At 63.8% G+C, this 48,353-nt stretch carries 43 protein-coding genes, 2 tRNA genes and 1 pseudogene; 31 read left to right on the top strand and 15 right to left on the bottom strand.

The window, feature by feature from the left end:
* The 3 genes from VIF40_RS21410 to VIF40_RS03485 all read left to right on the top strand — a co-directional run.
* A partial coding sequence (locus tag VIF40_RS21410; protein WP_414684749.1) for a F0F1 ATP synthase subunit gamma occupies nt 1-102 on the top strand: 102 nt, incomplete at its 5' end.
* Nucleotides 103-174: 72 nt separating this feature from the next.
* Nucleotides 175-1,722 carry a F0F1 ATP synthase subunit beta gene (gene atpD / locus VIF40_RS03480; RefSeq protein WP_331936131.1) on the top strand — a complete coding sequence of 516 codons (1,548 nt, stop codon included), beginning with the start codon at nt 175-177 and terminating at the stop codon, nt 1,720-1,722.
* A 122-nt stretch (nt 1,723-1,844) separates the two neighbouring features.
* Nucleotides 1,845-2,243: a F0F1 ATP synthase subunit epsilon gene (locus VIF40_RS03485; RefSeq protein WP_331936132.1), complete on the top strand. Its 399-nt coding sequence runs from the start codon at nt 1,845-1,847 to the stop codon at nt 2,241-2,243.
* Nucleotides 2,244-2,410: 167 nt separating this feature from the next.
* Here the strand turns inward: VIF40_RS03485 and VIF40_RS03490 are convergent, their stop codons facing one another.
* Entirely contained in the window at nt 2,411-3,124 is a 714-nt protein-coding gene (locus tag VIF40_RS03490) for a hypothetical protein (RefSeq protein WP_331936133.1), read from the bottom strand.
* Between the two features lie 59 nt (nt 3,125-3,183).
* Nucleotides 3,184-4,017 (bottom strand): hypothetical protein, encoded by an 834-nt coding sequence (locus tag VIF40_RS03495; RefSeq protein WP_331936134.1) that lies wholly within the window; start codon nt 4,015-4,017, stop codon nt 3,184-3,186.
* Nucleotides 4,018-4,379: 362 nt separating this feature from the next.
* Here VIF40_RS03495 and VIF40_RS03500 point away from each other — a divergent pair, with 362 nt between their 5' ends.
* The 8 genes from VIF40_RS03500 (at nt 4,380) to VIF40_RS03535 (ending at nt 11,363) form a co-directional block, all read left to right on the top strand.
* Nucleotides 4,380-4,697, top strand: a complete 318-nt coding sequence (locus VIF40_RS03500; RefSeq protein WP_331936135.1) for a 2Fe-2S iron-sulfur cluster-binding protein — start codon at nt 4,380-4,382, stop codon at nt 4,695-4,697.
* Nucleotides 4,694-5,032, top strand: a complete 339-nt coding sequence (locus tag VIF40_RS03505) for a DUF2849 domain-containing protein (RefSeq protein WP_331936136.1) — start codon at nt 4,694-4,696, stop codon at nt 5,030-5,032. Before VIF40_RS03500 ends, VIF40_RS03505 begins: the two co-directional genes overlap by 4 nt.
* A complete protein-coding gene (locus tag VIF40_RS03510) occupies nt 5,029-6,753 on the top strand; it encodes a nitrite/sulfite reductase (protein ID WP_331936137.1) in 1,725 nt (574 codons plus the stop codon). Before VIF40_RS03505 ends, VIF40_RS03510 begins: the two co-directional genes overlap by 4 nt.
* Nucleotides 6,737-7,237, top strand: a complete 501-nt coding sequence (locus VIF40_RS03515) for a DUF934 domain-containing protein (protein ID WP_331936138.1) — start codon at nt 6,737-6,739, stop codon at nt 7,235-7,237. The genes VIF40_RS03510 and VIF40_RS03515 overlap by 17 nt, the downstream gene beginning before the upstream one ends.
* A complete protein-coding gene (locus VIF40_RS03520) occupies nt 7,234-7,983 on the top strand; it encodes a phosphoadenylyl-sulfate reductase (RefSeq protein WP_331936139.1) in 750 nt (249 codons plus the stop codon). The genes VIF40_RS03515 and VIF40_RS03520 overlap by 4 nt, the downstream gene beginning before the upstream one ends.
* A complete protein-coding gene (cysD, locus tag VIF40_RS03525; RefSeq protein WP_331936140.1) occupies nt 7,980-8,897 on the top strand; it encodes a sulfate adenylyltransferase subunit CysD in 918 nt (305 codons plus the stop codon). Before VIF40_RS03520 ends, cysD begins: the two co-directional genes overlap by 4 nt.
* Nucleotides 8,897-10,522 (top strand): sulfate adenylyltransferase subunit CysN, encoded by a 1,626-nt coding sequence (gene cysN / locus VIF40_RS03530; protein ID WP_331936170.1) that lies wholly within the window; start codon nt 8,897-8,899, stop codon nt 10,520-10,522. The genes cysD and cysN overlap by 1 nt, the downstream gene beginning before the upstream one ends.
* Nucleotides 10,523-10,835: 313 nt before the next feature.
* Entirely contained in the window at nt 10,836-11,363 is a 528-nt protein-coding gene (locus tag VIF40_RS03535; protein WP_331936141.1) for a hypothetical protein, read from the top strand.
* Between the two features lie 115 nt (nt 11,364-11,478).
* On the opposite strand, the gene polA is transcribed toward VIF40_RS03535, so the two are convergent.
* The 3 genes from polA to VIF40_RS03550 all read right to left on the bottom strand — a co-directional run bounded on the left by polA (nt 11,479) and on the right by VIF40_RS03550 (nt 15,833).
* Complete coding sequence (gene polA, locus VIF40_RS03540) at nt 11,479-14,466, bottom strand: DNA polymerase I (RefSeq protein ID WP_331936142.1); 2,988 nt, start codon at nt 14,464-14,466, stop codon at nt 11,479-11,481.
* Between the two features lie 322 nt (nt 14,467-14,788).
* On the bottom strand, nt 14,789-14,956 hold the full coding sequence (locus VIF40_RS03545) for a hypothetical protein (protein ID WP_331936143.1): 168 nt from the start codon (nt 14,954-14,956) through the stop codon (nt 14,789-14,791).
* Between the two features lie 193 nt (nt 14,957-15,149).
* Nucleotides 15,150-15,833 (bottom strand): S24 family peptidase, encoded by a 684-nt coding sequence (locus VIF40_RS03550; protein WP_331936144.1) that lies wholly within the window; start codon nt 15,831-15,833, stop codon nt 15,150-15,152.
* Nucleotides 15,834-15,992: 159 nt separating this feature from the next.
* Between VIF40_RS03550 and VIF40_RS03555 the strand changes: the two genes are divergently transcribed.
* Nucleotides 15,993-16,442, top strand: coding sequence for a hypothetical protein (locus VIF40_RS03555; protein ID WP_331936145.1), 450 nt, complete (start codon nt 15,993-15,995; stop codon nt 16,440-16,442).
* 38 nt (nt 16,443-16,480) lie between these two features.
* Here the strand turns inward: VIF40_RS03555 and VIF40_RS03560 are convergent, their stop codons facing one another.
* From VIF40_RS03560 to VIF40_RS03570, 3 genes are all read right to left on the bottom strand, one after another.
* Nucleotides 16,481-19,195, bottom strand: coding sequence for a valine--tRNA ligase (locus tag VIF40_RS03560; protein WP_331936171.1), 2,715 nt, complete (start codon nt 19,193-19,195; stop codon nt 16,481-16,483).
* Nucleotides 19,196-19,342: 147 nt separating this feature from the next.
* Complete coding sequence (gene eno / locus VIF40_RS03565; protein WP_331936146.1) at nt 19,343-20,626, bottom strand: phosphopyruvate hydratase; 1,284 nt, start codon at nt 20,624-20,626, stop codon at nt 19,343-19,345.
* A gap of 152 nt (nt 20,627-20,778) precedes the next feature.
* The gene (locus tag VIF40_RS03570) at nt 20,779-21,585 is read right to left on the bottom strand and encodes a creatininase family protein (protein ID WP_331936147.1); all 807 of its coding nucleotides are present in this window, start codon (nt 21,583-21,585) and stop codon (nt 20,779-20,781) included.
* 244 nt (nt 21,586-21,829) lie between these two features.
* On the opposite strand from VIF40_RS03570, the gene VIF40_RS03575 reads away from it, so the two are divergent.
* From VIF40_RS03575 to VIF40_RS03585, 3 genes are read left to right on the top strand one after another with little or no spacing between them, the layout of a single operon-like run.
* Complete coding sequence (locus tag VIF40_RS03575) at nt 21,830-22,849, top strand: ABC transporter substrate-binding protein (RefSeq protein ID WP_331936148.1); 1,020 nt, start codon at nt 21,830-21,832, stop codon at nt 22,847-22,849.
* 17 nt (nt 22,850-22,866) lie between these two features.
* A complete protein-coding gene (locus VIF40_RS03580) occupies nt 22,867-23,658 on the top strand; it encodes an ABC transporter ATP-binding protein (protein ID WP_331936149.1) in 792 nt (263 codons plus the stop codon).
* Nucleotides 23,655-24,458 (top strand): ABC transporter permease, encoded by an 804-nt coding sequence (locus VIF40_RS03585; protein WP_331936150.1) that lies wholly within the window; start codon nt 23,655-23,657, stop codon nt 24,456-24,458. Before VIF40_RS03580 ends, VIF40_RS03585 begins: the two co-directional genes overlap by 4 nt.
* Nucleotides 24,459-24,566: 108 nt before the next feature.
* On the opposite strand, the gene VIF40_RS03590 is transcribed toward VIF40_RS03585, so the two are convergent.
* Complete coding sequence (locus tag VIF40_RS03590) at nt 24,567-24,791, bottom strand: hypothetical protein (protein WP_331936151.1); 225 nt, start codon at nt 24,789-24,791, stop codon at nt 24,567-24,569.
* 24 nt (nt 24,792-24,815) lie between these two features.
* Nucleotides 24,816-26,153, bottom strand: a complete 1,338-nt coding sequence (locus VIF40_RS03595; protein WP_331936152.1) for a L,D-transpeptidase family protein — start codon at nt 26,151-26,153, stop codon at nt 24,816-24,818.
* Between the two features lie 306 nt (nt 26,154-26,459).
* Here VIF40_RS03595 and ychF point away from each other — a divergent pair, with 306 nt between their 5' ends.
* The 5 genes and pseudogenes from ychF to VIF40_RS03620 all read left to right on the top strand — a co-directional run bounded on the left by ychF (nt 26,460) and on the right by VIF40_RS03620 (nt 29,646).
* Nucleotides 26,460-27,557 (top strand): redox-regulated ATPase YchF, encoded by a 1,098-nt coding sequence (gene ychF / locus VIF40_RS03600; RefSeq protein WP_331936153.1) that lies wholly within the window; start codon nt 26,460-26,462, stop codon nt 27,555-27,557.
* 210 nt (nt 27,558-27,767) lie between these two features.
* Nucleotides 27,768-28,094 (top strand): nucleotidyltransferase domain-containing protein, encoded by a 327-nt coding sequence (locus VIF40_RS03605; protein WP_331936154.1) that lies wholly within the window; start codon nt 27,768-27,770, stop codon nt 28,092-28,094.
* Nucleotides 28,091-28,483 carry a HEPN domain-containing protein gene (locus tag VIF40_RS03610; RefSeq protein WP_331936155.1) on the top strand — a complete coding sequence of 131 codons (393 nt, stop codon included), beginning with the start codon at nt 28,091-28,093 and terminating at the stop codon, nt 28,481-28,483. The genes VIF40_RS03605 and VIF40_RS03610 overlap by 4 nt, the downstream gene beginning before the upstream one ends.
* 53 nt (nt 28,484-28,536) lie before the next feature.
* Nucleotides 28,537-28,710 (top strand): annotated as a pseudogene (locus VIF40_RS03615) (DUF933 domain-containing protein); the annotation flags it as partial.
* 78 nt (nt 28,711-28,788) lie between these two features.
* On the top strand, nt 28,789-29,646 hold the full coding sequence (locus tag VIF40_RS03620) for a HEAT repeat domain-containing protein (protein WP_331936156.1): 858 nt from the start codon (nt 28,789-28,791) through the stop codon (nt 29,644-29,646).
* A 76-nt stretch (nt 29,647-29,722) separates the two neighbouring features.
* On the opposite strand, the gene VIF40_RS03625 is transcribed toward VIF40_RS03620, so the two are convergent.
* Nucleotides 29,723-30,181: a YaiI/YqxD family protein gene (locus tag VIF40_RS03625; protein WP_331936157.1), complete on the bottom strand. Its 459-nt coding sequence runs from the start codon at nt 30,179-30,181 to the stop codon at nt 29,723-29,725.
* A 292-nt stretch (nt 30,182-30,473) separates the two neighbouring features.
* On the opposite strand from VIF40_RS03625, the gene VIF40_RS03630 reads away from it, so the two are divergent.
* Nucleotides 30,474-30,860 carry an SPW repeat domain-containing protein gene (locus tag VIF40_RS03630; protein ID WP_331936158.1) on the top strand — a complete coding sequence of 129 codons (387 nt, stop codon included), beginning with the start codon at nt 30,474-30,476 and terminating at the stop codon, nt 30,858-30,860.
* Nucleotides 30,861-30,863: 3 nt separating this feature from the next.
* Here VIF40_RS03630 and VIF40_RS03635 read toward each other — a convergent pair whose 3' ends face one another.
* Entirely contained in the window at nt 30,864-31,250 is a 387-nt protein-coding gene (locus tag VIF40_RS03635) for a hypothetical protein (protein WP_414684748.1), read from the bottom strand.
* A 96-nt stretch (nt 31,251-31,346) separates the two neighbouring features.
* Here VIF40_RS03635 and VIF40_RS03640 point away from each other — a divergent pair, with 96 nt between their 5' ends.
* The 4 genes from VIF40_RS03640 (at nt 31,347) to VIF40_RS03655 (ending at nt 34,091) form a co-directional block, all read left to right on the top strand.
* On the top strand, nt 31,347-32,039 hold the full coding sequence (locus tag VIF40_RS03640; RefSeq protein ID WP_331936159.1) for an HAD-IA family hydrolase: 693 nt from the start codon (nt 31,347-31,349) through the stop codon (nt 32,037-32,039).
* A gap of 49 nt (nt 32,040-32,088) precedes the next feature.
* Nucleotides 32,089-32,163: transfer RNA gene (locus VIF40_RS03645), tRNA-Val, on the top strand.
* Nucleotides 32,164-32,276: 113 nt separating this feature from the next.
* A tRNA-Thr gene (locus tag VIF40_RS03650) sits at nt 32,277-32,351 on the top strand.
* 78 nt (nt 32,352-32,429) lie between these two features.
* On the top strand, nt 32,430-34,091 hold the full coding sequence (locus VIF40_RS03655; protein WP_331936160.1) for a DUF6538 domain-containing protein: 1,662 nt from the start codon (nt 32,430-32,432) through the stop codon (nt 34,089-34,091).
* Between the two features lie 68 nt (nt 34,092-34,159).
* On the opposite strand, the gene VIF40_RS03660 is transcribed toward VIF40_RS03655, so the two are convergent.
* The 3 genes from VIF40_RS03660 to VIF40_RS03670 all read right to left on the bottom strand — a co-directional run bounded on the left by VIF40_RS03660 (nt 34,160) and on the right by VIF40_RS03670 (nt 39,068).
* Nucleotides 34,160-36,862, bottom strand: coding sequence for a hypothetical protein (locus VIF40_RS03660; RefSeq protein WP_331936161.1), 2,703 nt, complete (start codon nt 36,860-36,862; stop codon nt 34,160-34,162).
* A complete protein-coding gene (locus VIF40_RS03665; RefSeq protein ID WP_331936162.1) occupies nt 36,852-38,180 on the bottom strand; it encodes a hypothetical protein in 1,329 nt (442 codons plus the stop codon). Before VIF40_RS03665 ends, VIF40_RS03660 begins: the two co-directional genes overlap by 11 nt.
* 129 nt (nt 38,181-38,309) lie before the next feature.
* Nucleotides 38,310-39,068 carry a hypothetical protein gene (locus VIF40_RS03670; RefSeq protein WP_331936163.1) on the bottom strand — a complete coding sequence of 253 codons (759 nt, stop codon included), beginning with the start codon at nt 39,066-39,068 and terminating at the stop codon, nt 38,310-38,312.
* A 567-nt stretch (nt 39,069-39,635) separates the two neighbouring features.
* Here VIF40_RS03670 and VIF40_RS03675 point away from each other — a divergent pair.
* The 6 genes from VIF40_RS03675 to VIF40_RS03700 all read left to right on the top strand — a co-directional run bounded on the left by VIF40_RS03675 (nt 39,636) and on the right by VIF40_RS03700 (nt 47,752).
* The gene (locus VIF40_RS03675; RefSeq protein ID WP_331936164.1) at nt 39,636-39,968 is read left to right on the top strand and encodes a DUF6634 family protein; all 333 of its coding nucleotides are present in this window, start codon (nt 39,636-39,638) and stop codon (nt 39,966-39,968) included.
* Nucleotides 39,965-41,968 carry an AAA family ATPase gene (locus VIF40_RS03680; protein WP_331936165.1) on the top strand — a complete coding sequence of 668 codons (2,004 nt, stop codon included), beginning with the start codon at nt 39,965-39,967 and terminating at the stop codon, nt 41,966-41,968. The genes VIF40_RS03675 and VIF40_RS03680 overlap by 4 nt, the downstream gene beginning before the upstream one ends.
* The gene (locus VIF40_RS03685; protein ID WP_331936166.1) at nt 41,965-42,198 is read left to right on the top strand and encodes a hypothetical protein; all 234 of its coding nucleotides are present in this window, start codon (nt 41,965-41,967) and stop codon (nt 42,196-42,198) included. The genes VIF40_RS03680 and VIF40_RS03685 overlap by 4 nt, the downstream gene beginning before the upstream one ends.
* A 205-nt stretch (nt 42,199-42,403) precedes the next feature.
* The gene (locus tag VIF40_RS03690; protein ID WP_331936167.1) at nt 42,404-42,748 is read left to right on the top strand and encodes a helix-turn-helix domain-containing protein; all 345 of its coding nucleotides are present in this window, start codon (nt 42,404-42,406) and stop codon (nt 42,746-42,748) included.
* A gap of 1 nt (nt 42,749) precedes the next feature.
* A complete protein-coding gene (locus tag VIF40_RS03695) occupies nt 42,750-43,892 on the top strand; it encodes a tyrosine-type recombinase/integrase (protein WP_331936168.1) in 1,143 nt (380 codons plus the stop codon).
* Nucleotides 43,893-45,256: 1,364 nt separating this feature from the next.
* Nucleotides 45,257-47,752 (top strand): hypothetical protein, encoded by a 2,496-nt coding sequence (locus VIF40_RS03700; protein ID WP_331936169.1) that lies wholly within the window; start codon nt 45,257-45,259, stop codon nt 47,750-47,752.
* Nucleotides 47,753-48,353 lie beyond the last annotated feature (601 nt).

Genomic DNA, 48,353 nt, shown 5'->3' on the forward strand with positions numbered 1-48,353 from the left:
ACGCTGATCGAGCAGTACACCTTGCAGATGAACCGCGCCCGTCAGGCGGAGATCACGCAGGAGATCATGGAGGTTGTGGCCGGGGCGGAGGGTCTCGGCTAGGGTGACTGTGAAGCTGCGCCGCCCTCCTCACACCACACCAACTTTGAAAAGCAATAGGAGAACCAGATAACCATGGACGCCAGCATCGTCACCGAGCCGACGACCAGCACGGCCGACTCGGCGGAAACAGCCGTGCGCAACGTGGGACGCATCGAGGAGATCCAGGGCGTCGTGCTCGACGTCGTGTTTCCCGGCAAGCTTCCCGAGATCAACCACGCCATCACGATCGCGCGCCCCAAGGCCGCTGCCGCCGAGGTGGGATTGGATCCCGCCCACCCCAGCACCGAGTCCGGCGGCGACGTGCTCGTGTGCGAGGTGCAGCAGCATCTCGGTGACGACCGCGTGCGGGCGGTCGCGATGGATACCACTGACGGCCTGGCGCGCGGCGCCGAGGTGATCGACACTGGCGCCCCGATCGCGGTGCCTGTCGGCGAGGCGACGCTCGGGCGTATCTTCAACCTGCTCGGAGAACCGATCGACATGGGCGAGCAGCTGCCCGCCGACGTCGAGCGCCGCTCGATCCACCAGCCGGCCCCGCGCGCGGAGGACCTGACCCCGACCGCGGAGATGTTCGAGACCGGCATCAAGGTCATCGACTTGCTCGCCCCGTACGCCAAGGGCGGCAAGGTCGGCCTGTTCGGCGGCGCGGGCGTCGGCAAGACCGTCATCATCATGGAGCTCATCAACAATATCGCCAAGGCGCATGGCGGCTATTCCGTCTTCGCCGGCGTCGGCGAGCGCACGCGCGAGGGCAATGACCTCTATCACGAGATGATCGAGGGCGGCGTCAACAGGAAGCCCGAGAACGGCTCCGCCGCCGGCTCCAAGGCCGCGCTGGTCTATGGCCAGATGAACGAGCCCCCGGGAGCCCGCGCCCGCGTCGCTCTCACCGGCCTCACCGTCGCCGAGGACTTCCGCGACAAGGGCCAGGACGTGCTGTTCTTCGTCGACAACATCTTCCGCTTCACCCAGGCGGGCTCGGAAGTGTCGGCTCTGCTCGGCCGCATTCCTTCGGCGGTGGGCTATCAGCCGACGCTCGCCACCGACATGGGCGCGCTGCAGGAGCGCATCACGACGACGACCAAGGGATCGATCACCTCGGTGCAGGCGATTTACGTGCCGGCCGACGATCTGACCGACCCGGCGCCGGCCGCCTCCTTCGCCCATCTCGACGCGACGACCGTGCTCAACCGCGCCATCGCGGAGAAGGGCATTTACCCGGCCGTCGATCCGCTCGACTCCACCTCCCGCATGCTCTCCGCCGCCATCGTCGGCGAGGAGCATTACGACGTCGCTCGTAAGGTGCAGTCGACGCTGCAGCGCTACAAGTCGCTGCAGGACATTATCGCCATTCTCGGCATGGACGAGCTCTCGGAAGAGGATAAGCTGACCGTGGCGCGCGCCCGCAAGATCGAGCGCTTCCTGTCGCAGCCCTTCCACGTCGCCGAGGCGTTCACCGGCGCGCCGGGCAAGCTCGTCGCGCTCGCCGATACGATCAAGGGCTTCAAGGGCTTGGTCGAGGGCCAATACGACCACCTCCCGGAGGCCGCCTTCTACATGGTCGGCACGATCGAGGAAGCGGTCGAGAAGGCCGCCAAGCTCGCCAAGGAAGCGGCTTGATCCTCTCAATCGCCGAGCGGACATGCGACGCATGTCCGCTCGGAGCCTTTATTTCAGCGGGATGATCGTCGGAAAGCCGTATCCCGCCTTTCCGACCTCCTGCTCGAACGACGGAGCCCTTCATGGCCACGTTCCACTTCGAACTCGTTTCTCCCGAGAAGCTCTTGTTCTCCGGTGAGGTGGACGCCGTCGTCGCGCCCGGCGCCGAAGGCCTGTTCACGGTCCTCGAGAACCATGCGCCGGTGATGACGGTGCTGAAGCCCGGCGTCGTCGAGATCGACGAGGCCGGCAATAAGGCCAAGCTCTTCGTGCGCGGCGGCTTCGCCGACGTCGGCGTCGACGGTTTCACCATTCTGGCCGAATACGCCATTCCGGTCGCCGAGCTCGACGCCGCCAAGATCGACGCCGACATCAAGGATGCGAGCGAGGATGTCGCCGACGCCAAGAGCGACGAGGCGCGTCGCCTCGCGGCCGAAAAGCTCGGCCAGCTCCAGGAGCTGAAGGCGGCCCTCGGCCTCTGAGTCTCCCGGCGTCGGGACGATAGTCTCCCGGCGTCGCCTTCCGTAAGCCGATGTAGCGAGCCTGAAGGCTCGCGGTCCAGCAAGCGCCTTGGACCGCGAGCCTTCAGGCTCGCTTTCTTTTTTGCGAGCGACGCGCGGCTCGTCGCGACGGCGGGCTCCGATTTCCGCTATTTCAGGAACTTCGCGCCGTCGAGCTCCTGTCGCAGCTCGAAGCTGCGAAATTGCGTGAAGATCGGCGCGATCCACGCCTTTAGCGCCGCGCGGATGACGATGGACATTTCCGGCGGCGGCGACACCAGCAGACGGCTCAGCGACAGATCGGGCTCATCCAGCGCTTTCGCGACGGCGCCGTCCAGCGGACCGACGACGAATTTGCGCGTCGACGGATAATGGGCGAGCGTCTCATGCGCATAGGCGCCGAGCGGCGCGGCGCCCTCGTTCTGCACCACGACCATGGAGACGTCACGCCAGGCGGCCGAAAGCGATTGCGCGCTGGCGAGGGAGGAGTCGGTCGGGTCGACGTGGAACAGGAGGATCGGCTCGACGCCGCGCAAATGCGCCTCCTCGACGAAGCCGATCTCCTTTACCGTCCTGAAGAAACGGTCGTAGGCCCGCTGCCAGACATCGACGATCTTGGGGACCCCGTCGTCGACCAGCAGCCGGTCGAACAAAGAGATCTGGCCCCGAATGTCGGCGGTGTCGATGACGCGCGTGCGATCCGGAAACCATTCGTGATAGCGCGGAGCGTGGGGATCGGTGTCGAAGCCTTCGACCTCGGTGAGACGCGAGAGATAGAAGTCCGTCAGCAGCCGCGCGGTCGTCGAAACGCCCGAACGCGGATGCGGGGAACAGGCGACGAACACCAAAGTGCGTCGACTCATCTCTCACTCTCTCGGCGCCGCCCGAGGCTCTCGATTTTACCGCTCACCCGCGTCTGGCGCTATGCGCCCTCCCTGCCGGCGATCCGATCCAGCAGATGGATGCGATCGAATTCGTCGGCGATCCTGTTCTGCCAGGTGCGGACATAGCCGCGAAGGACGAAGGAATGGTCCGCAGGCTCGCCCTCCGCCGTCCGATTGGCGACGAAGGTCGAAAAAGGCGCGCCGGCGATCTCCACTTGTTCATAGGACAATTCATTGAGCTTGGGGATGGTGATCTCGCCCGCGGTCTCCACTTTCTCGAAATATTTGCGGTGCGTCACCGGGTCCCATTCGAAAAACGTGGTGTCGTTGACATGGTTCTTCACGAGGAAATAGTCCGCGTCCTCGACATAGGGCGCGACTTCTGCGATCTCGTCGAGCGAGGCGATGGACGATCCGAGCACATGGAACAGAATGAAGCCGACTTCCCCCTCCGCCACCGCCTCGAGAAAACCCGTATCCTGCAGCGCCTGCAAGGCCGGCTCCAGCCCGCCGGCGCGAACGTCGACGACGCTGACCTTGATCTCGGCAGTCGCCAGAGTGTCGATGATCTTCATCTGGTCCGACGTCGAGGTGAGATCGACGACGCTGGTCTGGTCGGGATGAAAGCGATAGAGCGTGCCGCGCGGGGTCTCGGTGTCGAAGGCCCGGGTCAGCACATTATTGGCGGCGAGATAGTCGAGCAGCACGCGCGCGATCGTGGTCTTGCCCACGCCGCCCTTGTCGGCGCCGACCAGAATGAGCGTCGGCCGGCCTCTCGGAGGGGCGAGCGGGGGCGCTTTCTCCCGCACGATCGGCGGACGCTCCTCACGGGCCGAACTCTGCTTCGAATCTTTGGTCGGTCTTTGAGCCATGGCCTAGCACCTATATCGCTCGCGCCCAGGTTCGGGCTGCAGGAACAGAAATCCCTTACCATTTATGCGTTGCGCGCGCCGAGCCTTTTCTCGCGGCGGTCGGCTCGATCGAAACCTTTCCGGTTAATACCACGAAACCTATTTGTAGTTTTTCCCGGGCGGGTGCTACCTTATAGTGAATTGACATTCACGTGTCCTCCAATAAGTAGGTCTCGAATTTTCGAGGAATTGCGGCTCGATCGGCGATTTCCGCGCGATGCGGGGGTCGACGCGTCCGCATCGCTCGGCGCGGGATACGCGCGCCGGGCCGACAGCCGAAGGAATGGCGCCTCGGCGGCGAATGCGCCTGTTCGGAGAAAAGGATGAGCGTGATCCGTGTCGAGGACGCAGACGGCGTCACCCACGAACTCGAGCCTGTGGAAGGCTGGCGATTGATGGAAATTTTGCGCGACTATGGAATGGGGATGGAGGGCACTTGCGGCGGCGCGGTCGCCTGCGCGTCCTGCCATATCGTGCTCGATCCCGAATGGGTCGACAAGGTCTCGCCGCCGCGCGACGACGAGATCGACAAGCTCGACGAATTGCCCTTTCTGCACCAGACCTCGCGGCTCTCCTGCCAGATCATCTGGTCGGACGCGCTCGACGGGCTGAAGCTCACTCTCGTCAAGGAGCCGACATGACGCGGCCCGCCGATCCGAAATTCCCGCCGAAAATCCTTTTGGCCTCCGATCTCGCCGAGGGCGATGTCGTGTTTCTCGGGGCCGGGGGCTGGGAGCGCGATCTGCTGCGCGCAAAAATTGCTTATGACGCGGCGGAGGCCGCCGCTCTCGAGGCCGCCGGCAAGGCGGATGTCGCCGCCAATCGCGTCGTCGACGCCTATCTCGTCGACGTTTCTGTGGATGCGGCCGGCGCGCCGACGCCGCTGCATTTTCGTGAGAAATTCCGCGCCGTCGGCCCGAGCGTGCGGCGCGACCTCGGGAAGCAGGCGTGGCTGCAAGGAGCAGGGGGCCGATGACTGCGCATGATCCGGCCTTGCCGCCGCGGCCCAACGCCGCGCCGACGATCTACGCCTATGACGACCATGACCGCGCCTTCGTGCGCGAGCGCGTCGCGGAATTCCGCGGGCAGGTCGAGCGGCGCCTCGCCGGCGCGTTGACCGAGGACGAGTTCCGCCCATTCCGCCTGATGAACGGGCTCTATCTGCAACTGCACGCCTATATGCTGCGCGTCGCCATTCCCTATGGCTCGCTCACCTCCCGGCAGATGCGCCAGCTCGCCTATGTCGCCGACAAATGGGACAAGGGCTACGGCCATTTCACCACGCGGCAGAATCTGCAGTTCAACTGGCCGAAGCTCGTCGATGTCCCCGACATTCTCGAGGCGCTGGCCGATGTCGACATGCATGCGATCCAGACCTCCGGCAATTGCATCCGCAATGTGACCGCCGATCATTTCGCCGGCGTCGCCGCCGATGAGCGCGAGGACCCGCGGCCGACGGCGGAATTCCTGCGCCAATGGTCGAGCGCCCATGCGGAGTTCAGCTTCCTGCCGCGCAAGTTCAAGATCGCGGTGAGCGGGGCCGAGCACGACCGCGCGGCGATCAAGATTCACGACATCGGCCTGCGCATCGTGGCGAACGCCGCGGGCGAGACCGGCTATGAGGTGATCGTCGGCGGCGGCCTCGGCCGCACGCCTTTCGTCGGCAAGGTGCTGCGCGAATTTTTGCCGCGCGCCGATCTGCTGGCTTTTCTCGAGGCGGTGCTGCGCGTCTACAACCGCTTCGGCCGCCGCGACAATAAATACAAGGCGCGCATCAAGATTCTGGTGCATGAGACCGGGCTCGACGAGATCCGCTCGCAAGTGGAGGCGGAGTTCGCCGCCATGGATCGCGCGCCTTTCGCCTATGATGCGCAGGAGCTCGCCCGTGTCGTCGCCGCCTTCGCGCCGCCGGCCTATGAGACTTTGCCCGCGCGATCGCAAACGCTCGACGGGGCGATGGCGGAGAACGCCGCTTTCGCCGCTTTCGCCGCGGTGAATGTCGCGCCGCACAAGGTCCCCGGCTACGCCATCGTCACCGTCTCGCTGAAGCCGATCGGCGGCATTCCGGGCGACGCCACCGCCGCGCAAATGCGCGCTCTGGCCGATGCGGCGGACACATACGGCTTCGGCGAGCTGCGCGTCAGCCATGAGCAGAACATCATTCTCCCGCATGTGAAGCAGGATGATCTGCTCGCTCTGTGGCGCGATCTCGAGGCGGCGGGCCTTTCCACCGGCAACGCCGGGCTCATCACCGACATCATCTCCTGCCCGGGGCTCGACTATTGCGCGCTGGCGACGGCGCGCTCCATTCCCATCGCGCAGGCGATCTCGCAGCGTTTCGCCGATCTCGAGCGCCAGCGCCTCATCGGCAAGCTCGGCATCAAGATCTCCGGCTGCATCAACGCCTGCGGCCATCACCATGTCGGCGCGATCGGCATTCTCGGCCTCGAGAAGAAGGGCGTCGAATCCTATCAGATCACGCTCGGCGGCGATCCGACGCTCGACGCCTCGATCGGCGAATTGCTGGGGCCGGGGGTGTCGGCGGACGAGGTTCCCGACGTGATCGAGAGCCTCGTGCAATTCTATCTCGCCGAGCGGCGCGACGGCGAGGCTTTCATCGACACTTGGCGGCGCTTGGGCCATAAGCGCTTCAAGGAATCGGCGCGCCGGGAGGGCGAGGATGGCTCTGGTATCTGACGGCGCTTTCATCGCGGACGAGTGGCGCCGTCTCGCCGATGAGGAATCGCTGCCCGGCTCGGGCAGGGTGATCGTCTCGCTCGGGCGTCTTCCGGCGGCGCTCGACGATACGCGGCTCGCCGCGGTCGGCGTCTATGTCGCCAATACGACAGATCCGAAAGCGATTTCGCCCTATTTCGGTCGTCTCGCGCTCATCGACATCGCCTTTCCCGCCTTCACCGACGGACGCGGCTTCTCGCTGGGGCGGCTCCTGCGCCGCGAGGGTTTTTCCGGCGAATTGCGGGCGAGCGGAAAGCTGACGCCGGACCAATATCTGCACGCGATCGGCAGCGGCTTCGATTCGATCGAAATCCCGGACGAGCTCGCCGCGCATCACGGCGAGGCCAATTGGGCGACGGCGCGCCATGCGCGCAGCCTCTCCTATCAGCGCGGCGTTCCGGGCGGCGCGTCCATTCTCGAACGTCGTCGAAAGGGCGTCGCATGAAGCCGTGGATCGTCGAAGCGCTCGCGCCGCGGCTCGCCGCGCTCGATCTCGATCATCGTCTGAGGCTCGCCCGCGAGGTCATTCCCGGCCGCATGGTCTTCACGACCAGCTTCGGCATAGAGGATCAGCTCGTCACCCATTCGATCTTCACGCAGGGCCTCGAGATCGATGTCGTGACCATCGACACCGGCCGTCTCTTCGAGGAGACGATCGCGCTGTGGGAGAAGACGGAGGCCCGCTACACGCGGCGCATTCACGCGGTCTATCCGCAGGCTCTGCCGCTCGCGGAATTCGTCGCCGAGCATGGCGTCAACGGTTTCTATCGCTCGGTCGAGAATCGCAAGGCCTGCTGCCATGTGCGCAAGGTCGAGCCGCTGTCGCGCCTGCTCGCCGGCGTCTCCGCCTGGGTGACCGGGCTGCGCGCCGATCAATCGCAGGCGCGCGAGGGCGTCGATCTCATCGAGCTCGATATCGAGCGCAAGCTCGTCAAGCTCAATCCGCTCGCCGATTACACGCGTGAGGGCGTCGTCGCCGCGACCGAGGCGCTCAGCGTGCCCGTCAATGAGCTGCACGCCGTGGGCTTTCTCTCCATCGGCTGCGCGCCCTGCACGCGCGCGCTCGCGCCCGGCGAGAGCGAGCGCGCCGGCCGCTGGTGGTGGGAGGAGGACGAGAAGAAAGAGTGCGGCCTGCATGTCGGTCCGGACGGACGCTTGACGCGCGGATCGGCGCCGGAGAGCTCGCGATGAATGCGCTGGCGGCCAAGCCGCTCGGCCATCTCGATCGGCTCGAGGCGGAGAGCATTCACATCCTGCGCGAGGTCGTCGCCGAATGCGAGCGGCCGGTGATGCTCTATTCGATCGGCAAGGATTCGGCGGTGATGCTGCATCTCGCCATCAAGGCCTTCTATCCGTCGAAGCCGCCGTTTCCGCTGCTGCATGTCGACACGACATGGAAGTTCAAGGAGATGATCGCCTTTCGCGATCGCCGCGCGGCGGAGACGGGCCTGGATCTGCTCGTTCACACGAATCCGCAGGGACTCGCGATGAACATCGATCCCACCGTGCATGGATCGCAGCTCCACACGCAGATCATGAAGACCGATGCGCTGAAGCAGGCGCTCGACAAATGGAAATTCGACGCGGCCTTCGGCGGCGCGCGCCGCGACGAGGAGAAATCCCGCGCCAAGGAGCGCGTGCTCTCCTTCCGCAATGCGCAGCATCGTTGGGACCCCAAGGCGCAGCGCCCGGAGTTCTGGCGGCTCTACAATGCGCGCAAAGGGCCGGGCGAGAGCCTGCGCGTCTTCCCGCTGTCCAATTGGACCGAGGCGGATGTGTGGGATTACATCGCGCGCGAAGGGATCGACGTCGTGCCGCTCTATTTCGCTGCGGAACGGCCGGTGATCGATCGCGGCGGCATGCTGATCATGGTCGACGACGACCGTTTGACGCTGCAGCCCGGCGAGACGATCCAGCAGAAAATGGTGCGGTTTCGCACGCTCGGCTGCTATCCTCTGACCGGCGCGATCGAGAGCTCCGCGGCGACGCTGGAAGAGATCATCGCCGAGATGCGCGCCAGCCGCTCCTCCGAGCGCCAGGGCCGCCTCATCGACCATGACGGCTCCTCCTCCATGGAGCAGAAGAAGCAGGAGGGTTATTTTTGATGCACGGCGGCCTCGCCACGCCCGCGCCGCTGCGCGCCCCCGCCGGCCCGGCGCCCGCCGACAAGCCTTTGCTGCGCTTCATCACCTGTGGCTCGGTGGACGACGGCAAATCGACGCTGATCGGCCGCCTGCTGTTCGACGCCGATCTCGCGCCGGACGATCTGCTCGCCGCGCTCGAGAAGGATTCGAAGAAGCACGGCACGCAGGGCGACGATCTCGATTTCGCGCTGCTGGTCGACGGTCTCGCGGCGGAGCGCGAGCAGGGCATCACCATCGACGTCGCCTATCGCTATTTCGCGACGGAGAAGCGCAAGTTCATCGTCGCCGACACGCCCGGCCATGAGCAATACACGCGCAATATGGCGACCGGCGCCTCCACCGCCGAGCTCGCCGTGCTGCTCGTCGACGCGCGCAGGGGGCTGCTCGACCAGACGCGCCGTCACAGCGTCATCGTCTCCATGCTCGGCGTGCGCCATGTCGTCGTCGCCGTCAACAAAATGGACCTCGTCTCCTATTCGCAGGAGACTTTCGACGCGATCGAGCGCGACTTTCGCGCCTTCGCCGAGCATTTGCGCTTTCTCACCATTGCGGTGATTCCGCTCGTCGCCAAGGACGGCGACAATCTCGTGCACGCCAGCAAGAAGATGGACTGGTATTCCGGTTCGCCGCTGCTCGCCTATCTCGAGAGCGTCGCGTCGGACGACAACGCCCGTGTGCTGCCGTTCCGCTTCCCCGTCCAATGGGTGAACCGGCCGACCCATGATTTCCGCGGCTTCTCGGGTTTTATCGCCGGCGGCAATGTGAAGCCGGGCGATGTCGTCCGCGTTCTGCCGGCCGGACGCGACGCGACGATCGCGCGCGTCGTCACCTTCGACGGCGATCTCGCTCATGCGGTCGCGGGCCAGTCGGTCACGCTGACGCTGACCGAGGAGATCGATATCTCGCGCGGCGACATGATCGTCTCGCCAGTGTCGCCGGCCAAGATCGGCGATCGGCTGTCGGCCAAGCTCCTATGGCTCGTGCGCGAGCCGCTCGTCGTCGACAAGAGCTATTTGTTGAAGCTCGGGACGCGAACGACGCCGGCTTTCGTGAAGACGGTTTCCGCTCATATCGAGATCGAGAGCGGGCTTGCCGAGCCGCTGACCGATCCGGCCGCGACGCTCGCCTTCAATGAGATCGGCGAGGCGGAGCTGTGGCTCGACACGGCGGTCGTCTGCGACTCCTATGACGACAATCGCGAGACGGGCGGCTTCATCCTCATCGATCGCGTGACCAATGAGACGGTCGCCGTCGGCATGGTGAAGCATTCGGCCTGGACCGAGCGCAGCGCGCGCAATGGCGTCGAGGCGAGCTACGCCTCCATGGAGGGCGTGCCGTCGGCGGATCGCCTGCGCCAGACGCCTCTGCGCAGCTTCATCAAATCTCTGTCCTGGCGCGTGCCCGGCAGCCTGGTGACATTCGGCGTCGCTTTCGCCTTCACGCAGGATTCGAAGATCGCGGCGGCGATCACGGGCGCGGAGGTCGTGTCCAAGATCGCGCTCTATTATGTGCATGAGCAATTGTGGACGCGTTTCGGCATCGGCCTCGAGAAGAATGAGCGGCCGCATGACGACGTCGGATTGTAATCGGGAAAGAGCGGCTCGCCGCTGAGCTGGCGCGATAAATGCTTCCCCATTGCTGGGAGCGCTGCGCGCCGCGCGGATCGAAAGCCATGACGGCTGTCTAGACCGCGCCGGCTTATACGCCTTTGACAGGAAGCGTTTCGCTCGCGATTCGAGCAGCTTCCGCTCGCTCTATCCATCTCGACCATCGACGAATCCGGCCCCCTCGGGCGCGCGCGTCCCTATCGAGACGCGTTCCAACGCAGCGACTCTCCACGCTCTCTCGGCCGTCATTGTCGCGAATCTTTCGCGACCGGACGGACAACTGAAAGTCGACATGACCTCCATCGAATCCACAGCCTTCGGCCGTCTCGAGGCGGAAGGCCGCCTTCTGAAGCCCTCCCACAAGGCGGCGACGCATCACGCCGGGCGTTTCGGCTTCCGTGGCGAGATCGCCCTCACGCTCGATCCGCCCGTCACTTTGGAGGCGGTCATCGCGGGCGCGGAGGATGGCGAGACGGCATTGTCGTTCATCGCCGGGTCGCTCACCAGCTTCAAGCAGCTTCCGGCGCTCGTCGAGAGCCTCGGCGCGAATGTGAAGCCCGAAGGCAAATATTTCATCTATGTCAAGGATCTCGACCGCGCCTCGCGCTATCAGGTCAGCTTCGGCGGCGTGCCGCTCTATGTGCTGCCGATCGACGACACATCGGTCTATAACGAGCTCGTCGACCTGTTCTATCTCGACAAGCCCAAAATGAAGAAATACGACACCGCCGAAAAGATCGACACGATCATCGACGGCGGGCTGAAATACGACACGACTTACGAAGCCATCAGCTATGAGGAAGGCTTGAAGCGGCTCTGATCCTCAGCCGCGAAGACGCCGTCCGTCATTGCGAGGAGTGCGGCGACGAAGCAATTCAGCGGGCCTTCCTACGGCTCTGGATTGCGTCGCCGCGCGCGCAATGACGGGCGCCGGGTCAATGCGCCTCGTCCCAATTCTGCGCGGCGCGGGCTTCCACCTGCAGCGGCACGGAGAGCGTCACCGCCGGATGCGGCGCCTCCTCCATCACGCGCTTGACGAGGCGGATCGTCGCCTCGGTCTCCTCCAGCGGCGCCTCGAACACCAATTCATCATGCACTTGCAGCAGCATGCGCGCATTGAGCCGCTCATGCGCGAGCGCCGCATCCATGCGCGCCATGGCGCGGCGGATGATGTCGGCGGCCGCGCCTTGAATGGGCGCATTGATCGCGGCGCGCTCGAAGAAAGCGCGCTCTGACGCATTCGACGAGGCGATGCGTGGAAAATGGCATTTGCGGCCGAAGATGGTGGTGACGACGCCGGTCTCGCGCACGATCTTCTTCGTCGCGTCCATATAGCCGCGAATGCCGGGGAAGCGCTCGAAATAGCGCTTGATATAGGCCGCCGCCTCCTCGCGCGGAATGGAGAGCTGATTGGCGAGGCCGAAGGCGGAAATGCCGTAGATGATGCCGAAATTGATCGCCTTGGCGCGGCGGCGCACATCCGAAGGCATGCCCTGCACCGGCACGCCGAACATTTCGCTCGCCGTCATCGCATGAATGTCGATTCCCTCGGCGAAGGCCTGCCGCAATTGCGGAATGTCGGCGATATGCGCCAGCAGCCGCAATTCGATCTGCGAATAATCGGCCGAGATGAGCGCATTGCCGGGCTCGGCGACGAAGGCCTTGCGAATCTTGCGGCCGGCCTCGTTGCGCACGGGAATGTTCTGCAAATTGGGCTCGGAGGAGGACAGCCGTCCCGTCGTCGTCGCCGCCAGCGCGTATGAGGTGTGGACGCGATGCGTCTCCTTGTTCACGAAGCTCGGCAGCGCATCGGTGTAGGTGGATTTCAGCTTGGAGAGCTGCCGCCAATCCAAAATGCGCGCGGCGAATGTGTTGCCGCTCTCGGCCAGCTCGTCGAGCACGCTGGCCGAGGTCGACCAGGCGCCGGTCGCGGTTTTCTTCGCGCCGGGCAGGCCCATCCTGCCGAAGAGAATATCGCCCAATTGCTTGGGCGAGCCGAGATTGAACGTCTCGCCGGCGAGCTCGTAGATATCGGCCTCCAGCCGCGCCATATCCTGCGCGAACTCGCCGGAGAGGCGCGAGAGAATATTGCGGTCGATGGCGACGCCGCGCCGCTCCATCGCCGCGAGCACGCCGACCATGGGCCGCTCCAGCGTCGCATAGGCGCTCGCCATATGCTCGGCGGCGAGGCGCGGCTTCAACATGCGCCAGAGGCGTAGCGCCACATCCGAATCTTCCGCCGCATATTCGGTCGCCTTGTCCAAAGGCACGCGCGCGAAGCCGATGAATGTGCGGCCCGAGCCCGCCACCGCCGAGAACGGAATGCACTCATGGCCGAGATGCTTCTTCGACAATTCGTCGAGGCCGTGATTGTTGCGGCCGGCGTCGAGCACATAGGAGATCAGCATCGTGTCCTCGATCGGCGCGACATCGATGCCGTAGCGCGCCAGAACGAGGAGGTCGTATTTCATATTATGCGCGATCTTCAGCACGCCGCGCGCCTCGAGCAGCGGCTTCAAGCGAGCGATCGCGTCTGCGAGCGGAATTTGCGCGGGCGCCGGCTCGCCGCCGAGCAGATCGGCGGCGTTCGGCGAGACATGCTGGAGCGGAATATAGCAGGCGCGGCCCGGCGCGGTCGCCAGCGACGCGCCGACGAGATCGCAGGACATGGGATCGAGCGACGTCGTCTCCGTGTCCATGGCGACGACCCCGGCGGCGAAAGCCTCCGCGATCCAGGCGTCGAGACGCTCCAGCGTCGTCACCGTCTCATAGAGAGAGCGGTCGATCGTCGTCGCGACGCCTTCCTCGCGCCGCGCCTCGGCGAGCGCGGCCGGCGTGAAGCCGCCAATCTCTCCCGCAGGCGCGGCGGGCGCGGCGGCCGCCGTGGGCGCAGGCGCGGGCTCCGCCGACGCTTCGACGACCTCGCCATTGCGGCCGCGCCAGCCCGCCGGTCCGACGAAAGCCGGGTCCGGCTCGATCTCATTGGCCTCGACGCCATAGATTTCCGCGGCGCGGCGCGTGAGCTGCGTGAACTCCATCGCCTGAAGGAAGGAGACGAGCGTCTTGCCGTCCGGCTGATGCAGGCCGAGATCATCCAGCGGAATCTCGAGCGGCGCGTCGTCGACGAGCTTCACGAGCCTTTCCGACGTGCGGATCAGCGCGACGCTGGCAGGGTCGGTCAGCGCTTCGCGGCGCTTGGGCTGCTTGATCTCGCCGGCGCGCGCGAGCAGCGTGTCGAGATCGCCATATTCATTGATGAGCTGCGCGGCCGTCTTGACGCCGATGCCCTTGGCGCCTGGAACATTGTCGGTGGAGTCGCCGGCGAGCGCCTGCACATCGACGACTTTTTCCGGCGGCACGCCGAAATAGTCAAAGACCTCGGCGACGCCGATGCGTCGCTCCTCGCGCGCGCCGGAGGCGGGATCGTACATCGACACTTTGTCGTCGATGAGCTGCATCAGATCCTTGTCGGCGGAGACGATCAGCACATCGGCGCCGCGCGCGCGCGCCTGTTTCGCATAGGTGGCGATGAGATCGTCCGCCTCATAGACGTCCTGCTCGATCGGCAATAGGCCGAAGGCGCGCACGGCGGCGCGCATCAGGGGAAATTGCGGGATGAGATCGGCCGGCGGATCCTGGCGATGCGCCTTATAGTCGGGATAGATTTCCTTGCGGAAGGAATTCTCCGATTTGTCGAGAATGATGGCGAGATGCGTCGGCGTGACGTCCGCCGCGCCCTCGCGAATGAATTGGAACAGCTTGGCGCAGAACAGCCGCACCGCGCCGGTCGGTAGGCGGTCGGCGCGATAATTATATTTCGCGTCCTGACGGATGGACTGGAAATAGGCGCGGAAGACGAAGGACGAGCCATCGACGAGAAAGACGTGGCTGCCGGGACCGACGGGATTATGTGTGAGAGTCATCGCGCAAGCAGCAAGGGATGCCGAGCCCTCTCGTCGAGAGAGCGAATGGAGCGCAGCGAGAATAGCCCCGATCCCGCGCGATGGATACCCCCGGCGGACAGCGCGAAGGCAAAAGGGCCTCGCGCGGCCGAGGCCGGCGAGGCAAGTGGGGATCGTCACATTTGCATCGTCGACACTAGAGTTTTCGATGGTCCGCAACACCGCCAATCGGCGATCATCGAGGGGTCCAGCGCCATAACGGTCGCGCGCGCAAAAAAAAATCGCCCCGCTCGGGCGCGCGGGGCGAAGCGAAACGAGTCGAATGCGGCTCGAAGGCGCGTCTTCAGTCGATCATGCGCGATGTGGCGCCGGTGTCGCCGGTCACGCTCGCGCTCTTGGGGGAAATCCATTCCGGAACTTTCGTCAGCGCTATGGCGACGAATGCGACGAGGCCGGCCGTCCACAGAATGATCTTGCCGTAATTGGCGCCGGCATGAACGTTCAACGTCATTGTTCCCTCCACTCTCTTCGGCGGGACGTCGATGGAGCCGCGTCCCGCCATTTGCTTTTCCTTATGCGTATGGGCCGATGGCTCGGCCCTGCTGACGATGGCGAGGCGCGCGCGGCTTCGAAACAGCCAATTCACAAAAGAGGAGGGGGCCAGGCGGGAGCGCGTGGGCGCGCCCATCTCTCTCGCGCGCGCGTCAGAGGAGAGTTTCGGTCCAGCGCACGCGGCCGTGCACGCGCAGCCTCTCGGCGTCGGCGCGCTCCAATCGCTCGGGCTCATAGCAGGCGCGATTGTCGGAGATGAGCGTGATCGCGCCGTCGACATTGCGGCGCACGCGGCGGATCAGCGGCCCGTCGTCGAGCGAGACGAGATAGATCGCGTCGCCGATAATGTCGCGCTGCGATCGGTCGATCAGCACGATCGCCCCGTCCTCTATCGTCGGGCGCATGGAGTCGCCCCGCGCGCGCAGGAATTCGAGCGCCTCCGCCTCTGTCGCGAGGCGGCGCAGCAAAGCGCGCGGAAAGGCCAGCCTATCGCCGCCGGCCAGCTCGCCATCCGACTCCTGGCCGATTCGGCACTGCGGGATTTGCGCCATATCCGGGCCGAGCGGGATGGCCGGCGGCGCTGCGCCGGCCTCGAATATGGGAGCGCCGCGATCGAGAACCAGCCAGTCGAGCGAGACCCCGGTCACTTCGGCGATGCGGCCGAGCTTCTCGGCCGAAGCCTCGCTATCGCCATTGAGATAGCGGCTGTAGGTCGAGGAGGTGACGCCGGCGTCCCGCAGGATTTTGGCCGGGCCGCCCGCCAGATCGACGGCCTGGCCCAATCGGTGCGCGAGGCCTGCCCTGTCGAATACGGGATCGATTTTCGTTTCCGGCACGCATTCTCTCATATATGCTTGACAGAGACGCGCGAATGCGGGATTTTCGGCGCAGAGCTTATTTCCATTTACGGTTAACACGCCAGATGTGGCGTGTCACCGTGGGGCTTGTCGCGCCCATGTCGTGCAGTTGGCGCGCGTAATTTGCAGTTGGCGCGCATGATTCGCAGTTGGAATGAATTCGTCCGGCGACCCTCGGCGCAGAGTGCGGAAGCGTCCGAACGATGGGAGCGCCGCGGAAACGCGGACCTCGCGCCTCCGGCCATCGGCAATGACAATCGGTCGACGGAAAAGCCCCGCGCCGCGCTGCGTGGGGGAGGGCCCTCCGGCGAGCGGCAATTCGCGCTCGCTTTGTCTCTGGCGAAGATGCTTCTGGCGACGCGCGGGCAATTCGTTCTCGCTTTGCGAGACGCCTCTCTCGCTCGCGCGCGAATTGACCGGCCGGATGCGCTCTTTCTCCACATGGTCGAGCAGAATGTGGATGACGCTCTCTACGCGATAGGGCGGGACGGGCCGGCGAGTCTGGAGGAGATCGTGCGGCGGGCGATCGACGACATCGTGAACGACGCCTCGATCACATGGAGCGAGGCGCCCTTCTTCGCCGATTAGCGGGCCTTCCGCTCGAGCGGCGGCGGGGCGGCTCGCCTTCAGCCGAGGCGCTTGGCCGCCGCGGTCAGCTTCTCGATCCGCGCGCGCGTTTCTTCCAGGCGCTCGCGATTTTCCTCCACCACCTCTTCCGGCGCGCGCGCGACGAAATCGGCGTTGCCGAGCTTCGCCTCGATCTTCTTCGCCTCGCCTTCGAGCTTGGCGGTCTCCTTGGCGAGGCGCGTCTTCTCGGCGGCGAAATCGATGACGCCCTCGAGCGGAATGGCGGCGAGAACGCCGCGCACGATCAACTGCGCGCTGCTCTTGGGCGCCGCGTCGACGAAGCTGATTTGCGACAGGCGCGCAAGCTTGCGCAGCGTCTCGTCCCAGCGCGTCACGCGCGCTTGCACTTCCGCATCGGCGCCGATGAGAGCGAGCGGCGCTTCCGCGCCGGCGGGAAGATTCATCTCCGAGCGCACCGAGCGCACTTCCGAGACGAGATCGACGACCCAGCCGATCTCCGCTTCGGCGGCGGCGTCCTCGAGCCCGGCGAGCTCGGGCCATTGCGCCAGCGCCAGCGGGCTCTCGCGCGCCGGGCCCTCGAAGCCCTTTATGCCCCACAGCTCCTCGGTGATGAAGGGCATGAAAGGATGCAGCAGCGCATAGACCTGATCGAGCAGGAAAGCCGTGGTGGCGCGCGCCTCGTCCTTGCCGGCGCCGTCCTCGCCTTGCAGCAGAGGCTTGGCCAGCTCGAGATACCAATCGCAGAACACGTTCCAGACGAAGCGATAGGCGGCGGCCGCGGCGTCGTTGAAGCGATAGGCTTCGATCGCGGCGGCGACCTCGCCGGTCGCGCGCGCCGCCTCGCTGACGATCCAGCGATTGAGCGTGATCTCGTTCTTCTTCGGATCGAAGCCGGAAATGCGGGCGCAGCCGTTGATCTCGGCGAAGCGCGACGCGTTCCACAGCTTGGTCGCGAAATTGCGGTAGCCTTCGACGCGCTGCGTCGAGAGCTTGATGTCGCGTCCCTGCGCCGCCATGGCCGCGAGGGTGAAGCGCAGCGCATCGGCGCCATATTCGTTGATGAGGTGAAGGGGGTCGATGACATTGCCCTTCGACTTCGACATTTTCGCGCCCTTCTCGTCACGGACGAGCGCGTGAATGTAGACGTCGTGGAAGGGGATCTCTTTTTTGAAATAGAGGCCCATCATCATCATGCGGGCGACCCAGAAGAAGATGATGTCGAAGCCCGTCACCAGCACATTGGTGGGGTAGTAGCGATCGAGCTCCTTCGTGTCGTCCGGCCAGCCGAGCGTCGAGAAGGGCCAGAGCGCCGAAGAGAACCAAGTGTCGAGCACGTCCTCGTCGCGCGTCAGCGCCACATCGCGGCCGTGCTTTTCCCGCGCGGCGGCGAGCGCGGCTTCTTCGCTGTCCTCGACGAAGACATTGCCGTCTTCATCATACCAGGCCGGAATGCGATGGCCCCACCAGAGCTGGCGCGACACGCACCAGGGCTGGATGTTCTCGAGCCAATCGAAATAGGTCTTCTCCCAATTCTTCGGCACGAAATTGGTGCGGCCCTCGCGCACGGCGGCGAGCGCCGGCTGCGCCAGAGTCTTGGCGTCCACATACCATTGGTCGGTGAGACGCGGCTCCAGCACGGCGCCGGAGCGGTCGCCGTGCGGCACCATATGCTTGTGGTCCGACACTTCGGCGAGCAGCTCGTGCTCCTCCATCATGGCGACGACGCGCGCGCGCGCTTTCTCGCGGCTGAGGCCGTGCAATTGCTCGACCGTCATGTCGAGCTCGGGAGAGGGCGCGACATGCTCGAAGAAGTCGTGATTGTCCTTCAGCGTCACGAAGCCTTCGGCGTCGAGCACATTGATGAGCCGCAGCTGATGCCGGCGGCCGACCTCGAAATCGTTGAAGTCATGCGCGGGCGTGATCTTCACCGCGCCCGTGCCCTTTTCGGGATCGGAATAGTCGTCGGCGACGATGGGGATCAGACGGCCGACCAGGGGCAGGCGCACATTCTTGCCGACCAGCTTCGTGTAGCGCTCATCCTCCGGATGCACGGCGACCGCCGTGTCGCCGAGCATCGTCTCGGGACGCGTCGTCGCGACGGTGATGAAATCGCCGGTCGGCTGGCCGTCGTGATAGACGATCGGATATTTGAAGTGCCAGAGATGGCCCTTCACCTCGATCTGCTGCACCTCGAGATCGGAGATGGCGGTCAAGAGCTTCGGGTCCCAATTGACGAGGCGCTTGTCCTTGTAGATCAGCCCGTCGCGATGGAGCTGCACGAAGACCTTCACCACGGCGCGGGACAGTCCCTCGTCCAGCGTGAAGCGCTCGCGCGACCAGTCGCAGGAGGCGCCGAGGCGCTTCAATTGCTCGACGATGACGCCGCCCGACTCCGCCTTCCAGGCCCAGACCTCTTCGAGAAATTTGGCGCGGCCCAATTCGCGGCGATGCTGCTGGCGCTCCATGAGCTTGCGCTCGACGACCATCTGCGTGGCGATGCCAGCATGGTCGGTGCCCGGCTGCCACAGCACATCGTCGCCGCGCATGCGATGATAGCGCGCCAGAATATCCTGCAGCGTATTGTTGAGCGCATGGCCCATATGCAGCGAGCCGGTGACATTGGGCGGCGGTATGACGATGGAAAAGGGTTTCGCGTCGGCGCGCTCCGGCCGGCCGGCGCGAAAGGCGCCCGCCTCTTCCCAGAGCTCGCGCATCCGCGCTTCGATGGTCGAGGGGTCGAAGGTCTTTTCCATGGGCATGGGGAAAACGAATGTCCTATCGTCGAAGGACCCCCTCCCCAGCGTTGCGGGAGAGGGCGCAGATGCGGCCCTTCATTCAAAGTTCGCGCAATGTCGCCGTTCCCCTCCCCGCGTGAGCCGGGGAGGGTGAGGGAAGGGCGCTTACACCAGCGCCTTCAGCGCGCTGCGGCCGGCGTAGATCGCCGCCCGGCCCAGCTCCTCCTCGATGCGGATGAGCTGATTGTATTTCGCCACTCTGTCCGAGCGCGCCAGCGAGCCGGTCTTGATCTGGCCGCTGTTCGTCGCCACGGCGATGTCGGCGATGGTCGAATCCTCGGTCTCGCCGGAGCGATGCGAGATCACCGTCGTATAGGCGGCGCGATGCGCCATCTCGACGGCGGCGAGCGTCTCGGTCAGCGTGCCGATCTGATTGACCTTCACCAGCAGCGAATTGGCGACATCCTCGTCGATGCCGCGCGCCAGACGCTCGACATTGGTGACGAAGACATCGTCGCCGACGAGCTGGATCTTGTCGCCGAGCGTGTCGGTCAGAAGGCGCCAGCCCTCCCAATCATCCTCGGCCATGCCGTCTTCTATGGTGACGATCGGATAGGCCTCGACGAGCTTGGCCAGATAGGCCACCTGCTCCTCGACGCTGCGGGTCGTCTTCTCGCCTTCATAGACATATTTGCCGTTCTTGAAGAACTCGGTCGAGGCGACGTCGGCGCCGAGATAAATATCCTCGCCCGGCACGAAGCCGGCGGTCACGATCGCCTCGACGATGAAGTCGAGCGCCGCCTCGGCGGAGGGGATATTGGGGGCGAAGCCGCCCTCGTCGCCGACCGAGGTGGAGAGCCCGGCCTTCTTCAGCGCGGCTTTCAGCGTGTGGAAGACTTCCGCGCCCCAGCGGATCGCCTCGCGCACCGTCGGCGCGCCGACCGGCAGGATCATGAACTCCTGGAAGTCGATCGGATTGTCGGCATGGACGCCGCCATTGATGATGTTCATCATCGGCACCGGCAGCACGCGCGCCTGCACTCCGCCGATATAGCGGTAGAGCGGCATGGAGGAGGCGTCGGCGGCGGCCTTGGCGACGGCGAGAGAGACGCCCAGAATCGCGTTGGCGCCGAGGCGGGACTTGTTCGGCGTGTCGTCGAGCTCGATCAGCGCCTCGTCGACGCCGACCTGATCCTCGGCCTCGAAGCCGACGAGCTCGCCCGCTATGTCCTCATTGACGCTCTGCACGGCGTCCAGCACGCCCTTGCCGAAATAACGGGTGCTGTCGCCGTCGCGCTTCTCCACCGCCTCATGGGCGCCGGTCGAGGCGCCCGACGGCACGGCGGCGCGGCCGAAGGAGCCGTCTTCCAGCGTGACCTCGACCTCGACCGTGGGATTTCCGCGCGAATCGAGTATCTCGCGAGCGTGAATATCGATGATATCGGTCATGTCGGGGCCTCTCTGGCGTCTGGCAGCGCAGTTGCGCGCGTTGTAGACCGAACCGCGCCGACGCGAAAGCCTCCAAAGACGGCCGAAGGCCCTTCCCCGCGGCGTTTCCGGTGGAGCTGCGCGGGGCCCTCGGGCGTCCGCGAGGACGCCGCCTATTTGGACAGACCTCCGGAGAAGCGCTCGAGATCGAAGGCCTCGACGTCCCGCAACAGCTCGACGAAAGCGGTCGCCCAATAATCGGCCGCGGCCTCGCCTTTGGCGGCGCTCGCCGCCGCGGCGTCGCCGATGGCGCCCTCCTTGGAGAGGTCCTGCGTCATCCAGCCGAAGCCGATCGGCCGGTCGGCGCGCAGCCAGGTGAAGTCGCGCTCGAAATCGAGGTTGGCGGAGCGGAAATGCCGCGCTTGCGCCATATCGACGAAATCGGGCGCGAGCGCCAGCATCAGCGAGGTCTCGATCTCGCCGCCATGGATGCCGAGGCGGATTTCCTCCTCGCCGAACAGCCCGTCCGGATAGCCGAAGCGATGCCAGGAGCAGCCGACGGCGAGCAGCCCGTGGCGGGCGCGCAGCTCCAGCGCCGCCTGGGAGAGGAGCGGCGTATTGCCGCCGTGTGAATTGAGGAGTACGAGCTTGCGGCAGCCGGCGCGGGCGACGCCTTCGCCGATCTCGCAGAGGAGGCGCAGCGCCGTCTCATGCGAGAGGGAGAGCGTGCCGGGAAAATCGCCGTGCTCGATGGAGACGCCGATCGCCTGCAAGGGCAGGAACAGCGCATCGAGATCGTCCGGCTGGCGGAGGGCGACGCGCTCGATCATGCCGCGCATGATCGCCGAGTCGACGCCGACCGGCAGATGCGGCCCATGCTGCTCGACGGCGGCGATCGGCAGCACGGCGATCACGCGCTCCATCGCGAGGTCGCGGAAATCGTGGGTGGTGAGGTCGATCCAATAGCGGGACGGAAGCATGGCGGAGAGGGTAGACCTTTCGGGCGGGGATCGCCATAGCCCGCCGAATCCTTCTCCCGCTCGCGGGAGAAGGTGGCCTCGCGAAGCGAGGTCGGATGAGGGCGCCTCCGCGTTGGCGCGCCGTTTGGATCGTCGACTGGAGCCCGGCCCTCATCCGACCCGGCTTCGCCTGGCCACCTTCTCCCGCTCGCGGGAGAAGGACAGCGCGCCCCGAGTTCGTGGAAAAAACAAGGTGAGGCAATCCATGTCGAAACGCTTCGCGGCGAAGATCGCGGCTTTGGCTTTCTTCCTCTCCGCACTCCCGGCCCTCGCGCTGGACAAAGTCTCCTTCGCCACCAATTGGCGGGCGCAGGCCGAGCATGGCGGCTTCTATCAGGCCATCGTCGATGGCACTTACGCCAAATATGGCCTGGACGTCACACTATTGCAGGGTGGGCCGCAATCCAACGCGCGGCTGTTGCTCGCCGCTGGCCGCGTCGATTTCTGCATGGGCGCCAATCTCATCCAGACCTTCTCCGCCGTGCAGCAGAAGGCGCCCATCGTCGCCGTCGCCAGCATGTTCCAGAAGGACCCGATCATCTTCATGTCGCATCCGGGCGAGGGCTTCGATCGTTTCGAGGATTTGCCCAAGGCGACCGCCTTCATCGGCAATGACAATCTCGTCTCGGTCTATCAATGGCTGAAACAGGCCTATGGCTTCAAGGAAGAGAAGATCAAGCCCTATACGTTCAACTCGGCGCCGTTTCTCGCCGACAAGAAGTCGATTCAGCAGGGCTATCTGACCTCCGAGCCTTTCGAGATCGCGCGCCAGGGCGGCTTCACGCCGAATGTCTTTCTGCTCGCCGATTATGGCTATGACAGCTATTCGACGACCATCGAGACGCGCCGGGAGACGATCGAGGCCAAGCCCGATCTCGTGCAGCGCTTCGTCGACGCCTCCATCATCGGCTGGTATCATTACATCTATGGCGACAATTCCGCCGCCAACGCCGCCATCCGCAAGGATAATCCGGAAATGTCCGAGGGCCAGCTCGCCTATTCGGTCGAAAAGCTGAAGGAGCGCGGCATCGTCGATTCCGGCGATTCGGTCGCCCTCGGCATCGGCGCGATGACGGACGCGCGTGTGCGCAGCTTCTTCGACAAAATGGCCAAGGCCGGCGTCTTCCCGGCCGATCTCGCCCTCGCCCAAGGCTATACGACGCGCTTCGTGAACAAAAAGGTCGGGCTCGAGCTGCGGCCCTCCCGGTCGGCGGGGTCGGAGTGACGGCGGGCGTCGCGACAATGGCGGAGCCGCTGGTCTCGCTGCGCGGGATCGGCAAGAGCTTCGCCAATGGCGTCGCCGCCCTCGAGAATTTTCATCTCGATCTGCGCGAGGGCGAGTTCCTGACGCTGCTCGGCCCCTCGGGCTGCGGCAAATCGACGGCGCTGCGGCTCATCGCCGGCCTCGCGACGCCGAACGCCGGCGCGATCGACTGGCGCGACGCATCCGCCGCGCACAATATCGGCTTCGTGTTCCAGGAGGCGACGCTGCTGCCCTGGGCCGATGTCTTCGCCAATGTCTATCTGCCGCTGCGCCTCGCCGGCAAGACGCGTGAAACAGCCGCGCCGCTGGTGCGCGAGACGCTGGCGCTCGTCGGCCTCTCCGAGTTCGAGACGGCGTTGCCGCGCCAGCTCTCCGGCGGCATGAAGATGCGCGTCGCCATCGCCCGCGCTCTGGTCACGCGGCCGCAGCTGCTGCTGATGGACGAGCCCTTCGCCGCGCTGGACGAGGTGACGCGCTTTCGGCTCGGCGACGATCTCCTCGCCATGAAGCGAAGCCTCGATACGACGATCGTCTTCGTCACCCATTCCATCTATGAGAGCGTCTATCTCTCGACGCGCATTCTGGCGCTCTCCGCCCGCGGCGGAACGATCGTCGATACGATCGACATCGACCCCGCCATCATGCGCGACGAGGAATTCCGCACCAGTCCCCAATTCGCGCAATTCTGCCGGCGCGCCTCGGCCGCCTTGCGCGGCGCCTATGGCGAGGAGAAGCATGGGGGAGAGAAGCGTGGGGAAGAGAAGCGATGAGCGCCGCAAGGCCCCGGGAGACCTCCCCGTTGCGCGATGCGCTGCTGCCGCTCGCCGTTCTCATGGGCGCGCTCGCCGTCTGGGAGGCGGTGGTCGTCCTCTGGTCCATTCCCCCCTATGTGCTGCCGGCGCCGAGCGTCATCGGCCAAACGCTGGTGAAGGATCGCGAGATCCTCGTCTCCGCGCTGCTCGTCACTCTGACGACGGCGCTGGAGGCGCTGGCGCTGGCGACGATCGGCGGCGTCACGCTGGCGCTCATGATCTCGCGGTCGCGATGGATGGAGCGAGCGCTGATGCCCTTCGCCATCGTGCTGCAGGTGACGCCCATCATCGCCATAGCGCCGCTGCTGCTGGTCTATCTCGCGCCCGGTGAGGCGGTGCTGGTCTGCGCCTTTCTCGTCGCCTTTTTCCCGATCCTCGCCAACACATCGCTCGGCCTCGCCTCGGTCGATCGCGCCTTGGTCGAGCTTTTCGATCTCTATCGCGCGTCGCCCTGGCAGAAGCTCGTCTATTTGCGCGCGCCGGCGGCGCTGCCGCAATTTTTCGCGGGATTGCGCATCGGCGGCGGGCTGGCGCTGATCGGCGCCATCGCGGCCGAGCTCGCGGCCGGCGCGGCGGGGCAGGGGGCCGGCCTCGCCTTCCGCATCTCGGAGGCCGGCTACAGGCTCGATATTCCGCGCATGTTCGCGGCGTTGGCGCTGGTCTCGCTCGCCGGCGTCGTCATTTATGCGGGGCTGACGGCGCTGTCGCGTCTCGCGCTCTCGCGCTGGCACGAGAGCGCGCGCGGGACGGACGAGTAATCGATGTGCGCGGCTCCTTCTCCCTTCACGGGAGAAGGTGGCCCGGCGAAGCCGGGTCGGATGAGGGTTCGAGGCGTTCTGAAACGAATCGCAATTCGGGTTCGGGCCTCACCGTCCGACGCCCACCTGCGCGCAACGCGAATCGGCGGTCTTGAAGTAGATCGGATCGCAGGGCGCGAAATCTTCCGGGCACATTTTTTCGCAGAATTGCGCTGGCGCGACAACCACGCTCTCGGCCGGCGGCGGCTGGCGGGGGCGTCGCTCGGCGGCCTCCGCCGAGGCGAGAAGAGCGACCGCCAAGGTCGAGGCGAAGACGATCCATTCGCGCATCATCGTCCCTCCCTCGGGAAGGGCGAATCATCGCTCTCCGCGCGCTTCGCCCACTGCGTCCACCCCATATATATCGTTGCGGAAGTGAACGGTTCCATTCGCGGAAGCCCATCCGGTCATATAAACCCAGACGACCGGCACAGGCTTGGGCAAGGTCACGTCCTGACGCTCGCCGCCGATCTTGGACGTGATCGCTGCCCTGTCCCATTGTCCCGGCGTCCCCTCCAGCAACCAGGCGGCGAGGTCGTAGACGCCCTCGACGCGCACGCAGCCATGCGAGAGAAAGCGATAGTCGCTCGAGAAGAGCCGCTTGCTCGGCGTGTCATGCATATAGACCGCATGCTTGTTCGGCATGGCGATGCGAATCGAGCCGAGCGAGTTCTGCGCGCCGCTGTCCTGGCGCAGCGTATAGTTCGCGGCCCGTTCATTGGCCCAATTGATCGATTTCGGCTCGATCTCGGTCCCATGATTGTCGAAGACGCGAATGCGCGCCTTGGCGAGATAGGACGGGTCCTTCTGCATCTTGGGCATGATCTCGTTCTTGATGATCGAGACCGGGACCGTCCAGGTGGGGTTGAGATTGACCGCGCCGATCCTCGCCTCGACCTCGGGCGAGGGATGCTCGACATCGCCGACGATCGCCGTATAGCGGCGCGCGACATGGCCATTCTCGACGGCGTCGACGGCGGCGGAGGGGATGTTGACCACGACATAGCGCGGGCCGAAGGGGAAATCATTGCCGGCGAGCCGCTGCGCCGAGGAGGCGAGCTGGCGAAAGCGCACCGAGGCGGGCACGTCCAATTCGCGCAAGGTCGCCCCGGCGACGGCGCCGGTCTGCTTCAGCCCCATGCGGAATTGGAAATGTTTCACCGCCTGGGTGAGGGCCGCGTCCCAGGCCTCGCCGCCGGCGGATTCGGCGGGCAGATCGCCCTCGGCCGCGAGGCGCTTGCGCAGCGCCGCCACCGCTTTGCCGCGCGCGCCGGGCTGGAGCGGCGTTCCCACCCGCGGCCAGCCGCCGGCGTCGGCGATGGCGGCGTAGCGCTCGGAGGCCAGCGAGGTGGCGAAAAAAGTCTCGGGCTGCAGCGCCGGGGTCGGATCGTCGGAGAGCGCCATTTCGCGCGGCGGCGCGGGCTTGGGCTTGGGTTTTGGCTTGGGTTTTGGCGCGGCCGCCGTCTGAGGCGCGGCGGCGGGCGCGGGCTCCGCCGGCGCCGGGGCGGCGGCCGGCGCGGGCGCGGCGGGCTGCGGCGGCGCAGGAGCGGCGGCCGGGGCCGGGGCCGCTGCGGCGGGCGGGGATGGCGGCGCGGACGGCTCGGCGGCGGCCTGCGCCACAGCGGGGAGCGGCGTCGAGGCGAGCAGTCCCGCCACGGCGAAAATCGCGAATGCGCGACGGGCCTGTCGAATTCGAAACGTGTGTCGCATGGTGTTCCGCGCCAGAATCGCGCCCGAAATCGCCGACGCGCTGCTTTTGCAGCTTTTCCGCCTTGCCGGGCTCGCGGTCAACCCGCCCGGCGGCGATCGCGTGACGCCGATTCCGCGAAATCTGCGGTTTTGCCCGCTTCTCGCCGTCGTCGAAGCGCCGTCCGCGCGGCCCGTCTCTCGACGGCCCTTGCCTTTTCGGCCCGCCCCGCCCATACCGCGCCGCAGCGAGATCGCGCGAGGAAACCGGACGCCATGGGCTTCAAATGTGGAATCGTCGGCCTGCCGAACGTCGGCAAGTCGACCCTCTTCAACGCGCTGACGCAGACCGCGGCGGCGCAGGCGGCCAATTACCCGTTCTGCACCATCGAGCCCAATGTCGGCGACGTCGCCGTGCCCGATCCGCGCCTCGAAAAGCTCTGCGAGATCGCCGGCTCCAAGCAGATCATCCCGACGCGCCTCACCTTCGTCGATATCGCCGGGTTGGTGCGCGGCGCCTCCAAGGGCGAGGGGCTCGGCAATCAGTTTCTGGCCAATATTCGCGAATGCGACGCCATCGCCCATGTGGTGCGCTGCTTCGAGGATGGCGACATCACCCATGTCGAGGGCGACGTCGATCCGATCCGCGACATCGAGACGATCGAGACCGAGCTGATGCTCGCCGATCTCGACAGTCTGGAAAAGCGCGTGATCCCGCTCGAGAAGAAGGCCAAGGGCGCCGACAAGGACGCCAAGGAGCTGCTCGACCTCATGCGCCGCTGCCTCGATCTCGTGCGCGACGGACGGCCCGCCCGCCTCGTCCAGATCGCGCCGGAGGAGCGCGGCGCGCTCGCCGGGCTCGGCCTGCTGTCGTCCAAGCCGGTTCTCTATGTCTGCAATGTCGAGGAGGGCGCCGCGGCCGAGGGCAATGGCTTCTCCGAGAAAGTCGCGGCGCGGGCGCGCGAGGAGGGGGCGGTGAGCGTCGTCGTCTCGGCCAAGATCGAGAGCGAGATCGCCGTGCTGCCGGCCGAGGAGCAGACGGATTATCTCGAGGCGGTGGGGCTCGAGGAGCCGGGCCTCAACCGCGTCATCCGCGCCGGCTATGCGCTGCTGAAGCTGGTGACCTATTTCACCGTCGGCCCCAAGGAGGCGCGCGCCTGGACGATCGAGCAGGGCACCCGCGCCCCGCAGGCGGCGGCCGTCATCCATACGGACTTCGAGAAGGGTTTTATTCGCGCCGAGACGATCGCCTATGAGGATTATGTCGCGCTGCGCGGCGAGGCGGGCGCGCGCGAGGCCGGCAAGTTCCGGCTGGAAGGCAAGGAGTATGTCGTCGCCGATGGCGATGTGCTGCACTTCCGGTTCAACACCTGACGCGGTTGGGGCGTGTGGTGAATGGGGTTTGGGACGCGCCGGGCGGGGACGTTCGGTGGGAGCCGTGATCGCTGCCTCGGCCCGTCGGACGGCCGCAGCCTGTCACGCAATTCGAGAATTAGGGACGAAAATCAGCCCGTTGAATTTTAAGGGCTTTTTCGGTGCGATTTTCCGGTGTGAAATGATCGGCGTTTATGGCAGGCTTGCCCCATGCCCATGATGGCCCCGCCCGACCCGATCCTCGAGCGCTTTCGCGCGGCGCTCGCCGAGACCTACGGCGACCGGCTGTCCCGCGCGGTCCTGTTCGGTTCCCGCGCGCGGGGGGATGCGCGACCGGATTCCGACTACGACATAGCCGTCTTTTTGCGCGACATGCCCGACCGCTTCGAGGAAATGAACCGGCTCGCAGACCTCGGCACCGGCATTCTCTACGAAACCGGCGGCGTCATTCATGCCCTGCCTTATCAGGCCGCGACCTACAACGACCCGCGCATGCCTTTGATGCATGAAATCCGCGCGGAAGGGCTCGATTTATGAAGCCCCAGACAGATGCATTCCTCGAAAAGGCGAAAGAGCTTCTGGGACAGGCCGAAAGAATGCTTGGCGTAGGCTTGAACGAAGCCGCTGGGCGCACGGCCTATCTTGCCGGATTCCATGCCGCCCAAGCTCTGATCTTCGAGAACCACGACCGCGTTTTCAAAACACATTCGGGTGTTCAGGGCGAGTTCGCGCGTCTGGTGAAGAACGATCCGCGCTTCGACATCGACCTTCGCGCCTTTCTCGGCCGCACCTACAATCTGAAAGCCATCGCCGATTATGAAACAGGCGCGGACTCCCATGTCTCCCATGAGCATGCCGCCGAGGCGATTGCGGGCGCCGTGCGATTTGTCGAGACGCTTTCCTCTCTGCTGTCTGACAGCTCGTGAGGCAGGCGTGGCATGAATTACGGCTACGCGCGTGTCTCGATAGACGGGTCACTGTAATACCCGCAGATTTCGAGAAGAGTTTTATCTGCGCCGAGACGATCGCCTATGAGGATTATGTCACGCTGAGCGGCGTGGCAGGCGGGCGCGAGGCCGGCAAGTTCCGGCTGGCCGGCAAGGAGTATGTCGTCGCCGATGGCGATGTGCTGCACTTCCGGTTCAACACCTGACGCCGGTTGGGACGTGTGGTGAGTGGGGTCCGGGATGCGGCAGTAGCGGACCGCTGGTTATCGTCGTAGACACGACGAATGACCGACGTAGCGAACAAGATTCCAGTCGACCTCATCGAGGCAGCAGTCCTGCACCTCGATTGTGAGGAAGCGGATGGTCCGGGTCCGCCCACTGGGTGGCGGGCGGTATCGCTTCTACAGCAGCGCGCCGATACTGTCATGTTGTCCGCAGCAATAGCGTTAAGCGTAAGCGCTGAAAGTGTCCGACGTCGCGTCGGAGCAGCTATTCTAGGCCAGCTCGGTCACTCGCATGACAATCCGGATGGCGTCTTCCGGGAAGAACGATACGGCGCTCTCGAACGGCTCCTACTCAACGAAATCGAGACCGCCGCCGACGCTGACGTTCTGGAGGATACTTGCGTCGCCTTGGGCCACCTCCGCGATTGCCGTGCAATTCCCATCGCGTTGAAACTCGTCTTACATTCGAACGCAAAGGTCCGGTTCGGTGTTGTCATGGCGCTTACCGGATATGAGGACGAAGCCGCGATCGCGGGACTAATCAAGTTGTCGTCTGATGACGCCAGCGACGTTCGCGACTGGGCGACTTTCGGCCTCGGGCAGCATATCGACGTCGATAGCGATCAAATCAGAGCGGCCCTGCACGCGCGCCTTGTCGATATCAATCCTGACGTCAGGAACGAGGCGATCGCGGGACTTGCGCGGCGCAAGGACAACGCGGTGTCGTCAGTGCTAGCTCGGGAGCTGAGCGTGCAAGTCGCAACACCGCTCTTTGAAGCCGCTCGCGATCTGGCTGACCCTTCCCTGTGCGCCGCATTGTTAGCAGCCCGCGAAATCGGGCAACCGTGGCGCAGTCACGAAGAAAAGGACTGGCTGAAGGCGATGGCGGCCTGCGGCTGCCCTCTGCCAGATTCGTAATATCCCCAATGGGTTAAAAGTAGCCGCCTCATCACCCGATATCGCCGCGCAGCCACAGTGGAAAGCGCCGATCGGCTCATAGCCGCCGTCTTTGCTCTCGGGCGATGGCTTGGTCCAACGCTTGAAGGAATTGGGATCGGTTCGCCGAAGAAAATGGCGGGGGGCCGCCGGTGATTTCGCCCGTCGAGCGGATATGCTCCATCAGCGAGCGCTGCGCGAGCGCCAGACCGATCGAGTCCTGCGTGAAGGCGCGACCATAGGGCGCGATCGCATGCGCCGCCTTCGCCAATACACGTCCGGCCAAAGGAATATCGCTGGTGACGACCACATCGCCGGCGACGACCTGCTCGGCGATCCAATCGTCGGCCGCGTCGGCTCCGGCCTCGACGATGATCCGGGCGATCAGCGGCGATCGCGGGATTTGCATGAAGCTGTTGGAGACGACGAACGTCCGCAAGCCATAGCGCGAGGCGACTTTATACGTTTCATCTTTCACGGGGCAGGCGTCGCCGTCGATGTAGATCGTGATCGTCATGGCGCATTCTAAGGCGACACAGGGACATAATCGAGTCGATCGACGCGCCGAGAGGGCGATCGGGCGAACGCCGAAATGGGCGCGCCAATTCTCGTTTACCCGATCGCCCTGCGCGCCGGAAGGCTCGCATCGCGGGGCCTCGCAAGGGCGTGATTGTTTCGCCGCGCGCCTATCGGGCGTCGGTCGTCGCCCCGCCGTGCCTCTGGCAGGGCGCCGCCTGCGCCTTATGTCTCCCCGATCCGCAGGGCTCGCGGCAAGGTCGCAAGGCGGCAAGGCGGCAAGGGAGGCGCGCATGAGCGATCCGAGCGCAATCGAGCGAGGGCAGGGCCGTCCCCGAGGAGAAGGCCGCCCTTATGACATCGCCTGCCTGATACTGGGCGGGGTCGTCTGCGTCGCGCCCTGGGCCTTCGGCTATCATGACGATATGACCGCCGCCGCCGTGAGCTGGATCGCCGGCAGCTTCATCATCATCGCCGCGGCGATCGCGCTCACCAGCTACACGCGGCTCTTCCGCGAGGTGAATGTCGTGCTCGGCGCGCTCACCGCCTTCGCGCCCTGGCTGCTGCGCTTCGAGCATAATGTCCCCGCCGCCGTGGCGCTCGGCGTGCTGGGCGGGATCGTCGCCTTCATCTCCGCCGCCGAGCTGCTGTTCTGGCCAGAGCCCGGCGCGAATGCTTGAGACTTATTTCGCCGGCGGCGTGCAGACCACCGAGCTCTCGTTCAAGACGAAGCAGATCGACATCTGCCCCGAGCGCAGATCGACGCGGAACACGCCGCCCTCGCCCGTATGGCGCGAGGCGATGAGGGCGTATTCGCTGAATTGCCCGGCCTTGGCGCCCTCGCCCGGCGGATAGCAGAGCGTGACGCCGACGGCGGCGCCGTCCTTCAGCCCATATTGGCAGGCCCCGACCTCGCCGCTGGCGCGATCGAGCCGAAAGACGCGGTTGAGATCGGTCTGCGGGGCGGCGAGAAATTCGTAATTGCCGGCGAGCGCCGCGCCGACCGACGCCGAGAAGGCCGGCGCCGCCAGGGCGGCCCCGAGAGAGAGGAGACGAATGGCTGCGCGCAAGGTTACACTCCTTCGACGAATCACCGGGCGCAGTCTACACGCCGATGCGGCAATCGCGAGACGGCGCCGGCGGGCAGGCGGAGAAGGGGCAGGCGGATGGACGGCGCGCCGACACTGGTCTTCGATCTCGACGGCACGCTCGCCGACACGGCCGGCGACCTCATAGCGACGCTCGGGGTTCTGCTGGAGCGCGACGGCCGCGCGCCCGTGCCGCTCTCGGCGGTGCGCACGCTCGCCGGGGCGGGCGCGCGGGCGATGATCGAGCGCGGCTTCGCGGCGACGGGCGCGCCGCTGCCGCCGGAGCGGATCGAGGCGCTGTTTCACGATTTTATCGACCATTATCGCGAGCGTATCGCCGTGGAGACGCGGCTTTTTCCGGGAGCCGAGGCGGCGCTGGACCGATTCGCCGAGGCCGGCTTCGCGCTCGCAGTCTGCACCAATAAATCCGAGGCGCTCGCCGTTCTGCTGCTCGAACGGCTGGGCGTGGCCGAGCGATTCGCGGCGATCTGCGGCCGCGACACCTTCCCGGTCCACAAGCCGAACGCGCGCGCGCTGACGCTGACGATCGAAAAGGCGGGGGGCCGGACGGCGCGCGCGGTGATGATCGGCGATTCGCAGACCGACATAGCGACGGCCAAAAACGCCGGCGTGCCAGTGGTGGCGGTGGATTTCGGCTATACGGAAACGCCGGTCTCGGCCTTCGCCCCCGACCGCGTGATCTCGCATTTCGACGAATTATGGGGTGCGGTGGCGTCGCTCGGGGCGCTGGAAACGTCGGCATGCACTTGACGGGATATGGCGTCGTCTCTTAGAGGAAGGTCCGGCCTCACAGGCTTACGGGCGGCTAGCTCAGCGGGAGAGCACTCCCTTCACACGGGAGGGGTCACAGGTTCAATCCCTGTGCCGCCCACCATTACTCGGCTTCGCGACGACTTTGGCGTTTTTGCTCGGCCAGACCGCGAGGCGAACGTCTTTCGTGCGAATGTCTTGCGCAAGCGCGATCGCTGTGGCACAAGGCCGCCCGACGCTGCAGTAGCTCAGTGGTAGAGCACTCCCTTGGTAAGGGAGAGGTCGAGAGTTCAATCCTCTCTTGCAGCACCATCAAACTCCAACGATATCAGTCTAATAGTCGAATCAACGATTTCGCAACGCCCGGATGATACCGTGAGGTGCTCCCGAATGGTGTTGCGCATGGCCCGTCCGTTCAAGCATCCCAAGACCGGGGTCTATTGGCTCCGCAAGCACGTTCCTTTGGAACTGCGCGTTCTCGACGAGAAGCTGCCGAAGGAGATGCGACGCTCCCTCGGCACGAAGAATCCCCGCGAAGCCAGGCGCGTGCACGCGGAGATGATGGAATCGATAGAGGCGGCGTGGCTGGATTTGCGCCAGCGGGCCGGCGCTCCAATTCCCGAGCGGGAGCCGAAGCCGAAGGCTCCAAGAATCGAGAAGCCGAATCCAACGTGGATCAACGATCAGCAGATCGAGGGTCTGGCGGGCGCGGTCTACCGGGCGACGATCGAGCAGTCCGCCGGGAGGCGGGATCCGCTGTCGGCGCATGCGTGGGAGTGGCAGGAGAACATCGGTCGGATGGCTCTGGGTCTGGCCGAGATCCCCGAGGTCTGGGCGGACTGGAACGCGGAGGAGGCGGCGTGGGGCTTCGTGGAGCCTCTGGTGCGGAAGGTGCTCGAGGAGCACGGGCTCGACATCTGCCAATATTCCTGGGCCCGGCTCCGGCCGCGCGCGCTGGAGGCTCGGCTCAGGGCCATCGAGCAGATTTTGAGGGAGGCCAACTACGACTGGACGCCCGACGCGGCGGCTGCGGCCTTCCCCGAGCTGAAGCTGCCCCTGACGGCGGCGCGGCTGTGGAAGGAATATGTCGAGGTCCGCAACGTGCCGAGCGGGACGCGGAAGCGGTGGAAGCCGATCTTCGACGGCTTCGTGGCCTTCGTCGGCCGGGACGACATGGCGATCGTGACGGAGGACCATATCAATCGGTGGCGCGACCACCTGATCGAAGGCGGCCTGACGCGCACGAACGTGAAGAAGAACTACCTGATCTGCCTGAAGGCGATCTTCGCATTCGCGGTCCGCAACAAGCTTCTCAAGGCCAACCCGGCCTCGGGCGCGCATGTCGAGATCGGTCGGCGCGACGAGAAGCCGGTGAAGATGCGCGCTCTCTCGGACGAGGAGGCGGCGATGATCCTGACGGCGACGCTCGCGCCGGTGGGCAAGCGGATGTCGGTCAAGCGGGCCGCGGCGCAGCGATGGGCGCCGTGGATCTGCGCCTACACCGGCTGCCGGGTGAACGAGGCGACGCAATTGCGGGCCTGCGACATCGCCAAGGTGGACGGGATCTGGTGCTTCCGGTTCACGCCCGAGGCCGGGACGACGAAGAACGGCGAGGAGCGCGACATTCCCATCGCGCCGCACCTCATCGAGCAGGGATTCCTCGACTATGCGGGGTCATTCGAGGGCGACGCACCCCTGTTCCACAATTCGACGTCGAAGGACCGCGACGCGCTCGCGAGCGCGGCGGAGACGATCGGCGGTCGCCTGGCGACATGGGTCCGCGACATCGGCGTCGCCGATCCCGCCGTCGCCCCGAACCACGGCTGGCGGCACCGCTTCAAGGTCGAGTGCGCCGGGATCATCCCCGAGGCGCACATCGACTACATCCAGGCCCACGTTCCCGTGAACGTGGGTCGGCACTACAACCGGCCTCCGCCGCGCAAGCTCCTGCCGTGGATCAAGAAGATCCCGCGCTACGATATCCCGGGCCTTCCCAAGGCGCCGGCACATGGCGGGAAGGACGCCGGCGAGGGGGACGGGGCGGCGGAGTGAGGGCTGGCGGCCATGGTCTTGGGTGGAGTCCTTGCCGGCGCCTGTCGGCAAGGATGACCATTGAATGGTCAGGAATGGCCTTCCACGGAGACAAGTTCATCGAAGAGCGGGAAGAGGCTCAGTCGCAGATCGCGCGAATTTTCCAAGCGGCGACGATAGGCATCGGATTCGCGGGAGATAGGCAACTTTTCAACGCCTACACTGGTTGCAGTAGAAAATACGCCCGCATCCAGTCCGTTGGGACCGAACCTAAAACATTGCCTGAGCATTACCTCAACAACCGCTTTCCCAGTCGCGGGAGGAAGTGACTTTAGCAATGCTAATCTTTTGCCTAATGAGACATAAAACGACTCTTTATTTTCTTTATGTATCAATTCTAAATTGAATAGTTCGGGATCACTACTCGATAGCTGAAATGATTTTGCAATGGCGATCGAGCTTCCTAGAAGAGGATGCCTCGTCGCGTCGTGCATCGCTTGTGCTAGCTCTTCCTCCCTGCCGAGGGATCTAGCAAAGGCGATCGATGCAAATGCCCAATTATGAATTATTGTCGTATTTGGTGTTGTCGCTGGCGGGAACGAGAAAGTGCAAAAAATAAGAGGCTCGGTGGCGGCCATCCTCCATAGCGAAAGTAGCTCATTGAAAGCCGCGCCGATAAGATCAGCGAGTTTTTCTTCCTCAATTGCAAGCTCGCGTGCCATATCGCGCTGCTTGTCAGCGAGAATCATAAGCGGATGCCAAGCATCACTGAACGAGATAGCTGGATCACCGTTTGCTGCCGATTTAAGAATTGCAATCAGCGCGTTAATCGCATCTCTAACGCCGGCCTCCTTCACTATCTTAGGTTCAACCAGAAGCGCCATGATATAGTAGGTCGCGTTGCTCGAGTTGAACTCGCTGGCCCGCGCCCTCGTATGAGAGACGATATATTCTAGTTTATCAAATCCTAATTCGATTAATGAAGAACCAAGGCGATGGATGATAAACAGTATTCTCGCATGCTCGGATTCTGTTTCAAGGCAATAGCGAATCAGAGCTTGCGTAGCTATCTTCGCGATTTCACGATCGCGTCCGTAAAGTGAAATAGCAGGCTCCGATACGAGAAATGTTATCGCCACACGAGCAACGGTCCATGGAGCGCCATTTGGAAATCTTTCCAAACTGGACAACATTGCTTTAATCGCATTCGACAAAAGTTCGTCAGAAAAAATATCTGCATACTCACTAAAAGTTTCAATAGCGCTTGAAATATTATTAAAGTCTTTGTCGTCTACCATCGTAGAAATAGCTTTGATGATAGACTCTGCTTCAAGCCCTCTAAATTCAGGTCTCGACTTCGCAATTTCTTGAAGTCCCTTCAATCCCGCATTTCCTAGGTCTCGGTCACTGAAGATAGACCGCTCAGAAAATCTTGTGGCATCTGCTATAAAGCGTATCATCATTGACGCTGCGTCTGTAGATTCTATTGGAAGAAACTGAAGCCATCGACGAAATATGACCAAGGCGACCGCTGTTCGCTTTATCTTTACGCCTTCGGTCCTTTTGCATATATCGATAGCCTCCTGAACACTCGATAATTGAACATAGCAGCGAACGAATTCTTCGCTCCATGTCGTCTTTTCGGCAATATCGCGAAAGCCACTCTCAATGATAAGCCTTAGCCCGATCGAGAACGCTTCTTCATTTCGGTCATTTTTGATTTTAGACCTTAGCTCATCAATGATCGATCTGCCATAAAAAGCTTTTGTTCGACTGCTTTCAACAACCACGCCCAAGGATATCTGTCTGCGCAGGATTGCCCAAAACTTCCTATTCGCATTGACATAGTCTTCGCATGCCCAAGCCATTAGGGCACCGCCAAGGTTGTAAGTATCTTTGACTTGAGGAGCGAACAAAATTGCAGGCCTGATTTCGTCAGGAATCATCAGAGTGTCTGTCGCTTCCGTCGCCGACTGCATGCTGTCTGTCGACGCATTCGATATTGACAGGAACTCAGAGTTCAAATTAGAATTCTTGGTAAGCTTAGTAAGACAATCGTGCGCGATTTGCGGTCCTTGAGCGAACCACAATGCAGTGGCGTGCGACTGCGTTGTCAGAACCCGCATCGAAGCGACGAAGGCGCGCCACTCGAAACCGATGTCTTGCGAGAGCATTGATTCGGCATGTTTATAGAGTTCTTTGGCCGCGTCCCAGCAGTCGATGTCTCCACAAAGGTCTCCGAGGTGTTTGACGACAACTGCATCGAGCGGCCTGCTGAAAGCCGATGTAATATTTTCGACTAGCGATGCGAGCGCTTCCGGTGATAGGCCGCGTTCATGCAGCTTGCCGATGGCGTCCGTTATAACCGTCAACGCCTCTGGGATAGGCGCGTCTGGTCTCCAGCGTGTTAACGTGTCGATGTCTATCGATCCGAGGGCGTAGGCCGTTTCCAACGCCTCCATCACTGACGATTTGGAAGACGCGACACCGCGTGGATACCGCACCACCGAGTCGTTGTTCGACACGACGCTCCTGATCAAATTCTGAAGATAGGCCGCGAATGGATCTTGTATTTTACGAGGACGTATTATCCAGGCGGCAAGGACGCCCTCTCCACTGGACAGCATGTCGAACAGGTCGCTCAGCGCGACTTGATTGTCACTAACGATTTCCACGGTCGCGGCGCAGAGCTCCTCGAGCATATCCGCAGATAGGAAGTGCCGCAGTGAAATCCAAGGCAAATAATTTTGCTCGAAGTGCTCTCGGCGGCTCAGGGAGTGGTTATTCTGCATCCTGCGCCTCCTGCTTTGCAAACCTTATTTCACCACCGTCGGCCTGTCGACCAACGTATATTACACACTTTTCTATGCTTGAAAAGTTTGACCATAAAGAGTTATCGCGAGGAAGTCGGTGTATTGTACACTCAAGAACACGCACTTCGATGCCTTGCTTGTTGCTTATCGGAGACAGCATGCATATAAATCCCATACTGCTCCATTTCGTCAAGGCATCATCGTCAGGACGCGACCAGCTATTGTTTTGGCTTTCGTCTTTGTTTTTCGGCCGGCCCCAACATGAAGTATCAATCCCAGAAGGAAATAATGCATTTTTAGGCGGCGGAACGGGGATAAATACTCCAGATAGCCCTCCGTCTTTCATTTTTACACTATCTCCATCTTCAATTTTTATGTCATGAAAATTTGCAAGAACAAATACAGAGAAGTGGTGACGGTGAAAATCGTCCGCCGACTTTTGAAAAGAATCAAGAAACTTTCTGTGCCATTCCCTGTGTATGCTTGGACGCGCAACACCATTTTTCACCTGTGGAGTGCATGTTGAAACGGATACAATATCGATATGATCTGGAACGTCGCCGTCGAAACATTGTGTTGGTATTTTATTTATAAGTTCGATAGGGCCGCCCATACCTTTATCTGTCTGTAGCGTTGTTGCATCTGAGCATAGAAGTGGTTGCATCACAATATTTTTAAGGTTACCCTTGCTCTGTCTAAGTGTTATTAAATTTAATAAATTTGCTTCGCTCATATGGTTTTCAGGTGACGGACTAAACTCGAATATAGATCTAACGATCTTGGGATGGATGCACACGCGTAATTTGTTGTGTTTATCAATAGCAAATACGCAGCCAACATTGAACATTTCGTCGCTGCGCTGACTTGTTATCCACGACTTAAATTTTTGAATATCATCAATATATATAGATTTTACTTGTTCTATTGATTCGATAAGATTCAATAAGTCGCGAGTGGAGAACAGGTATTCTGAATTATAGCCGATGCGAAGCCCTACGTGCACGCACGTAAAAATTCCCTTAATCGTAGTAAGGGCCTGTAGCAGTGTATCTGGATCTATAAATGCTTCTGGGAATGTTATTAAGTCGACGCGCTTCGTCGATATTGATTTGCGAATATTGTCATATTTATCGATCTTATCATTTTCAGGCGGCATTATTAGATGCGTCATCGTTGCATCGAATATCTTTTTGTGTGTTTTTGGGTCGTAATGAATCGGCTCGACGACGCGCGCTGTGAAAGTGCGGGCATTGCGTTCGATTGGCCATTGGATGTGGTTGCCTTTAAATTCGGTCATTTTCTTTTCGTCGCATACGTCGAAAGCATGAGATAATGGGTGCAGACGTTTTGAATCGTGTCAAGGCATTTGACTCGTTCGCCCCTCAGACCGTCATTCACGGGAGCGGATATCGTTACACCAAAGGTTTTATGACTTCGTCGAGGAGTGCTGAGGCTCCTCTAAAGCTGATGACGCCTGTGCTGCGGGTTCTGACGCTCGCAGCGCAAGCTTCTCAGATAGGGAGACCCGCCAGTAAGGCAGAAATCGAGCAAAAACTGTCGACGGCATACCTTGGATATTTTCGACCCACCACGAAATAGAATTTAAATCAATGTGTACGAGCTGCGTGGGCGCATCGCCGTCGTCGATATCCAATGAAGTCACGAAATAGACGTAGTCGGCTTCGCTCGAACGATACAGGCCAACAACCCACACCGCCTCGAACAGGAGCGGTTGCGGCAGGAGTCGCGCGGCCCTGTTCGCAAACCATTCGGAGTCGCCTCCTTCCAAGAATACAACCAAGGTCTTGCCGGAAGCATATGCGGCCCCACCCTTCGTCTGCTTTTGTTGTATCGCTCGGATAATCAGATCCTCTACACTTAGACCGTTATCTTTTGGTCCGCGCGGCGCAAGGACATGCTCGGTCGGATAGGGTTTTCCCTCACCCAGATCGTAAATGATCCCATCCCCACCGATCGGGTCGCTGGAAAAAGTGAACCGTTCGCTCCCCGTGACGGAGTTCTGTGCGGCGCAGATCAACCAATTTGCCAACACCTCACGCGACCGCATGTCGTCGAAGTTCTTGAACGGCTTGCCTGTGAACAGATGCTGACCATTCAGAATGAACTTTTTCATCTCCTCCAGGCATATTTTCATGCTTTTGAATCGCTTTGCATCGTATCTCATGAACGAGTATCCTTCCCAAAGACTTTTCATGCCATCCAACGCTGATGGCGGCGGTCGTTACTCGCGGTCTGACGTCGACAAACTACGAACGCAAGTCGACCCGAGGTGGATGGCTATGAAAAAGTGGTTGGTATCAGGTTAGAATTCCGATTGGATCCATTCCAGCGATCACGACCGCTATCTCCAAAAAATTTTCCTCAAACCGACTCGACTCCGTTCATGGCCTGTTCTAGTTTCCCCGTCATGAGCATGAACCCCACGATACGCGTCGAACGCGAAGCCGAAGAACGGTTGCCGAAAGGCGGCCGCCCGGCTCCGTTCGTCCTCCGCGGAGCCCGCCGAATCTAGGCGCGCTGGAGGACGCCCCGCGTATGTGAGCGTCTTCCGATGAGTTCGTTCTTCTTCCCCTTCTCCGTCCCGATCGCCGGCGCCCGTCGCGCCGAATTCGAACGCCGGCCCGGCGCGACGCGCGCCTGAGCGCGCTCCCCGTCCGCCGGGCCTTCCCCCTTCGAACAGCGATTCCACCGCGCCGGCGTCCCGCCCGCGCGAACGACGGAGCTTTTTTCAATGTCTTCCACGATCTTCTTCGACGCCGACCTCGACGTGCTGGCCGCGCGGACGCGTTCGCTGGCCGACGATCTCGCGCGCCTTCACGTCGACGGCGGCCCCACCGACGCCGATCTCGCCGACGCGCCGCTGCTCGACCATTGGGTCAAGGCGGCGCGCATGCTTCCCGCTTTGGCCGGCTCGGTTTCCGGCCACCCCGTGATGGGCGACCGCCCGCGGATCGTCACCTCGGACCTGTTCGCGCTCGACGCCGACGCCGGCTGGGCGCGCACGGCGAACCGCTTCTATCGCCTCGGTCGTCCCGGCGGCGCCGCGCGCGGGAGGGACCAATGAGCCGGCTCTCGCATCTCAAAGGAAACGACGACCTCTTCGACCGCCCCGACGATGACGACGACGACGCGGTGTCGCCGGGCGGCGTCGGCGACGCGCTGGCGTGGGCGTGTCTCAGGGCGGCCCTGCCGGTGGATCTCAGGCGGCGCATTCGTCGCGGCGACACGGTCGCCGTCGTCGTCCAGGCGCCCGGCGCCGACTGGTGCGATCCCCTGGCGCGCGCCGTCCATAAGGACCCCCACCAGGTCGTCTGCCTGTCGCGGGACGGCTCCTCCCGTCGCGACCACGATCCCGCGCACGGCAACGACGGCGTCGCGGCGGATCTCGCGGGCGGGCGTTCCGTCGTCGGCGTCTCGCAGGATCCGCAGCGGTTCCTGCCGTCGACGCTGGTCTCCGTCGCCGACGCGCAGGTCCGCGTCCGCGCTCCCGACGCCAAGATTCTGCGGTCGCTGCTGCGGAAGCACGCGAGCGGACGCGTTCCCGACGCGCTTCCCGACGTCTCGACGCTCGGCTTCCATGAGGTCGTGGCCTGCTTTCGCTCGGGCGCGGCGGCGCGCGACGTCGTCGCCAATCTGGTGCGGATCGCCGACGCCAAGAAGGCGGCGACCGTCGGCGCGATCCGCGACGCGGACGACGTGCCGCCGCTCGACTGCCTGCCCGCCGATCTGCGCCGGCTGGCGCGGGACATCGCCTCGGGCGTCGCCGACTATCGCGCCGGTCGAATCCGCTGGCGCGACGTGCGGACGCCGGGCGTGCTGCTCGCCGGCCCGCCCGGCGCGGGAAAGACGACCTTCGCTGCGTCGCTCGCCCGCGCCATGGACGTTCCGCTGATCGTCGATTCCTGCGGACCCATGTTCGCGCGCGGCGGCGACGCCGGCCATCTCGGCACCATCGCCCGCGCGATGCAGGACGTCTTCGATGCGGCGCGCGCCGCCGCCTCCGTCGCCGGCGTCTCCCTCCTCTGTGTCGACGAGTTCGAGGCGGCCTGTCCCGACCGGGCGTCGATGGACCGGCGCGGCCGCGACTTCTGGACGCCGATCGTCACCTTGGCGCTGACCCTGCTCGAGGACCACGACGGCGTGATCGTGGTCGCCGCCTCCAATTGCGCCGATGCGGTGGACGCCGCCGCCGTCAGGCCGGGCCGGCTGACGCGCGTCGACGTCGCTCCGCCCGGAGCGGACACGCTCGCGCGCATCCTGCGCTGGCGGCTCGGCGACGCGCTTTCGGGCGTCGCCGACGCCGATCTCGTCGCGACGGTCCGTCTCGCCGGGCCCGGCGCGACGCCGGCGCAGGCGGCGCATTGGGCGCGCGACGTCCTCCACGCCGCCCGCAGCGCGCGCCGCGACGCCGGGCTCGACGATCTGCTGCGCGTGATCGCTCCGCCCGATCACCGCTCGCCCGCCGACCGGCGCGTCGCCGCCGTCCACGAGGCCGGGCATTGCGTCGCCTATCTCGACGCGGGGCTGACCATCGCCTCGACGTCCATCGTCGTGCGCGGGAACGCGGGCGGGGAGACCCGCGCCGCCGGGAGCCCGCCGATGTTCCCGACGCGCGCCGACCTCGACGCCGGCGTCGCGCTGCTGCTCGCCGGGCGCGCCGCCGAGGAGATCGTCCTCGGCGCCGCGTCCACGGGCGCCGTCGTCGATCTCGCGATGGCGACGCGCGCGCTGGCCGACGGGCATGGCAGCCACGGGCTGGGCGACTCGCTGCTGCACCGCGCCGACCCGGCGCGAACGCTGGCCTTCGATCATGGACTGCGCGCCGCCGTCGAGGCGGATCTCGCCCGGCTGCACGCCCGCGCGCTCGATCTGATCCGCCGGCGCCGCGCCGACGTGGAGCACATCGCCGACGCGCTGCTGACGCGCCGGTTCCTGACCGGGGACGACGTCGCCGCCCTGCTGGCGCCGCCGCCGGTCCGCGACGCCGGCCCGAAGGACGGAGCGACGGACGCCGGGCCCGGCCCCAAGGTTCGCGGGCCGAAGATTCGCGGGAGGAGTTCATGACGGACGGCGACCTGCTCGACGACGTCGTCGCGCGCCTGTGGACGGTGCGCGAGCGGCTCGGATCGCGGATCTTCCGCGCCGCCGTGAAGGGCGCGCTCAACGGAATCGCCGCCGCCATCCTCGAGGAGGCGGAACGGCGCGCCGGCCTGCGACCCGACGGAGTCGTTGTCAAGTTTCCGCTCGGGCGGCGACGAATTCGCGCCGCCGGGAACGGCGACCTCGAATCCTAGAATGTAGGCTATTAATCCTACATCGGCGCGATGCGCGAAGGCCCGGCCGGAAGGACCGTCGCCACAGTTCCATTCGCGGGGCCACAAAACCCCGCGCTATCTGACGGAAAATATACGAGTCAAGCGAAAAGGCTCCCGGCCTCCTCCCGGCGACATCGGTCGGCGGGCTCGGGCAGTCGCAACTTCGAAAGGGGCATTGATTCCTATGACCATCACCGACCATGTTTCCGACCGCACGCCGACGGCGGTCGATCGGGATCCCACCCGCGCGGCTCTGGCGGCGGCGTTCGAGGGGAAGGCCCTGCTCACCATGGGCGAGGCCGCCGGCGTCCTGAGGCTGAGCGTCCGCACGCTTCGGCTTCATGTTGCCCGCGGCGACATCGCCTTCGTGACGGAGGGCGCCGGCGCGATCCGTCCGCGCAAGCGGTTCGCCTTCGCCGACCTCGATCAGTTCGTCCAGAGGCAGCGCCGTCGGATGCAGCCCATCCAGCGACCCGCCCCGAGGATCAATGTCAGCGTGAGAGTAAGGCCGACAGGCCGTGGAGGTTGAAATGGCTAGCTTCAAAAAGACGCCGCGCGTCTTCAAGAGAAAGGATTCGCCCTACTGGGTCTATGATTTCCAGATCAGAGGCATCAGGTTCAACGGATCGACCAAGGAGACCAATCGCAAGCAGGCGGAGACCTACGTCCGCAATCTCGTCGACGAGGCGCTGCGCGGAGCGAAGGCGCCGGCGGCCGTTCACTCGGAGGATCGCACCTTCGCGCAGGCCGTCGACGATTACGCCCGCGAGCGCCTCTCGACGATCGCGTCGGGAAAGAAGCTCCGCAGCAGTCTCGATCTGATTGCGGGATTGATCGGCGCCGACAAAATGCTGTCGGAGTTCGATCACGCGGCGGCGAGCGATCTGCTCAAGGCGCTTCGCGAGCATAAACCGAAGAAAAAGCTGGTTGGGGCCAGCTATGCGCCTCGCACTCTTGCCGCTTTCGTCAATGTCTTGCGGTCGTTGCTCAGCCATGCGCGCGACGTCTGGAGGATCCCGTTGGCGCCGATCCAATGGCGCAAGCTGGGAGTAAAGGTTCCGCCGAGGTCGATCCGCGACTACTCGTTCGAGGAGGAGAGCGCGATGTACGCGGTCATGGATCCCGAGGACGCCGCGATCACCAAGCTCATGATCGACACGGGACTGCGCCTCGGCAACGCCGTATCCCTGCGCTGGTCGGAGGTGCGGTTCGAATTCGACGAAATTCACGTCTGGGTCAAGCCAGGCAAGCCGCACATTGCCCTCATGACGCCGCGGGTTCGCGAGCTCCTTCTAGAGCGCCAAGGAAACCACCCGGAATTCGTCTTCACATACTGCGCGAAGACGAAGGTGCGCACGGTCGGTGGGGTAAAGCTCCCTCTCGAGCGTTATCCCGTCACAAAAAGCACCTTTCAGCACCGATGGGACAAGCTCAAAAAGATTCTCCCGTTCCTGGGTGACCGCCACGACTGTCGCCGTACATCGGGCACCAGAATTGCGCGCTACACCGGGAGCATCTTCGCCGTCATGGGGCATCTCGGGCACACGAACATCGCGCAATCGATGCCCTACATCGCCTTCTGTAAAAAGGATCACAAAGCCGCCATGGCGACGGTGGCGCAGATGGAGAAGGCGGCGCGAGGCGCGAAACCGACGGAGAACGAGCCTTCGTGACGACGCCGACTTGTAGACGAACCGGAAAAGGAGGGGGCCCGCCAGCCCCCTCTTTTTTTTGCTCGGAACGAATCGGCGTCGAACCGCCCCTAAATGCTCGAACGCTTAGGGTGGAGAACGACTGCGTCATGTGGACTGACGCGCGTGCGGAACTCAACGAGCGATCGCGCACCAAGTTCATGCGTGGTCACGTTCCAATCGTAGCGAGCCAGAACCCGCTCGCTGCCCCAACCTATTTGGCTGTTCACGTCCGAATGCGGACGGTCTCACCGCAGCGCGTTGCCGAGCAATGCACGTGCGCGATCTCTCCCTGTGCAATGCGACATTGAGATCTGTCGACAAAAACTCGTGAATTCCGCGGGACTTTTGTCGCAGATAGCCGTTGGAATTCGCTTTTAGACTCCGTTTGGCGCCGCTTTCGTCAATGCCTATAAAATATTGTGCAGGCTTGATGTTCTGGCGATTCAAGAGGATGCGTAGATTGAACGAGTCGCCATGGAATAGTTCGTGTACAGAGTATTGACGGCCGCAAGAACGCGTTGTTTTCCAAGTGATTGGCTTGCGGCGGCTGGCGACCGCGGGCTTTTCTCGTGACTTTTCGCCGCGCCGCGTTCGGCTCGGCGCATCCGGCCATCGCCGGGCGATGTCCTCTCCGCGTCCGCGCCGCGCCGCCGATGGTCGCTGCCGGGCCCGGCGCGCGCTCGGGCGTCGGGCCCGGCGATGGCGCGGACTCGGAGCGCGCCGGGGGACGGCCCCGCAGCGGCGGCCTTCCCGGCAGCCGCGCCTGCGGGAGGGGCTCGGAGCCCCGCAGCGTTTCTGGCGACCGCCGCCCATCGCCATGCCACCCTCGACGCGCTCAGAGGGGCCGGCAAGGCTCGGGGGAGGCCGCCGGCGACGCCCCGACAGCATCCGTGCGTGTCCGCGACGGCGGACCTGCGGGGACGCCCCGTGGCCGATCAGGCCGTCGGACGTCTCGAGACCCGGCGTTCCGTCGGCGACATGGCGCGGACGCGACCGGAAATTCGTCGATTTCTCCTGCGGCCAGAAGTCGCGGGCGTCGCGCCGGCATCGACGGCGCGACGACCCTCGAAACGGCCCGTTTTTCAAGGATCGGCGTCGCGCGTCGATGGGAACGCGGTCCTGCGACCGGCGCCGCGCGGCGGATTGGAATTGGCGCCGCGAATCTTGAGGCCGGGCGTTTTGGGCGACGGCGAGAGCAATGGGATTCTGGGCGAGGAATTTCCGGCAGGGCCACCGTCCGCGAGTCGAACCCATGACACAGGGAAGCATTTATAGCCGCGCCCGTCGCGCTCGCTTGAACAACGCCGACGCATGCGGCACGCCATTCCAATGAACACCGAATCATGGCGGCCAAGGGCTGGGTCGGACCGATCGGTCGTTCCCGAATTTTGGCAATCGATTCATTGTATGAGGTGGTCATGGCGCGTATCGAGGCGGAAGTCAGGCTGCGGCCGGTGCGGTTCGCATTTCTCGTGCGTCCAGACGACATGGCGCAGGTGTCGCGGGCGATCAGGATCAACACGTGCCTATGGGGCGGACGCCACAATCCGCTCGTCCCCGTCTTCGACGAGACGCCAGAATGGTGGGACCGCCACGGTGTGTTTTCCGACTCCCCGCAGCGAATCGTCGACGGCTATCTCGACCTTTTCGAACCCGATTTCATCGTCGAAGGGGAACCGGGTCTCGCGGCAAATCTCGACTTCGATCCCCACCGGGTGCTCGCTCCCGACGCCGTTCTGGTCAGGGAGGGCGACGCCTCCCGCATCGGCCCCGGCCTGAGCGTGTTCGACATCTACCGCGATCTCCATCGGCGGGTGTTCCAGTTCGCACGGCGGCGCGAACACCACATCGTCGTCGTGGAGCCGAAGGATCCGCAATTCGCAGACTTCTGCGCTGCCGTGTTCGGCGGCTTTCCCGACGAAGACGGACTCGGGTATTTCGCCAGAGGCTTCAATGACGCCTTCGAGCCGAGGAAGGTGGCGCTGGACGGAAATTCGCTGGCCGAACTCTATCACGACGGCTGTGAGAGCGCCTTCGACATCGCCAACGCGACACTGAAGGTCGAAGCTCGAGGGCGGATGGGCATCGGCTACGATCCCGTCGTGTTCGTTATGAATCCAGTCGAGGCGCGCGACTTGCTGGATTTCTGGAATCTAAGGGCATTGAGGGACGCGGTCGTCGCCGCGCCCCTCCCGTGGCTCGCCGAGATGTCCGCGAATTTTCGGCAGTTCATCCTCGATAGCCTTTTGGAGGCTGATGGAGCGTCGGACCCGCTGCCCCATCGCGCCACGGTGATGTTCTCGAGGTCGGTCGATTCTGGGCGCATCGATGATCTGCATCGCGAGCATTTCCGTGTCGAACGCGACGGCGCCAACCTTGTTCAGGACTGGTATCCACCGATCTGGCGCGGAGCGTCCGATTTCGTGGCGTCCGACAGGCCTCCGCGCCTGACCGCAAAGAGGGTGAATGTCGAGTGCTCATCGAGCGACGACGGGCCGCAGCTTCAGCTCGAGTTCCTCCAACCAGACTTCGTCGGAGAGCATCGGGGTGACGGCTCCTGGGCGAACGTCGTCCAGATCCGCGAGTGGGGGTTCGACAATCTGTTCGCCACGACATTCCCTTGCGACCACAGGAGGCCGATGCCCCCTTATTTCCATATGCCGTCTTTGAGCCGACGGTATTTGTCGACGACGGAAGGCATCGTGACTTTCCCGAATGTTTTTCGAAGCAGGGAACAGTGGAGCATCCCAGATTGCACTACCGCGATCTTGGAATGGTTCAAGTCGAAAGGCGTCCGCGCCGAGCGTTCCGACGCCGGGCGCGCCGCAACGCAGATCGTCAAGACACTCGGCGGCCTCATGGGCGTGGCCGCCGTTTCCAGCGAAAAAGTCGTCGAGTTCTTGAACAATATGTCGCGTAGGCCTTCCAGAAGCGCCCACCATCACGAATTCAAGAACCGCATGCAAAAAGCCAGAGGCAATGATCGGCTTGGATTTGAATGGCTCGTCGACCATGGCGCCGTCGAGTTGGGACTGGAGGTCAAATGCCCCCACTGCTCGAGCCGGGGCTGGCACCCGCTCAATCGACTGAGCAATCAGGTCGAATGCACGCTGTGCCTTCGACCTTTCAAATTCCCGGCAGCCGACATCGAAAAAAGCACTGATTGGGCCTTTCGTTTAGCCGGGCCTTTCGTCCTGCCGAACTACGCGAACGGCGGTTATGCCACCGCCCTCGCGATCCGATGCTTGGCGGGAATGTTCGACGTGGGAGACCGTCGAACGACGTGGTCCGCCGGTCTCGACCTGCACTTTCCAGACGAGCAACACCTAGAGGCCGATTTCACCCTCTGGCATCAGGCAACGTCGTATAGCAACCGGTCCGTCCCCGTGGAATTGATGTTCGGCGAAGCCAAAAGCTTCGGCAGAGAGTCCTTTCTCGACGAGGATGTGGACAGAATGCGGAGGCTGGCCGAACGCTTTCCCGGCGCGGTGATGGTCTTTGCGACCATGAAGAACGAGCTTTCCTCGGACGAGGTGGTTCGGATCGCGACGCTGGCCGAATGGGGACGCGAGCGCATCGCCGTCGGCAAGGCGACGCGTGCCCCGGTGATCGTCCTGACCGGCGTCGAACTCTTCATGGGGGGGCTGCTACATGAGGGATGGCTGGCGAAGGGCGGATTGCACGCCAAACTGAGCAACAGCGGATTTTGGAGAACGGGCGACATGCGGAGGTTGGCCGATCTCACGCAGCAGATCTACCTCGGCCTCCCGTCCTACGGAAAATGGTCCAGGGAAAGGATCGACAACCCGCCGGCGGCGGCGCGTGACGCCGGGGACTGACCCGGCGGCGGCTCTTTATCCTTCCGCGCTGGCCCTCTGCTCCTCCCAAAGGATTCCGCCCCCGATCCCATGGCCGGGGCGGGGACCGGAATTGTCTGTGCGAACCCGTCGATTTGGACTCCACGACGGGCCCCCGCGTCCGATAGGATGGCTCCGCATAGGTGGTCCCGGCGGCGCCGAGCGTCGCTCCCATCCGGTTGCAAGTGGTTGATTCAAGGTCGCTGGATCGGGTGCAGGGAGGCTTCAATCCTCTCTTGCAGCACCATCGATCCCCCGACGTTTTCGATAACTCCCGTGCAACGGCGCGAAAGCCGCGGCTGCGCCGACGCGCCCGAGCCTCCAGACAATTCGATTGCACGGCGCCGTGCGCAATCGAACGGCCCTGCCGTTCCCGGCGTTCGGAGATTCGACGACGGTTTCGTGAAAATTTTCGAAACCAGTTGTTGACAGTGCCGAGGGGGCGGCCCTATAAGGCGTTCATCGACGGCGGCGCTGCCAACGAGCAGCGCACGAAGTCGCTTCTTCGTCTTTCTAGCGGAGTTCAGCCACCCGGCTGGTTCGTCGGGACGAAGAGGCGTCTTCAGTATCGGGGCTTCGGCCT

The sequence above is a fragment of the Methylosinus sp. genome, from assembly GCF_036560965.1.
In the GTDB taxonomy this organism is placed as follows: Bacteria; Pseudomonadota; Alphaproteobacteria; order Rhizobiales; family Beijerinckiaceae; genus Methylosinus.

Excerpts from the sequence above, each read along its gene's own strand:
- atpD (WP_331936131.1), top strand. The coding sequence starts at position 175 with ATGGACGCCAGCATCGTCACCGAGCCGACGACCAGCACGGCCGACTCG.
- VIF40_RS03485 (WP_331936132.1), top strand. The coding sequence starts at position 1,845 with ATGGCCACGTTCCACTTCGAACTCGTTTCTCCCGAGAAGCTCTTGTTC.
- VIF40_RS03490 (WP_331936133.1), bottom strand. The coding sequence starts at position 3,124 with ATGAGTCGACGCACTTTGGTGTTCGTCGCCTGTTCCCCGCATCCGCGT.
- VIF40_RS03495 (WP_331936134.1), bottom strand. The coding sequence starts at position 4,017 with ATGGCTCAAAGACCGACCAAAGATTCGAAGCAGAGTTCGGCCCGTGAG.
- VIF40_RS03500 (WP_331936135.1), top strand. The coding sequence starts at position 4,380 with ATGAGCGTGATCCGTGTCGAGGACGCAGACGGCGTCACCCACGAACTC.
- VIF40_RS03505 (WP_331936136.1), top strand. The coding sequence starts at position 4,694 with ATGACGCGGCCCGCCGATCCGAAATTCCCGCCGAAAATCCTTTTGGCC.
- VIF40_RS03510 (WP_331936137.1), top strand. The coding sequence starts at position 5,029 with ATGACTGCGCATGATCCGGCCTTGCCGCCGCGGCCCAACGCCGCGCCG.
- VIF40_RS03515 (WP_331936138.1), top strand. The coding sequence starts at position 6,737 with ATGGCTCTGGTATCTGACGGCGCTTTCATCGCGGACGAGTGGCGCCGT.
- VIF40_RS03520 (WP_331936139.1), top strand. The coding sequence starts at position 7,234 with ATGAAGCCGTGGATCGTCGAAGCGCTCGCGCCGCGGCTCGCCGCGCTC.
- cysD (WP_331936140.1), top strand. The coding sequence starts at position 7,980 with ATGAATGCGCTGGCGGCCAAGCCGCTCGGCCATCTCGATCGGCTCGAG.
- cysN (WP_331936170.1), top strand. The coding sequence starts at position 8,897 with ATGCACGGCGGCCTCGCCACGCCCGCGCCGCTGCGCGCCCCCGCCGGC.
- VIF40_RS03535 (WP_331936141.1), top strand. The coding sequence starts at position 10,836 with ATGACCTCCATCGAATCCACAGCCTTCGGCCGTCTCGAGGCGGAAGGC.
- polA (WP_331936142.1), bottom strand. The coding sequence starts at position 14,466 with ATGACTCTCACACATAATCCCGTCGGTCCCGGCAGCCACGTCTTTCTC.
- VIF40_RS03545 (WP_331936143.1), bottom strand. The coding sequence starts at position 14,956 with ATGACGTTGAACGTTCATGCCGGCGCCAATTACGGCAAGATCATTCTG.
- VIF40_RS03555 (WP_331936145.1), top strand. The coding sequence starts at position 15,993 with ATGATTCGCAGTTGGAATGAATTCGTCCGGCGACCCTCGGCGCAGAGT.
- VIF40_RS03560 (WP_331936171.1), bottom strand. The coding sequence starts at position 19,195 with ATGGAAAAGACCTTCGACCCCTCGACCATCGAAGCGCGGATGCGCGAG.
- eno (WP_331936146.1), bottom strand. The coding sequence starts at position 20,626 with ATGACCGATATCATCGATATTCACGCTCGCGAGATACTCGATTCGCGC.
- VIF40_RS03570 (WP_331936147.1), bottom strand. The coding sequence starts at position 21,585 with ATGCTTCCGTCCCGCTATTGGATCGACCTCACCACCCACGATTTCCGC.
- VIF40_RS03575 (WP_331936148.1), top strand. The coding sequence starts at position 21,830 with ATGTCGAAACGCTTCGCGGCGAAGATCGCGGCTTTGGCTTTCTTCCTC.
- VIF40_RS03580 (WP_331936149.1), top strand. The coding sequence starts at position 22,867 with ATGGCGGAGCCGCTGGTCTCGCTGCGCGGGATCGGCAAGAGCTTCGCC.
- VIF40_RS03585 (WP_331936150.1), top strand. The coding sequence starts at position 23,655 with ATGAGCGCCGCAAGGCCCCGGGAGACCTCCCCGTTGCGCGATGCGCTG.
- VIF40_RS03590 (WP_331936151.1), bottom strand. The coding sequence starts at position 24,791 with ATGATGCGCGAATGGATCGTCTTCGCCTCGACCTTGGCGGTCGCTCTT.
- ychF (WP_331936153.1), top strand. The coding sequence starts at position 26,460 with ATGGGCTTCAAATGTGGAATCGTCGGCCTGCCGAACGTCGGCAAGTCG.
- VIF40_RS03605 (WP_331936154.1), top strand. The coding sequence starts at position 27,768 with ATGCCCATGATGGCCCCGCCCGACCCGATCCTCGAGCGCTTTCGCGCG.
- VIF40_RS03610 (WP_331936155.1), top strand. The coding sequence starts at position 28,091 with ATGAAGCCCCAGACAGATGCATTCCTCGAAAAGGCGAAAGAGCTTCTG.
- VIF40_RS03620 (WP_331936156.1), top strand. The coding sequence starts at position 28,789 with ATGACCGACGTAGCGAACAAGATTCCAGTCGACCTCATCGAGGCAGCA.
- VIF40_RS03625 (WP_331936157.1), bottom strand. The coding sequence starts at position 30,181 with ATGACGATCACGATCTACATCGACGGCGACGCCTGCCCCGTGAAAGAT.
- VIF40_RS03630 (WP_331936158.1), top strand. The coding sequence starts at position 30,474 with ATGAGCGATCCGAGCGCAATCGAGCGAGGGCAGGGCCGTCCCCGAGGA.
- VIF40_RS03640 (WP_331936159.1), top strand. The coding sequence starts at position 31,347 with ATGGACGGCGCGCCGACACTGGTCTTCGATCTCGACGGCACGCTCGCC.
- VIF40_RS03655 (WP_331936160.1), top strand. The coding sequence starts at position 32,430 with ATGGTGTTGCGCATGGCCCGTCCGTTCAAGCATCCCAAGACCGGGGTC.
- VIF40_RS03660 (WP_331936161.1), bottom strand. The coding sequence starts at position 36,862 with ATGCAGAATAACCACTCCCTGAGCCGCCGAGAGCACTTCGAGCAAAAT.
- VIF40_RS03665 (WP_331936162.1), bottom strand. The coding sequence starts at position 38,180 with ATGACCGAATTTAAAGGCAACCACATCCAATGGCCAATCGAACGCAAT.
- VIF40_RS03670 (WP_331936163.1), bottom strand. The coding sequence starts at position 39,068 with ATGAGATACGATGCAAAGCGATTCAAAAGCATGAAAATATGCCTGGAG.
- VIF40_RS03675 (WP_331936164.1), top strand. The coding sequence starts at position 39,636 with ATGTCTTCCACGATCTTCTTCGACGCCGACCTCGACGTGCTGGCCGCG.
- VIF40_RS03680 (WP_331936165.1), top strand. The coding sequence starts at position 39,965 with ATGAGCCGGCTCTCGCATCTCAAAGGAAACGACGACCTCTTCGACCGC.
- VIF40_RS03685 (WP_331936166.1), top strand. The coding sequence starts at position 41,965 with ATGACGGACGGCGACCTGCTCGACGACGTCGTCGCGCGCCTGTGGACG.
- VIF40_RS03690 (WP_331936167.1), top strand. The coding sequence starts at position 42,404 with ATGACCATCACCGACCATGTTTCCGACCGCACGCCGACGGCGGTCGAT.
- VIF40_RS03695 (WP_331936168.1), top strand. The coding sequence starts at position 42,750 with ATGGCTAGCTTCAAAAAGACGCCGCGCGTCTTCAAGAGAAAGGATTCG.
- VIF40_RS03700 (WP_331936169.1), top strand. The coding sequence starts at position 45,257 with ATGGCGGCCAAGGGCTGGGTCGGACCGATCGGTCGTTCCCGAATTTTG.